This is a genomic window from Pseudoduganella sp. GW821-FHT05F09, assembly GCF_059419605.1.
In genome coordinates this window covers 194,492-250,187 of the sequence record NZ_JBWKSD010000008.1, presented here as the reverse complement: position 1 = coordinate 250,187, position 55,696 = coordinate 194,492, and the positions used below count along the sequence as shown (strand labels likewise).

The 55,696-nt window shown below is 64.2% G+C and carries 54 protein-coding genes, 3 tRNA genes, 1 other RNA gene and 1 riboswitch (2 of these 59 cut by a window edge); of the genes, 27 read left to right on the top strand and 31 right to left on the bottom strand.

The features are described 5' to 3' along the window. Positions 1–30 carry the beginning of an AraC family transcriptional regulator gene (locus AC07S4_RS24585; protein ID WP_494989104.1) on the bottom strand. The gene continues 915 nt to the left of window position 1, outside the view, so only the first 30 of its 945 coding nucleotides appear in the window; its start codon is at positions 28–30; its stop codon lies beyond the left edge, outside the window. A gap of 99 nt (positions 31–129) precedes the next feature. On the opposite strand from AC07S4_RS24585, the gene AC07S4_RS24580 reads away from it, so the two are divergent. Further along, positions 130–876 carry an SDR family oxidoreductase gene (locus AC07S4_RS24580; RefSeq protein ID WP_494989103.1) on the top strand — a complete coding sequence of 249 codons (747 nt, stop codon included), beginning with the start codon at positions 130–132 and terminating at the stop codon, positions 874–876. A gap of 17 nt (positions 877–893) precedes the next feature. Here the strand turns inward: AC07S4_RS24580 and AC07S4_RS24575 are convergent, their stop codons facing one another. From AC07S4_RS24575 to AC07S4_RS24490, 18 genes are all read right to left on the bottom strand, one after another. After that, a complete protein-coding gene (locus tag AC07S4_RS24575) occupies positions 894–1,646 on the bottom strand; it encodes an MCP four helix bundle domain-containing protein (protein ID WP_494989102.1) in 753 nt (250 codons plus the stop codon). Positions 1,647–1,840: 194 nt separating this feature from the next. Next, entirely contained in the window at positions 1,841–3,181 is a 1,341-nt protein-coding gene (locus tag AC07S4_RS24570; protein ID WP_494989101.1) for a pectate lyase family protein, read from the bottom strand. Between the two features lie 11 nt (positions 3,182–3,192). Then, on the bottom strand, positions 3,193–4,755 hold the full coding sequence (locus AC07S4_RS24565) for a family 43 glycosylhydrolase (protein ID WP_494989100.1): 1,563 nt from the start codon (positions 4,753–4,755) through the stop codon (positions 3,193–3,195). Positions 4,756–4,976: 221 nt separating this feature from the next. After that, positions 4,977–5,240 carry a hypothetical protein gene (locus tag AC07S4_RS24560; protein WP_494989099.1) on the bottom strand — a complete coding sequence of 88 codons (264 nt, stop codon included), beginning with the start codon at positions 5,238–5,240 and terminating at the stop codon, positions 4,977–4,979. A gap of 258 nt (positions 5,241–5,498) precedes the next feature. Beyond that, positions 5,499–7,121 carry an ATP-binding protein gene (locus AC07S4_RS24555; protein WP_494989098.1) on the bottom strand — a complete coding sequence of 541 codons (1,623 nt, stop codon included), beginning with the start codon at positions 7,119–7,121 and terminating at the stop codon, positions 5,499–5,501. 2 nt (positions 7,122–7,123) lie between these two features. Next, the gene (locus AC07S4_RS24550) at positions 7,124–7,927 is read right to left on the bottom strand and encodes an alpha/beta fold hydrolase (RefSeq protein ID WP_494989097.1); all 804 of its coding nucleotides are present in this window, start codon (positions 7,925–7,927) and stop codon (positions 7,124–7,126) included. Between the two features lie 105 nt (positions 7,928–8,032). After that, complete coding sequence (locus tag AC07S4_RS24545) at positions 8,033–8,818, bottom strand: substrate-binding periplasmic protein (RefSeq protein WP_494989096.1); 786 nt, start codon at positions 8,816–8,818, stop codon at positions 8,033–8,035. A 393-nt stretch (positions 8,819–9,211) separates the two neighbouring features. Beyond that, positions 9,212–9,835, bottom strand: coding sequence for a TonB family protein (locus AC07S4_RS24540; protein WP_494989181.1), 624 nt, complete (start codon positions 9,833–9,835; stop codon positions 9,212–9,214). Positions 9,836–9,995: 160 nt separating this feature from the next. Continuing rightward, a tRNA-Lys gene (locus tag AC07S4_RS24535) sits at positions 9,996–10,071 on the bottom strand. Between the two features lie 29 nt (positions 10,072–10,100). Further along, a tRNA-Lys gene (locus AC07S4_RS24530) sits at positions 10,101–10,176 on the bottom strand. Positions 10,177–10,253: 77 nt separating this feature from the next. Then, positions 10,254–11,024 carry a tol-pal system protein YbgF gene (ybgF, locus tag AC07S4_RS24525; RefSeq protein WP_494989095.1) on the bottom strand — a complete coding sequence of 257 codons (771 nt, stop codon included), beginning with the start codon at positions 11,022–11,024 and terminating at the stop codon, positions 10,254–10,256. Between the two features lie 87 nt (positions 11,025–11,111). Continuing rightward, positions 11,112–11,639, bottom strand: coding sequence for a peptidoglycan-associated lipoprotein Pal (pal, locus tag AC07S4_RS24520; RefSeq protein WP_494989094.1), 528 nt, complete (start codon positions 11,637–11,639; stop codon positions 11,112–11,114). A gap of 37 nt (positions 11,640–11,676) precedes the next feature. Next, positions 11,677–12,957 carry a Tol-Pal system beta propeller repeat protein TolB gene (gene tolB, locus AC07S4_RS24515; protein WP_494989093.1) on the bottom strand — a complete coding sequence of 427 codons (1,281 nt, stop codon included), beginning with the start codon at positions 12,955–12,957 and terminating at the stop codon, positions 11,677–11,679. Positions 12,958–12,965: 8 nt separating this feature from the next. Next, a complete protein-coding gene (gene tolA, locus AC07S4_RS24510) occupies positions 12,966–13,898 on the bottom strand; it encodes a cell envelope integrity protein TolA (RefSeq protein ID WP_494989092.1) in 933 nt (310 codons plus the stop codon). A gap of 3 nt (positions 13,899–13,901) precedes the next feature. Continuing rightward, on the bottom strand, positions 13,902–14,342 hold the full coding sequence (locus AC07S4_RS24505) for an ExbD/TolR family protein (RefSeq protein WP_494989091.1): 441 nt from the start codon (positions 14,340–14,342) through the stop codon (positions 13,902–13,904). Between the two features lie 15 nt (positions 14,343–14,357). Next, positions 14,358–15,047 carry a protein TolQ gene (gene tolQ, locus AC07S4_RS24500; RefSeq protein WP_494989090.1) on the bottom strand — a complete coding sequence of 230 codons (690 nt, stop codon included), beginning with the start codon at positions 15,045–15,047 and terminating at the stop codon, positions 14,358–14,360. A 4-nt stretch (positions 15,048–15,051) separates the two neighbouring features. Further along, positions 15,052–15,474 carry a tol-pal system-associated acyl-CoA thioesterase gene (gene ybgC / locus AC07S4_RS24495; RefSeq protein WP_161074782.1) on the bottom strand — a complete coding sequence of 141 codons (423 nt, stop codon included), beginning with the start codon at positions 15,472–15,474 and terminating at the stop codon, positions 15,052–15,054. 107 nt (positions 15,475–15,581) lie between these two features. After that, positions 15,582–16,328, bottom strand: a complete 747-nt coding sequence (locus AC07S4_RS24490) for an SDR family oxidoreductase (RefSeq protein ID WP_494989089.1) — start codon at positions 16,326–16,328, stop codon at positions 15,582–15,584. Between the two features lie 85 nt (positions 16,329–16,413). After that, positions 16,414–16,533: riboswitch (ZMP/ZTP riboswitch) on the top strand. A 90-nt stretch (positions 16,534–16,623) separates the two neighbouring features. Here AC07S4_RS24490 and glyA point away from each other — a divergent pair. After that, positions 16,624–17,868: a serine hydroxymethyltransferase gene (gene glyA, locus AC07S4_RS24485; protein ID WP_494989088.1), complete on the top strand. Its 1,245-nt coding sequence runs from the start codon at positions 16,624–16,626 to the stop codon at positions 17,866–17,868. A 77-nt stretch (positions 17,869–17,945) separates the two neighbouring features. Beyond that, a complete protein-coding gene (gene nrdR / locus AC07S4_RS24480) occupies positions 17,946–18,407 on the top strand; it encodes a transcriptional regulator NrdR (protein ID WP_161074759.1) in 462 nt (153 codons plus the stop codon). Positions 18,408–18,414: 7 nt separating this feature from the next. Here nrdR and AC07S4_RS24475 read toward each other — a convergent pair whose 3' ends face one another. Next, positions 18,415–19,479 carry an Rpn family recombination-promoting nuclease/putative transposase gene (locus AC07S4_RS24475; protein WP_494989087.1) on the bottom strand — a complete coding sequence of 355 codons (1,065 nt, stop codon included), beginning with the start codon at positions 19,477–19,479 and terminating at the stop codon, positions 18,415–18,417. A 249-nt stretch (positions 19,480–19,728) separates the two neighbouring features. Here AC07S4_RS24475 and pilV point away from each other — a divergent pair, with 249 nt between their 5' ends. The 8 genes from pilV (at position 19,729) to AC07S4_RS24435 (ending at position 26,900) form a co-directional block, all read left to right on the top strand. Continuing rightward, positions 19,729–20,283, top strand: coding sequence for a type IV pilus modification protein PilV (gene pilV, locus AC07S4_RS24470; RefSeq protein ID WP_494989086.1), 555 nt, complete (start codon positions 19,729–19,731; stop codon positions 20,281–20,283). Then, positions 20,280–21,260 carry a PilW family protein gene (locus tag AC07S4_RS24465; protein WP_494989085.1) on the top strand — a complete coding sequence of 327 codons (981 nt, stop codon included), beginning with the start codon at positions 20,280–20,282 and terminating at the stop codon, positions 21,258–21,260. The genes pilV and AC07S4_RS24465 overlap by 4 nt, the downstream gene beginning before the upstream one ends. Continuing rightward, positions 21,260–21,892: a pilus assembly PilX family protein gene (locus AC07S4_RS24460; protein ID WP_494989084.1), complete on the top strand. Its 633-nt coding sequence runs from the start codon at positions 21,260–21,262 to the stop codon at positions 21,890–21,892. The genes AC07S4_RS24465 and AC07S4_RS24460 overlap by 1 nt, the downstream gene beginning before the upstream one ends. 62 nt (positions 21,893–21,954) lie before the next feature. Further along, positions 21,955–24,084, top strand: coding sequence for a pilus assembly protein (locus AC07S4_RS24455; protein WP_494989083.1), 2,130 nt, complete (start codon positions 21,955–21,957; stop codon positions 24,082–24,084). Next, positions 24,081–24,599 (top strand): type IV pilin protein, encoded by a 519-nt coding sequence (locus AC07S4_RS24450; RefSeq protein ID WP_494989082.1) that lies wholly within the window; start codon positions 24,081–24,083, stop codon positions 24,597–24,599. Before AC07S4_RS24455 ends, AC07S4_RS24450 begins: the two co-directional genes overlap by 4 nt. Continuing rightward, positions 24,527–25,144, top strand: a complete 618-nt coding sequence (locus tag AC07S4_RS24445; protein WP_494989081.1) for a GspH/FimT family pseudopilin — start codon at positions 24,527–24,529, stop codon at positions 25,142–25,144. The genes AC07S4_RS24450 and AC07S4_RS24445 overlap by 73 nt, the downstream gene beginning before the upstream one ends. Positions 25,145–25,166: 22 nt before the next feature. Then, positions 25,167–26,264 carry a bifunctional diaminohydroxyphosphoribosylaminopyrimidine deaminase/5-amino-6-(5-phosphoribosylamino)uracil reductase RibD gene (ribD, locus tag AC07S4_RS24440; RefSeq protein ID WP_494989080.1) on the top strand — a complete coding sequence of 366 codons (1,098 nt, stop codon included), beginning with the start codon at positions 25,167–25,169 and terminating at the stop codon, positions 26,262–26,264. A gap of 9 nt (positions 26,265–26,273) precedes the next feature. Continuing rightward, positions 26,274–26,900 carry a riboflavin synthase gene (locus AC07S4_RS24435; protein ID WP_494989079.1) on the top strand — a complete coding sequence of 209 codons (627 nt, stop codon included), beginning with the start codon at positions 26,274–26,276 and terminating at the stop codon, positions 26,898–26,900. A gap of 1 nt (position 26,901) precedes the next feature. Here AC07S4_RS24435 and AC07S4_RS24430 read toward each other — a convergent pair whose 3' ends face one another. Next, the gene (locus AC07S4_RS24430) at positions 26,902–27,324 is read right to left on the bottom strand and encodes an OsmC family protein (protein ID WP_161074767.1); all 423 of its coding nucleotides are present in this window, start codon (positions 27,322–27,324) and stop codon (positions 26,902–26,904) included. Positions 27,325–27,434: 110 nt separating this feature from the next. Further along, a complete protein-coding gene (locus AC07S4_RS24425) occupies positions 27,435–28,325 on the bottom strand; it encodes an SMP-30/gluconolactonase/LRE family protein (protein WP_494989078.1) in 891 nt (296 codons plus the stop codon). A 176-nt stretch (positions 28,326–28,501) separates the two neighbouring features. Between AC07S4_RS24425 and ribBA the strand changes: the two genes are divergently transcribed. Genes ribBA through nusB form a run of 3 tightly spaced genes read left to right on the top strand, consistent with a single transcriptional unit; the run spans position 28,502 to position 30,655 of the window. Then, on the top strand, positions 28,502–29,611 hold the full coding sequence (ribBA, locus tag AC07S4_RS24420) for a bifunctional 3,4-dihydroxy-2-butanone-4-phosphate synthase/GTP cyclohydrolase II (protein WP_494989077.1): 1,110 nt from the start codon (positions 28,502–28,504) through the stop codon (positions 29,609–29,611). A gap of 49 nt (positions 29,612–29,660) precedes the next feature. Next, positions 29,661–30,155: a 6,7-dimethyl-8-ribityllumazine synthase gene (gene ribH / locus AC07S4_RS24415; RefSeq protein ID WP_161074770.1), complete on the top strand. Its 495-nt coding sequence runs from the start codon at positions 29,661–29,663 to the stop codon at positions 30,153–30,155. Between the two features lie 29 nt (positions 30,156–30,184). Further along, a complete protein-coding gene (nusB, locus tag AC07S4_RS24410) occupies positions 30,185–30,655 on the top strand; it encodes a transcription antitermination factor NusB (RefSeq protein ID WP_494989076.1) in 471 nt (156 codons plus the stop codon). Positions 30,656–30,712: 57 nt separating this feature from the next. On the opposite strand, the gene AC07S4_RS24405 is transcribed toward nusB, so the two are convergent. Beyond that, positions 30,713–31,609, bottom strand: coding sequence for a transglycosylase SLT domain-containing protein (locus AC07S4_RS24405; RefSeq protein ID WP_494989075.1), 897 nt, complete (start codon positions 31,607–31,609; stop codon positions 30,713–30,715). Between the two features lie 509 nt (positions 31,610–32,118). Here AC07S4_RS24405 and ubiD point away from each other — a divergent pair. Both ubiD and ffs read left to right on the top strand, forming a co-directional pair. Continuing rightward, a complete protein-coding gene (gene ubiD, locus AC07S4_RS24400) occupies positions 32,119–33,603 on the top strand; it encodes a 4-hydroxy-3-polyprenylbenzoate decarboxylase (RefSeq protein WP_494989074.1) in 1,485 nt (494 codons plus the stop codon). A gap of 125 nt (positions 33,604–33,728) precedes the next feature. Continuing rightward, an RNA gene (gene ffs / locus AC07S4_RS24395) (signal recognition particle sRNA small type) lies at positions 33,729–33,827 on the top strand. A gap of 46 nt (positions 33,828–33,873) precedes the next feature. On the opposite strand, the gene AC07S4_RS24390 is transcribed toward ffs, so the two are convergent. Next, entirely contained in the window at positions 33,874–34,536 is a 663-nt protein-coding gene (locus tag AC07S4_RS24390; protein ID WP_494989073.1) for a hypothetical protein, read from the bottom strand. Between the two features lie 98 nt (positions 34,537–34,634). Between AC07S4_RS24390 and dnaX the strand changes: the two genes are divergently transcribed. The 5 genes from dnaX to AC07S4_RS24365 are packed head-to-tail and all read left to right on the top strand — an operon-like array spanning position 34,635 to position 39,725. Next, positions 34,635–37,271: a DNA polymerase III subunit gamma/tau gene (gene dnaX / locus AC07S4_RS24385; RefSeq protein ID WP_494989072.1), complete on the top strand. Its 2,637-nt coding sequence runs from the start codon at positions 34,635–34,637 to the stop codon at positions 37,269–37,271. A gap of 31 nt (positions 37,272–37,302) precedes the next feature. Next, positions 37,303–37,629, top strand: coding sequence for a YbaB/EbfC family nucleoid-associated protein (locus AC07S4_RS24380; RefSeq protein WP_436267346.1), 327 nt, complete (start codon positions 37,303–37,305; stop codon positions 37,627–37,629). Between the two features lie 3 nt (positions 37,630–37,632). Further along, positions 37,633–37,923: a YciI family protein gene (locus AC07S4_RS24375; RefSeq protein ID WP_161073098.1), complete on the top strand. Its 291-nt coding sequence runs from the start codon at positions 37,633–37,635 to the stop codon at positions 37,921–37,923. Positions 37,924–37,932: 9 nt separating this feature from the next. Then, the gene (gene recR, locus AC07S4_RS24370; RefSeq protein WP_161073097.1) at positions 37,933–38,523 is read left to right on the top strand and encodes a recombination mediator RecR; all 591 of its coding nucleotides are present in this window, start codon (positions 37,933–37,935) and stop codon (positions 38,521–38,523) included. After that, positions 38,520–39,725 carry a CaiB/BaiF CoA transferase family protein gene (locus AC07S4_RS24365; RefSeq protein WP_494989071.1) on the top strand — a complete coding sequence of 402 codons (1,206 nt, stop codon included), beginning with the start codon at positions 38,520–38,522 and terminating at the stop codon, positions 39,723–39,725. The genes recR and AC07S4_RS24365 overlap by 4 nt, the downstream gene beginning before the upstream one ends. Before the next feature lie 12 nt (positions 39,726–39,737). Here the strand turns inward: AC07S4_RS24365 and AC07S4_RS24360 are convergent, their stop codons facing one another. From AC07S4_RS24360 to AC07S4_RS24340, 5 genes are all read right to left on the bottom strand, one after another. After that, positions 39,738–40,499, bottom strand: a complete 762-nt coding sequence (locus AC07S4_RS24360; RefSeq protein WP_494989070.1) for a hypothetical protein — start codon at positions 40,497–40,499, stop codon at positions 39,738–39,740. A gap of 126 nt (positions 40,500–40,625) precedes the next feature. Beyond that, a complete protein-coding gene (locus AC07S4_RS24355) occupies positions 40,626–42,734 on the bottom strand; it encodes a putative bifunctional diguanylate cyclase/phosphodiesterase (protein ID WP_494989069.1) in 2,109 nt (702 codons plus the stop codon). 1 nt (position 42,735) lies between these two features. Continuing rightward, positions 42,736–45,639, bottom strand: coding sequence for a hybrid sensor histidine kinase/response regulator (locus tag AC07S4_RS24350; RefSeq protein ID WP_494989068.1), 2,904 nt, complete (start codon positions 45,637–45,639; stop codon positions 42,736–42,738). A gap of 144 nt (positions 45,640–45,783) precedes the next feature. Continuing rightward, the gene (locus AC07S4_RS24345; protein WP_494989067.1) at positions 45,784–45,984 is read right to left on the bottom strand and encodes a YbdD/YjiX family protein; all 201 of its coding nucleotides are present in this window, start codon (positions 45,982–45,984) and stop codon (positions 45,784–45,786) included. Next, positions 45,984–48,044: a carbon starvation CstA family protein gene (locus tag AC07S4_RS24340; RefSeq protein WP_161073092.1), complete on the bottom strand. Its 2,061-nt coding sequence runs from the start codon at positions 48,042–48,044 to the stop codon at positions 45,984–45,986. The genes AC07S4_RS24345 and AC07S4_RS24340 overlap by 1 nt, the downstream gene beginning before the upstream one ends. A 238-nt stretch (positions 48,045–48,282) precedes the next feature. Between AC07S4_RS24340 and AC07S4_RS24335 the strand changes: the two genes are divergently transcribed. The 6 genes from AC07S4_RS24335 to AC07S4_RS24310 all read left to right on the top strand — a co-directional run bounded on the left by AC07S4_RS24335 (position 48,283) and on the right by AC07S4_RS24310 (position 54,668). Continuing rightward, positions 48,283–49,650 carry a cache domain-containing protein gene (locus AC07S4_RS24335; RefSeq protein ID WP_494989066.1) on the top strand — a complete coding sequence of 456 codons (1,368 nt, stop codon included), beginning with the start codon at positions 48,283–48,285 and terminating at the stop codon, positions 49,648–49,650. Positions 49,651–49,654: 4 nt separating this feature from the next. Next, positions 49,655–50,275, top strand: a complete 621-nt coding sequence (locus AC07S4_RS24330) for a response regulator (RefSeq protein WP_494989065.1) — start codon at positions 49,655–49,657, stop codon at positions 50,273–50,275. Between the two features lie 292 nt (positions 50,276–50,567). Next, positions 50,568–51,671, top strand: coding sequence for an EAL and HDOD domain-containing protein (locus AC07S4_RS24325; RefSeq protein ID WP_494989064.1), 1,104 nt, complete (start codon positions 50,568–50,570; stop codon positions 51,669–51,671). A gap of 2 nt (positions 51,672–51,673) precedes the next feature. Further along, the gene (locus tag AC07S4_RS24320) at positions 51,674–53,710 is read left to right on the top strand and encodes a putative bifunctional diguanylate cyclase/phosphodiesterase (protein WP_494989063.1); all 2,037 of its coding nucleotides are present in this window, start codon (positions 51,674–51,676) and stop codon (positions 53,708–53,710) included. A 28-nt stretch (positions 53,711–53,738) separates the two neighbouring features. Further along, positions 53,739–53,828: transfer RNA gene (locus tag AC07S4_RS24315), tRNA-Ser, on the top strand. Between the two features lie 258 nt (positions 53,829–54,086). After that, positions 54,087–54,668, top strand: coding sequence for an N-6 DNA methylase (locus AC07S4_RS24310; RefSeq protein WP_494989062.1), 582 nt, complete (start codon positions 54,087–54,089; stop codon positions 54,666–54,668). 11 nt (positions 54,669–54,679) lie between these two features. On the opposite strand, the gene AC07S4_RS24305 is transcribed toward AC07S4_RS24310, so the two are convergent. Together AC07S4_RS24305 and AC07S4_RS24300 are read right to left on the bottom strand one after the other, a co-directional pair. Continuing rightward, complete coding sequence (locus AC07S4_RS24305; RefSeq protein ID WP_494989061.1) at positions 54,680–55,237, bottom strand: hypothetical protein; 558 nt, start codon at positions 55,235–55,237, stop codon at positions 54,680–54,682. 84 nt (positions 55,238–55,321) lie between these two features. Continuing rightward, positions 55,322–55,696, bottom strand: the end of a protein-coding gene (locus tag AC07S4_RS24300) for a HeH/LEM domain-containing protein (protein WP_494989060.1). 393 nt of this gene lie beyond the right edge of the window; the window shows 375 of its 768 coding nt (coding positions 394–768); its start codon lies off the right edge, out of view — the gene reads right to left on this strand; the stop codon is at positions 55,322–55,324.

Sequence of the window (55,696 nt, the reverse complement as noted above, 5' to 3'; positions counted from 1 at the left end):
GGAGATCAGTTGGGACAGGGGATCGCTCATGGCTGGACGCTGGCAAATGAAATATGGACTCTTCATTGTAGTTCGTCCGGGGCCGCTCCGCTATCGTTACGGCTGTCCCAACCACACTGGAAAACACACATGAAAACCGTACTGATTACCGGATGCTCCTCGGGCTACGGCCTGGAAACCGCGCGCCACTTCCACACCCAGGGCTGGAACGTTATCGCCACCATGCGCACGCCGCGCGAGGACCTGCTGCCGCGCTGCGAACGCATGCGGGTGCTGGCGCTGGATGTCACCAATGCGGCCAGCATTGCGGCGGCGATTGCAGCGAGCGGGCCGATCGACGTGCTGGTCAACAACGCGGGCATCGGCCTGTTTGGCGCATTCGAAGCCACGCCGATGGCCACGGTGCGCGAAGTCTTCGACACCAACACCTTCGGCACGATGGCGATGACGCAGGCCGTGCTGCCGCAGTTCCGCGCCCGCTGTTCGGGCGTGGTGGTGAACGTGACCTCCAGCGCCGTGCTGGCGCCTATGCCGCTGGTGGCGGCCTATACCGCCAGCAAGACGGCGGTGGAGGGCTTTACCGCGTCGCTGGCGTTCGAGCTGGAAGGCTTTGGCGTGCAGGTCAAGCTGGTACAGCCTGGTTATGGCCCCGGCACCGCCTTCACCGCGAACACCGGCGCGCGCCTGGAAGGCCTGATACCGGAGGCTTACGCGCCGTATGCGCAGAGCGTGTTCGCCGCATTCACGCAGCCGGCCGCCGTGACCACCGAGGCCGACGTGGCGCAGCAGGTCTGGCGCGCCGCGAACGATACGGCAGGCCAGCTACGCTTCGCTGCGGGCGCCGACGCGGTGGCGCTGGCCTCAGCCCGTGCCTAGCCTGCCGGCGCCGGGGTTTATGGCTCCATGCCTTTCCCCGGCAATGTGGCTTCGTCCTGGCGCCAGCGTGCCGCGTCGCTCATGACGCTGCCCAGCAGGACGGAGATCGGATGGGCAATGCTGCGCGTGATGGCCCAGGCCAGCAGTATGCCGCCCAGCACCGACAGGCCGGCCAGCACGCCCATCATCAGCCGCGCGTGCGCGGCGGCCGCCTTGCTGCCTTCCACGACCACGTCGTTTTGCTGGGTCTGCATTTGTGCCAGCCGCGACAGCGCCGCGTTCCAGCGCGCCTGGACCGGCGCCAGCTGGGTGACGATGAGCGCGGTGGCCTTGCTGTCGGCGTGGCGCTGCGCGGCGCTGATGATGTCTTCGATGAGCGATTCGGCGCCGCTGGCGGCGTTGTCTGCGTCGCGCAGCGCCTGCAGTTCCTCCTCGCTGGCGGACGACTGCGCCAGCAGGTTCTGCAGCCGGGCCTGCTGCGCGGAATACGTCTTGTCGGCCAGGTCAAGCTGGCGGATTTCGGCGGCGATGTCGCTGTCCTTGCTGAGCAGGACGGCGTTGCGCAGCGCGACCATGCGCTCGGCCAGCGCCACCTGCATGGAGGACGCCAGCGCCGCCTCGCGCTGGTTGATGCGGGTGATTTCATCCAGGTTGGACTGCATCAGGTCCATACGGTTCAAGCCGTAAGCGGCGGTGGCCGCCAGCAGGGCGATCTGGGCGGCAAAAGCCAGGGCCAGCTTGGTGCCGATGCGTAAATGTGCGGTTTTCATGGCTTCCCTTGCTGCGCTGTGCGCAGTACTGAACTAGGTGTTAGCTCGGCGAGGGTGGGGCCGGAGATGGAAAGGTGGCGCGTGCTACGGTGTCGTGACGGAGGTCGGGAAACGACGGCTGCAAATGGTGCAATGCAGCTATCGTAGCACAATTTTCTAGGCGGAAACGACGGCCTGTGGCGGCCTGCCGACACTTATGGCCGTTTGACCACCAGCGACAGCCAGCCGGCTTTGGGCGACATATCCGCCAGGTTCCACTCGTCGGCAAGGAAGGCTTTGCGCGTGGGCGCGTAGGCCGGGTAGCCCGACGACTGCGCTTCGCTGTCGACAATATTGCCGCGCCCTTCGGCCACGTCGGACAGGATTTTGAAGTCGATGGCGTCGCGTTGCCACGGGCGCATGCCGGCGCTGGCGTAGATCACGCTTTCCAGGCCCTGGGCCGGCAGCGGAACCAGGCCGGGCGGCAGGTAGGGCTGGTCCGCCTGGATCACCCGGGCGGTGTCGGCGGTGTAGCGGCCCGTCATCGGCAGCGGCTCGCCGTTGGCGTCAACGGCAATATTGTCCTGCATGAACAGGCTGACGTCGCCCGAGCCGCCCAGGCTGAACAGCGGCGTCTTGGGGCTGGTGTCCGGCCCGCCGCGCAGCACGTTGCCCACCACCGTCACGGCGCCGGTGCGCGGCGCACGCTCGCCCCATTCGTGGGCGATCAGATTGTAGTGGACCGCGCGCTTGCCCGGGTTGTGGATCAGGTTGTTGACCACGGCGACCTTGGCGCCGCCCTTGACCAGCGGGTTGCGCTCGACGTTGGACGAGTACAGATTGCCGTACAGGAGGATCTGTTCGGCGTTGTCGTGGATCAGCGTGCCTTTGGAGTGCTCGCCCTTGCCGTGGGCGGAATTGCGCAGGCCTTCGGCGATGATGTTGTGGCTGTAGGTGACGCGGTGCGAGGTGCCGTTCGGCCAGTCTTCCGGCGTTTTGCCGTTGAAGCGAGCGCCGGAGGCGGACAGGTTCTCGTCGGTGGCCCAGCTGAAGCTGCAATGGTCGACGATGACGTTGCTGGCGCCGCCGGTGGACAGGCCGTCGACCTCCCAGCCGCTCTTTTTCGCTTTGCCGTTTTCGCCGGGACGCACGGCGATGTGCTGCACGATGACGTCGCTGGCCGATACCGACAGGCCACCGCGTATCAGCGTAATGCCGGGATGGGGCGCTGTCTGGCCGGCCACCGTGACATGGGGCTTGCTGATGCGCAGGCTGGCGCCTTGCAGGTCGATCACGCCGCCTACTTCGAACACGATGATGCGGGCGCCGTCGGTGGCCAGCGCGGCGGCCAGCGAGCCCTCGCCGCCGGCGTTCAGATTGGTCACGCGCACGATGGCGCCGCCGGCGCCGCCCTTGGTGTCGGCGGCCCAGCCGCGCACGTCTATCGCGGCGCGGTCCATGGTGGCCGCCGAGGCGGCGGGAAGGGCGGCCAGCGGGCAGGCGCCTATGGCAAGGGCAAGGGCGAGGGCGGACTTAGGGATGGCAGGCAGCTTCATGGTTCTCCAGTTTAAGGCAGGGCACGGTAGACGAGGTTGCTGAAACGGACTTTGCCTTTCCCGGAGGCGTAGATGGCGGGACGCAGGCTCATGAAGCCGTAAGCGGTGTTGTGGTTGTAGCCGGACACTTCCATCTGCACGCCGTATTTGTGCCAGGTCTTGCCCTGGTCGGTGCTGGTGTGGATGGTCAGGATGTGGCGGTCGTTGGTGACGCGCATGCGCAGCTTGTTGGCCATGCCGGCCGGCTTGGCGCCGCGCGGCTGGTCCATGCCGTAGCGGTGCAGGATGAAGCCGTCCTTGTTCACGCCGACGCCGGCGTACAGCTTGTCGTTGTAGAACAGCAGGGCGCCGGCCTGCGCGCCGGGGTCGAAGTCGATGTCCACCTCGAACTGGTAAGCCTGGTCGCCGGCCAGGAAGGTGAGCGGCGAGCTGTCGGCGGGCGAGCCGCCTTTCGCGTCCAGTTCCAGCAGGCCGCCCCGGTAGCGCACGCGCTTGTTTTCATCCACGCCGCCACGGAAGAAGCTCCATTGCAGGCCGAATTTATTGCTGCTGAAATCGTCCGACAGCGCCATGCCGTGCGGGACCGCGCTGCCGCCTGCCGGTTTGGGGATGGGCTTGCCGGCGTCGCAGGCGGCGGCCTTGAACCAGCCGTCGCCGGTCCACTCGATGGGCGCCAGCAAGGCCTGGCGGCCGAGGGCGTGGAAGCCGTTTTCGTAGCCGTGGTACATCATGTACCAGCCGGATTTGCCTGGCCCTTCGACCAGTGTCGCGTGGCCCTTGGACCACCATTTTTCCGCCGCCGATACGGTGCGGATGATGGGGTTGTAGGGCGAGTTTTCCCATGGGCCGTGGATGGACTTGGAGCGCGCCGACACCACCATGTGGCCGGTGGGTGGACCGGCCGTGCCGCCCAGGGCCAGCGTCATGTAGAAGTACTCGCCGTGGCGCGTCATCTTCGGGCCCTCCTGGGCGTAGCCTTCCACGTCCCACTCTTCCGGGTACTTCCAGCCGTCGTAGACGTGCTGCACCGGGCCGGCGATTTTCAGGCCGTCGTCGGACAGCTGGACGCGGTCGCCGTGCGACAGGAACAGGTAGCGCTTGCCGTCCTCGCCGACGATGTGGCCGGGGTCGATGCGCGCATTGTCCAGCGCCACGGGCTCCGACCACGGGCCGCGTATATTGTCGGCGTGGATCACGTAGATATTGTTGTTGCCGGGCAGTTTGGCCGGGATGTACAGGTAGTAGCGGCCCTGGTGCTTGGTCAGTTCGGGCGCCCAGACGCTGCCCACGTACTGCTTCAGCGCGCTGCCGATGGGCTCCCAGTTCACCAAGTCGCGCGAATGCCAGATCGTCAGGCCGGGGTAGGCCTCGAACGAGGAGAAGGTCATGTAATAGTCGTCGCCGTCCTTGAGCACGCTGGGATCGGGATGGTCGCCGGCCATGATGGGGTTCAGGTAGCTGCCATTGCCCAGGTCCGCCTTGCGCTGTTGCTCAACGCCCCTGGCCCAGTCCTGGCAGTGGCGCAGGAAGGGATTGCCCAGTTCGCTGGTGCAGGGCGCCGCGAGAGCTGGCAAGGACAATGAACAAGACAATAAGACGGCTGCTAGACGCATGACGTTGCTTCCATTGTGAACTGGTTGGACCAATATGCAAACATTACCAATTGGTCAGGCCAAAATGGATCATCGCACAAAAACGGTGCAGCGTGTGCTCACAGTCAGTGAATTTTTTGCTGCCCGAAAAAAAAGCCAACCCGAAGGCTGGCTTGCTGGCGCGGCTAGCCGAGATTGGCTGCTTAGCTCGCCATGCCCTTTTGCAGCAAGGCTGTGACGACGGTGCCGACATCGCTGCCTTGCTCAGCGGCCAGGGCGTTGAGCTGAGCCACCAGGTCGGCGTTCAGTTTGGTGGCGAACGGCACCAGGCCCAGCGCCTGGTCGCGGCGGCGCTGCTCGCGGCGGTCGACCACTTCAGCAACTTTGCCGAATTCGGCAGCGCCGGGCGCGGTCATTTTGCCCATCAGCTTTTTGGCGTCGCTTTTCGCCATTCCGGTCTTTTTCATGGTGTGTCTTTCGTAGAGTGTATGGCGGAGGAGGGCAGTGAAAAAAGGTTATGCGCCGAAGCGGATAACCATCGTTGACTGCTGAATTCTTGGTAAGCCGTGGGAAGGCGAAGCCGCGAGCAAGGGTAGGTGTAGCCCCGTCTGCGAGTGGCGCCGTCCTGCTTGACGCCGCCGTGCTTCTGTCAGGTATCTCTCCAGTATATGCGATGCGGCCCCTTGCGGTCGAGCGATCTGCGGAATATCTCGCAACTACCGGTCTCAGCCAGGGGGCCGGCCTTTGTTTATCACTTCCCCCAGTTCGGTAAAGTCGAGCGGCTTAACCATATGCACGTCGAATCCTGCAGCCGTTGTGGCTTCCATATCGCGCTGCTGCCCCCATCCGGTGGCAGCGATCAGCAAGGCTTGCTCGCCCCATGGCTGTGAACGAATGCGGCGTGCGATCGTGTAACCATCCATACCCGGCAGTCCGATGTCGAGGATCACCACGTCTGGTTGAAATGCCGGACCGGCCGACAGCGCTGAGGCGCCATCGTAGTACTGAGTAACGGAAAAGCCCTGCATGGTGAGCACCATGCCCAGCAAGTCGGCGGCGTCGCGGTTATCGTCGACCACCAATATGCGTCTTGCCTCGACGGCCGGAGGAACGGACTGCGGGGCGGTTGCGGAATGTTGCGCTGGGCCGGCAAGGTTGTTCAGGATTTTCTCAGCCAGCGGCAAGCGTAGAACGAACTCGCTGCCGCAGCCTGCGCCCGCGCTGAACACATCGATCGTGCCGCCATGCAGTGTGACTAATCCCTTGACCAGGGCCAGCCCGATACCAAGGCCGCCTTGCGATCGCGCAAGTGCAGGCTCAAGCTGCGAAAACATCGTGAACACATTTGCCAGATGATCGGCCGCGATACCGATGCCGGAGTCGCGGACGCGGACGGCCACCTGGCCATTTTCTTCAGCCGCATCGAACCAGATGGATCCGCCCTCCGGCGTGTATTTGGCGGCATTGTTGAGCAAGTTGGTCATGATCTGCGTCAGCCGCGTGGGATCGGCATCCACCAGCAAGTGATGGTCCGGCAAGGTCATATGCAGCCGGTGCGCGCTGGCATCGATCAGCGCCTGCGAAGCTTCAGCCGCCTGGCGCATCAGCTCCGCAATATTGATGCGCTCGCGCCGCAGTTCGACCCGTCCTTGCGTAATGCGCGAAATGTCCATCAGGTCGTCGACCAGGTGCGACATCTGCTGCATCTGGCGTTCGAACACTTCACGTGCCCTGACCAGCTGAGGATCGTTGAGCGGCTTGAGCTTGAAGATTTCCAGCACGTTGCGCAGCGGCGCCAGCGGATTGCGCAGTTCGTGCGCGAGCGTGGCAAGGAATTCATCCTTTTGGCGATCCGCGCGCGCCAGTTCGGCATTCGCACGACCGAGCTCATCCCGATTTTGCTGCAGCGCCTTCTGCGTTTCCTCCAGCGCGAGCAGCGACGCCTCGGCGGCGCGCCGCGCGTGCAGCAACTCCCGCTCATACGCCCGCCGGTCAGTGGCAATGAAGACGGCAATCTCATCGATAATGAGACCGCCTTCCTTGCGCCGGAAGATATTGATCAGGGTAGGCAGCACCGACCTATCAGCATGCCGGATGTCGATCTGTACTTCGGCGACCGAGCCTTGCATTTGCAGCAGCGGCAGCAAATGGGTTTGATGAAATACCTTGCCGCCCATCGTGAACATGTCCTGGATGCGGCGTGTGCCGACCAGCGCGCTTTCTGGCAAGCCGACCCAACCGCAAAACGTTTGGTTGCAGCGGCGTATCAGCCCGTTCTCGTCGGTCAGCAGCAGTCCGCACGCCGCTCTGTCGTAAAGTCGCTCGTCAGTGAGGTGAGGACGTTCCACCGCTAGCGTGCCAGGGATGCGAGGAAGCTTTCCATGGCCGCGCTGCTGGCGCTCGGCGAGCTCAGGTGCGGACAGTGGCCGACATTGTCGATCACCGATAAAGTGCTGCGTGGAAGGACCCGATGCATGTATTCACCTACCGCCAGAGGTGCGATCAGGTCGTCGCTGCACTGGACTATCAGCGCCGGCACCAGCGACTTTGGCAGGTCAGCGCGATGGTCGGACAGGAAGGTGACGCGGGCGAAGTGTTTGGCGATGGTTGGATCGGTGCGGCAGAAGCTGTTCGTCAATTCGGCGCCCAGTTCCGGCTGTTCCGGCGCGCCCATTATCGCCGGCGCCATGGCGCTCGACCAGCCTAAATAATTGCTTTCGACGGTGGCCAGCAGGTCGTCAATGTCTTCCTGTTCGAAGCCGCCGACGTAATCGCCGTCGTTCACATAGCACGGCGATGGACCAATCATGAGCTGGGCCAGAAAGCGTTGCGGCGCTTCGATGGTGGCCAGCAGGCCGATCATGGCACTGACGGAATGGCCGACCATGATGACTGGTCCCGAAGCATACTGGTCCAGTATCTCCAGCAGGTCAGCAGCGTAGCCGTTCAAAACGCCGTATTTGTTTTCGTCGTAGGCCGACAGATCAGATCCGCCGCTGCCAACGAGGTCAAATGTCACGACGCGAAAGCGCGCTTCAAAGTGGGGCACAAGAAGGCGCCACATATTCTGATCGCAGCCGAAGCCGTGGGCGAACACCATGGTGACGTCGCCGTTGCCACTGACGCGCACGTTATTTCTCTTTTGAATGTCCATCACGCCTTCGGGATCGTTGAATAAGAAGCAATCGAGAGATTGTACAACCAGATGAGACAACGCCGGTTCCGCTTGCTGCACGCCCGAAATATTTGACGCTGAGGACTAACGCTTTGCTGTGTGATGCTCGGTTTCGTCGAAGGGGACGCCATATTTCTTCATGATTTGCGCGTAGCTACCGTCTTTTTGCATGGAGCCAAACGCCGCCTTCCATTTCTCTCCTTGCCGGGTGTCGAAGTTGTGGGAGCTGGCCAGGTACAGCCCGATTTTCCCCACTGGCTTGCCTATGCGCAGCGTCGCCAGTGAGCGGCCAACTTCCGCTTCCGTGGCCTTGAGTACCAGCGGCGCGGCGATCCAGATGTCGATGCGTCCCAGTTCCAGTTTGCCCAGGTTGGCCACAGCGTTGTTGGCGGTCTGGATATTGCGGAAGCCGCTGCGGCGGGCCATATCCTCGGCGGGCGAGCCGAGGATAACGCCCACGCGCAAGTCCTTGGCCGCCTCAATCGATGAAATGTCGGCGCTGCTGCCCGGCGCCGCCACCATGACGAAGCTGAATTCGAACAGCTTGCACCACCACCGGTATTTGTCTTCATTCTCCGCCATGCGCCAAATGGTGCCGATCGCATCGTCATGGCTGCTGATCAGGAAGCGCTGGCGCAGCAAGGGCATGGGCGTAATCGCGCCAGCGTATTGCGCGCGGCGCGCCATTTCGGACATCAAGTCATGGAGCAGGCCTTGCTGCACCCCGTTCACGCTGTAGGCAAGGGGCGCAACGCGATCAATATAAACCCGTGGTTCGCTGCGAGCGGCGCTGGCGGCGAGCAGCAATAGGCCGCACAGAGCTGCGCGCTTGAAGATCGAAGCAACGGGGACGTCACGCACGCTGGTCATCACTCACCCCGGTAACAGGTTGTTTGCTGACGCTCATTGTGCGGAGATATTTCGCAATGCACTAGCTGCGTGGGTGCAAGAGACTATTTCGCCGAAAGTAATGAATGATGTAACCTTCGATGAAAGTGCTCTTATAGGTCACGTGGCCGTGTTGGCTCACGATTTCGTGCAATGCCATCCATATGCTGCGCGACCAGTTTGCGCGAGCACTCAGCGTGGAAGATTTGGCGGCGGCGCAACTGAGCAGTTCGCCCTTCCACCGCCAGTTCTTTTCGCTGGCGCCGTGCGGCGATGCCGCTTCGGGGCAGGCGGCAATATGGGCCCGTCTTTTTACCCCCGCCGGAGTGATGCCGTTGGTGTTGCCCCCGCTATTTCCTTACCCCGCTTGACCTATCATCGTGAGGTTGTGTAGGTTGAGCTCTTACCCCGGCTCCGCGATTGTTCGATCTGGCTTTGGTTGAGTAAGCGCAGGTGGTCGATGGCCATGATGTGTTTCTGTGCTGCGGCAGCCCTGAGCCAGCGCAACCCCTCCTGTTCATTGCGCTCTAACTTGGTGCCGACTAAATACATTGAGCCAAGCGCATATTGTGCCGTAGCATGCCCCAACTCTGCGGCCTGCTTCATTATTGCGATAGCGGAAGCGAGATTGTTCTCTCCTTCGACAATTTGAGCCAGACTGTAGAGCGCCCCAATGTCGCCTTCTTCTGCCGCGTGATAATGTCTCTGGAGCAGAGTGCTGTTGTCACTAGCGTTGGGCGTAGCCCAAATCATGGTCATCAACACCCACATGCTTTGCGGTTCGCCATCCAACTTCCCAGCGGCAAGGCGGCAATTTGCAGATTGTTTAATGCTGGCCCGGTCTAGCGAGTAGTTCCCTGTTGAGTGCATGATCACCGTGTTGGTCACGCTGCCTTCGGCAGTGACGTATATGCCGATTGTCGCAACACCGTCGGCACCTGCAGCCAATGCGTCTTTTGGCCACGCTGGCTTGGGACAAGTTCCCGCAGGTGGCTCAATTTGAGGAAGGGGTACGCCAAGCGGCGGCTCCCCAGCTTGGCAGCATAGTGCAGTGGAGATGGCGAGAAGAAAAAACAGCGCTTTGATGTTCGTTTGCGGTCTCCATCAAGTATTCCAGAAAACAAAAAAGCCACCCGAAGGTGGCTTTTTTGATGAATCTTGGTAGGCCGTGCGGGATTCGAACCTGCGACCAACGGATTAAAAGTCCGCTGCTCTACCAGCTGAGCTAACGACCCAAGGTAATAAAACCTTAGCTTCTTTCGAGTGGTAGGCCGTGCGGGATTCGAACCTGCGACCAACGGATTAAAAGTCCGCTGCTCTACCAGCTGAGCTAACGACCCCCGAAAGAAGCAAGATTATAGGGGTGTCCCGCCGTCCTGTCAAATGCTCTTGAGCATCAACTGTGGCCGCAGGCCGCTTATTTGGCTTTCAGGCGCTCGCGCGCCGTGCCGGCGGACTCGCTGTCCGGGTACTTGCTGAGCAGCTCGGTCAGCGTCTTCTTGGCGTTGGCGACGGCTTTCAGCTCGGTCTGGCAGCTGGCGATGTTGAGCATGGCTTCCGGAGCGCGCGGGCTGTCCGGATAGGCTTTCACCACCACTTGCTGCGCCAGGATGGCCGCCTTGCAGTCTTTCTGCGCGTAGTAGGTGGTGCCCAGGTAGTACTGCGCGTTGGCCGCGTAGCCCGATTCCGGGTACTGGCGCACGAATTCGGCCAGCGCCACGGCGGCGGTCTTGAAGTCGCCGGCCTTGAACAGCAGCATGGCCGCGTCGTAGGCTTTTTGCTCGGCCGGGTCCACGGCGGCGGTCTTGCCGTCGATGGTGACCTGGCGCGGCTCGAGCTTGCGCAGGCGGGCGTCGAGGTCGACGTAGAAATCTTTCTGGCGCTTTTGCGTGTTGGCCAGTTCGTTGGCCAGCACTTCCAGCGAGCCGCGCAGCTTGGCGATTTCGCTCATGGTCTGCTCGTGCGAGTTGTTGATGTCCAGCGCGATGGACTTGTCGGCTTTGCTGTCGATGCGGCCGTTCAGCTCGGCACGCATGGCTTCCACCTTGGCGCGCAGGTCGAGGATGGCTTTGCGCGCTTCGTCGTCGTCAAACAGGGCGGCGCTGGCGTGCAGCGGCAGCAAGGCGGTGGCGGCCAGCACGGCGGCGGCGGCGGCGGAACGCAGGCGGAATTTGGTCAGTGTCGTCATGTGCATTGCGCTTTCAAAATAGAAACGGGGCAGGGCGCAGTATAAACTGCGCGCCGCCCCGTGTGTTGCCATACTAAGACTACGGAATTACTTGTAGACGATATCGGCACGGCGGTTTTGCGCCCATGCTTCTTCCGAGTGGCCTTCTGCTTTTGGCTTTTCCTTGCCCAGCGATACGGCTTCGATCTGGCCTTCTGGTACGCCCAGGGCGGTCATGGCTTTACGGACGGCTTCAGCGCGCTTCTGGCCCAGGGCCAGGTTGTATTCTGCGCCGCCGCGTTCGTCGGTGTTGCCTTGGATCAGGATCGAACGCTTGGCGTTCTTGGTCAGGTAGCCGGAGTGGTTCTGCACCACTGGCTTGCCGTCTTCACGCACGACATAGCTGTCGAAGTCGAAGTATACGGAACGCTGAGCCAGCACGCCTTTTGGATCGTCCAGCGGGTCGATCGAAGCGGTTTGTACTGGGGCCACTGGGCGGGTGTCGGCAACTGGCTTGGCCGCTTCAACTGGCTTTTCCACCACTGGTGCTGGTTCTGCCACTTTTACTGGGGTCGAGCAAGCCGACAGCAGGGCTGCGGTGCTGAGGATGAAGGCTACGCTTTTAACGTTACGCATGGTTAGTTCTCCTGGTCGTTGATGAAAGGACTGCTTTTTACTTCATGAAAGGACCCCAGGTGGGCTCCTTGATATTGCCCGCTTGAATCGTCAAGCGTTGCTTTACGCGGCCGTCGACCGACACCACTGCCAGCGATTTGCGGCCGCCCGAAACGGTCGCGTACAGCAGGTACTTGCCGTTCGGGGCGAAGCTGGGCGATTCGTCGCTGGTGGTGTCGGACAGGCGTTGTTCCTGGCCGGAGGCGAGATCCAGTACAAAGAGCTGGAAGTTGCCGCCGTCGCGCCGGGAGATGTAAGCCAGCGTGTTTCCGTCCGAGGAAATACGCGGGCTGATGTTGTAGCTGCCGCTGAAGGTGACGCGCTTGGCTTCGCCGCCGTTGGCGCTCATGCGGTAGATCTGCGGGCCGCCGCTGCGGTCGCTGGTGAAGTAGATGTACTGGCCGTCGGCCGAGAACTGCGGCTCGGTGTCGATGCCGGAGCTGTTCGAGATGCGGCGGATGCCGCTGCCGTCGGCGTTGGCGATGAAGATCTGCGTGTTGCCGGTCTTGGACAGGGCTACGGCCACTTTGGTGCCGTCCGGCGACCACGACGGCGCCGAGTTGCTGCCTTTTTCGTTGGCCACCACGGTGCGCGCGCGCGTCACCAGGTTCTGCACGTAGACCACGGGCTTTTTCTGCTCGAAGGAGACGTAGGCCACCTTGTTGCCGTCCGGCGACCAGGACGGCGAAATGATGGGCTCGTTCGAGATCAGCGCCGGCAGTTCGTTTTCGCCGTCCGAGTCCGCCACCACCAGGCGGTACTGGCGGCCCTGCTGGGTGACGTAGGCCACGCGGGTGGCGAAGGCGCCGCGCACGCCGGTCAGTTTTTCGTAGACGTCGTCGGCGATCTTGTGGGCCGACAGGCGCACTTCGTTGACCGAGGTGGTCTGGTCCATCTGCGACAGCTTGGACGCCTTGATGGTGTCGTGCAGCTTGTAGCGCACGTCGAAGCCGCCGTTGGCCAGCTTGCTGACGGTGCCCACCACGATGGCGTTGGCGCCGCGCGATTTCCACTGGCTGTAGTCGACGTCGTTCGGGTTGTTGATCACGCCGGCGTCGATAATCTTGAACATGCCGCTGCGTTCCAGGTCGGCCTTGATGATGGCCGACACCTGGGCGTTGGGGGGGGCCGCGCCTTCGTCGGCGAAGGTGGCCACGGCGACCGGGATCTGGTTGCTGCCGACGCCGGAGATTTCCACCTTCAGCTGCGCGTAGGCGTTCAGGCTGGCCAGCAGGCTGGCGGCGGCAAGTGCATTGGTCAGGCTAGTCAGTTTTTTCATATTGGTTCTCAAGGCAAATCTTTCATGTTGAATCCTGCGGTAATCTCGCGTTCGACCGTGCCGTCTTTCTTCTTCGGCAAAGGCGAGGACTTGGCGATGGCTGCTTCCACCGCCAGGTCGTAGGCGGGAATGCCGCTACTCTTGATCTTCCGGACCGAAATAATTTCCCCAGTTGGCAGTTGCTCGATCTTGAACTCGGCGCGCGGGTTGCCGGCGACGTCGCTGCCGGCATACGCGATGTTGCTCTTGATCTTGGCGGTAATGGCTGCCACGTAGCCGCTGTCCAGGCGCGGCGCGGTCGCTTTCGCGGCCGTGCCGGTAGTGCCTGCGCCAACGGCGCCCGTGATGCGCGCCATTTCCGCCGCACGCTGTTTATCCAGCTTCTTCTGCTCTGCTTCCGCTTTGGCCTTGGCTGCCTTTTCGGCGGCTTTCTTGTCTTCCTTGGCCTGTTCCAGCTTGGCTTTTTCCTCGGCCAGTTTCTGCTCCTCGAGTTTTTTCTTCTCGTCGAGCTTCTTCTGTTCGAGTTCCTTGGCCTTTTGTTCTGCTAGCTTTTTGGCCTTTTCTTCTTCAACGCGTTCCTTCTCGGCCTTTTCCTTGGCCTTGCGCTTTTGCAGCGCGATCTCCGGATCGACGGCCGGCGGCGGCGCTTCCACTGGTGGCGCTACCACTTTGGGCGGCGGCGCGGGCGCGGGCTGAGGTTCCGGCTCGGGCTCGGGCTTCGGTTCCGGCGGCTGTGGCGCCGGCGGGGCGGCGGTCTGGGTCGTCATGTCCCACACTTCCGCTTCCACCGCCACCGGCTCGTTGTTCTGCCATGCCACGCCCACCCACAGGAAGAACAGCAGGCCGGCGTGCATGGCCGCGGCCAGGCCGATCGAGCTCCAGCGGTCGTCGCGTTTCGGCACCCGGTACGGGCCGCCTGCGGTGGCGTGTTTCATCGTCATGCTTTACTTCGTGGCCAAGCCGACGCGGCTGATGCCCATCTTCTTCGATTCCGAAATCAGCTGGATCACGTCGTCGTACTTGCTTTCCTTGTCGCCGGCGATCATCACCGGATACGTTGGATGCGCTTCATGCAGCTTGCGCAGCTTGCGCACCAGGGCGTCGCGGTTCGGCTCGGTTTCCGGCGCGTCCGCGTTCTTGCCCTGCACGCCGATCGACAGCGCGCCATTGGGCTTGATGACGATCTGGATGTAGTCGTCCGGCGGGCGGGTGGAGCGCTCGGCTTGCGGCAGGTCCACCTGAGACGGGTTGTTGGACGAGGGCATGACCATGAAAATAATGAGCAGCACCAGCATCACGTCGATGTAGGGCACGACGTTGATCTCGGACTTCAGCTTGCGGCCGCCTCGGCTGCCGCGCATGCCGCTGGAGAAGGAAGATGCCATGGTTATGCTCCCCGGTTAGCGCGACTGGCGCTGCAGGATGTTGGAGAACTCTTCCACGAAGCTCTCGAAGCGGATGGCCAGGCGGTCGATGTCGTGCGAGAAGCGGTTGTAGGCGACCACGGCGGGGATGGCGGCGAACAGGCCGATGGCGGTGGCGATCAGCGCTTCGGCAATGCCGGGCGCGACGGCGGCCAAGGTGGCTTGCTGCACATTGGCCAGGCCGCGGAAGGCGTTCATGATGCCCCACACGGTGCCCAGCAGGCCGATGTAGGGCGACACCGAGCCGACCGAGGCCAGGAAGGCCAGGTGCGATTCGAGCGCGTCCATTTCGCGCTGGAAGGCGGCGCGCATGGCGCGGCGGGCGCCGTCCAGCACCGCGCCGGCGTCCAGTTCGCGGCTGGCTGCGTGCGCGGCCTTGCCCTTGATGAATTCGCCCATGCCCGCTTCGAAGATGCGCGCCAGCGCGCCGCCTTGTTCACGGTTGTTGCCGGCGCTCTGGTGCAGCGCGTGCAGGTTGCCGCCGGCCCAGAAGGTTTTTTCGAAGTCTATGGTCTGGCGGCGCGCGGCGCGCACGGCGAACATCTTGCGGAAGATATAGGTCCAGCTGGTGAGGGAAATGCCGAGCAGCAGCGCCATGATCAGCTGAACGATCAGGTGCGCGTTGGAAATCAGGGCGATGAAGGAGAGGTCTTGGGTGACGTTCATTGTTTCAATCTGAGTTTGGGGATGAGACGGCGCCGCGCATGCGGGCCGCTACCACATCGGGCACCGCGCGCGGGCGCAGCGCGGAATCGACGCAACCAACTTTCACGCGCGCCGTGTTAAGCAACTGATCGCCGTTCCAGGCTTGCTGCACAAATTGCAGCGAGGCGCGGCCCAGTTTTTCGATACTTAAGGTTAATTTTAGTACATCGTCGAGTTTAGCTGGCGCATGATACTCGGCAGCGACGCTTTTCACGACGAACATGGCGTCGTGTTGCTGCAGCAGGGCGTGCTGGTCAACGCCGATAGCGCGCAGCCATTCGGTCCGCGCGCGTTCGAAGAATTTGAGATAGTTTGCGTAATAGACAATGCCACCGGCATCGGTGTCTTCGTAATAGACACGGACATTCCAGGTAAACTCTGAAGGCATGTTGTTCTGACTACTAATGAGATTGGGCAACATTCTACGCGATTTTGCAAGCGAGTTTGGCCCTCTTGTAACACTCGCTTACGTTTTTTTCGGCGAAAAGAGGAATTTTATCCCCGTTTGATGGTGAAAGGGGAGAAACCCTGACAAGTCGGCATCAGTTCGATCTGGTTCACATTCATGTGCGGCGGCAGGGTGGCGATCCAGTAGGCGGTGTTGGCGATGTCCTGCGGCGACAGCGGCACCGTGCCTTCATAGACCTTGGCGGCGGCCGCGTCGTCGCCCTTCAGGCGCACATTGGAGAACTCGGTGCCGCCGCACAGGCCGGGCGCCAGGTTGGTGGCGCGCACGCCGGTGCCCACCAGGTCGGCGCGCAGGTTGAGGGTGAATTGCTCGACGAAGGCTTTGGTGGCGCCGTACACATTGCCGCCCGGGTAAGGGTAGGCGCCGGCGGTGGAGCCGATGTTGATGATGGTGCCGGCGCCGCGCGCCACCATGGCGGGCAGCACGGCGTGGGTCATGGTGACCAGGCCTTTGCAGTTGGTGTCTATCATGGTTTCCCAGTCGTCCAGCGAGGATTCGTGGGCCGGCTTGACGCCCAGGGCCAGGCCGGCATTGTTGACCAGCACGTCGATCTGGCGCCACTCGGCCGGCAGGGCCTCCAGCGCGGCGCGGATGGCGGCCTTGTCGGTCACATCCAGTTCGATGGGCAGCACCTGGTCGCCCAGTTCGGCCGCCAGCGCCTGCAGGCGGTCCACGCGGCGCGCGGCGATGATGGCCCGGTGGCCGTTGGCGGTGAAAACGCGGGCCATGGCGGCGCCGAAGCCGGCGCTGGCGCCGGTGATGAATACGATCATATTGCTTCCTTACAAATGAATGGCATGGTGGAGTAGGGCAAGTGTAGCGTAATTGCCTTAGTTGATAGTACAATCTGGCTTCCATTACGTCTCACGTGACTGGCGAAAAGCCGGGTCTGCGCTTGCGCGATCTGTCGGCGAAAGGTGGGCATCCACCGGGGAACGTGAGATTTCAAATCAACAGCCGTTCGCCTGGGCAGCCACCGATGGAAAGCACGAAGAGGCTGCTCCTCGCTTATTGGCGTTCCTCATTCGATCCACCTGCCAGATTTACTCTCTCACTTGGAGTTTTTTCATGTTTGCAAAAGATCACACCCTGTCCTCCGTCGATCCAGACCTGTTCGCCGCGATCCAGAAGGAAAACACCCGCCAGCACGACCATATCGAGCTGATCGCTTCGGAGAACTACACTTCGCCAGCGGTGATGGAAGCCCAGGGCTCCCAGCTGACCAATAAATACGCCGAAGGCTATCCAGGCAAGCGCTACTACGGCGGCTGCGAATACGTGGACGTGGTCGAGCAGCTGGCGATCGACCGCGTGAAGCAGCTGTTCGGCGCGGAAGCGGCCAACGTGCAGCCGAACTCGGGCTCGCAAGCCAACCAGGGCGTGTTCTTCGCCGTGCTGAAGCCGGGCGACACCATCATGGGCATGTCGCTGGCCGAAGGCGGCCACCTGACCCACGGCATGGCGCTGAATATGTCCGGCAAATGGTTCAACGTGGTGTCCTACGGCCTGACCCCGGAAGAAGACATCGACTACGCCGCCATGGAAGCGCTGGCCAAGGAACACAAGCCCAAGCTGATCATCGCCGGCGCGTCCGCCTTTTCGAAGAAGATCGACTTCGAGCGTTTCGCCGCCGTGGCGAAAGCCGTGGGCGCCTACTTCATGGTGGACATGGCCCACTACGCCGGCCTGATCGCCGCCGGCCTGTACCCTAACCCGGTGCCGCACGCCGACTTCGTCACCTCGACCACGCACAAATCGCTGCGCGGCCCGCGCGGCGGCATCATCCTGATGAAGGCCGAGCACGAGAAGATCATCAACTCGGCCATCTTCCCAGGCATCCAGGGCGGCCCGCTGATGCACGTGATCGCCGGCAAGGCCGTGGCCTTCCAGGAAGCGCTGCAGCCTGCGTTCAAGGAATACCAGCAGCAAGTGGTGAAGAACGCCGACGTGCTGGCCAAGACGCTGATCAAGCGCGGCCTGCGCATCGTGTCGGGCGGCACCGAGTCGCACGTGTTCCTGGTCGACCTGCGCGCCAAGAACCTGACCGGCAAGGAAGCGGAAGCCATCCTGGGCCAGGCGCACATCACCTGCAACAAGAACGGCATTCCGAACGATCCGCAGAAACCGTTCGTGACCTCGGGCATCCGCCTGGGCTCGCCGGCCATGACCACCCGCGGTTTCAAGGAAGCCGAAGCGGAACAAGTGGGCAACCTGATCGCCGACGTGCTGGACAATCCGCATGACGCCGCCACCATCGAGCGCGTGAAAGCGGCCGTGAAGGTGCTGGCTGACGCGCATCCGGTTTACGCTTAAACATTGTCTTGGTAACATCAGGGCGCCGTGACCTTGCCGGTCCGGCGCTCTTTTAACATTCGAAAGCGCAGCGCCAGATGAAATGTCCGTTCTGTCAGCATGAAGAAATCCACGTCCTCGACACCCGCGTGTCGGAGGAGGGGGACGCGATCCGCCGCCGCCGCCGCTGCGGCAAGTGCGACAAGCGCTTCACGACATATGAGCGCATTGAACTTGTGATGCCCTTCGTGGTCAAAAAGAACGGCAGCCGCACGGAGTACGCTGCGGCCAAGTTGCGCGGCTCCTTGACGCTGGCCTTGCGCAAGCGGCCCGTTGCGGCTGCCTCGCTGGACATGGCGGTGCAGGCGATCGAGGAGAAACTGCTCACCAGCGGCAAGCGCGAAGTCGATACGCACTATATCGGCGAACTGGTGATGCAGGAGCTGAAGCGGCTGGACAAGGTTGCCTACATCCGCTTCGCTTCCGTCTACAAGAATTTCGAGGACCTGGCCGAGTTCCAGGACGCCATCGAAGAAGTCGGCCAGGCGCCGAAAACCTAGCCGCGCCTCAATGGCGGGCGAAGACCTGGTTCAGCGTGGGCGCATCGATGACCGCTTTGGCCCAGTCTTGCAACTGGTTCTGGCTGGCTGTGGACAGCAAGGCGGTGATGTCGTCTGGCAAAGCGCCGAAACGCTGGCTTAGCTGCAGGGCGAGCAAGGCTGCTTGACCTTGCTTTATTCCTTCCTGCCGCCCTTGCTGCATCCCCTGTTGTATCCCCTGCTGTATCCCTTCCTGCCGCCCTTGCTGCATTCCTTCCTGCCGCCCCTGCTGCATCCCTTCTTGTCTTCCTTCCAGCGCTGCTTTGACCTTGGCCTCCGCCAACTCGCGCCGCATCACGATTCTGGCGCCGCGCGGAATGTAATTTTCCATGGTGGGTCTCCCTTGAATTTGGGCCATGTCGTGCCAGAGCTGGGCTTCCAGCTCCGTGGGTAAGTGCATGATCCAATCGACGACGTGGAACAAGTTTACGATACGCTGCCGGTCCCAGTCACGCGCCAGCAGCAATTGTGTCAGCTGCCGCTTTGCGGCAAGCCGGCGCGAGGGGAGCCCGTGCGTCTCCTGGGTCAGCAGATGGGCTGCGGTAAGCAGGGCGAAGGGATTGTGGTCCTCCAGCAATGTGCTGATGTGATCGGCAAGATCCTGCAGTTTGGTGGTGCGGAACCTCAATTCCAGCCTGCAGCCGAACAGCTTGAACGAAAACACGCTTGGCCGCCAATACGGATTGCGGTCTGCCAGCACCACCAGGCTGGCGACGGGATGCTGGTAACGGTCATAGATGCGGTAGCTGTACGTGAAGATCCGTTGCGGCAAGTGATGATCGTGCCTCGCTTGCACCTCTACGTGTATCAACACCCATTGCTCGACGCCGTCCAGGGTGTGCACCCGGACCAGTTTGTCGGCCATGCGCTTGCCCAGGGCGCCATCCAGTGCCAGCTGCTGCAATTCCGTATCGAGGAACTCGGGCGCATGCCGCCAGTCGATGGCGGCGTGCACATCCGGAAAGTAGAACGCAATAAAGTCCTCAAAATAAAGGACCAGTGCAGTTTTCCAGGGCGCATCGTAGTTGTCCATGGGGGGCGAGAGTGGCTGGCAAGAACACAGTCTAGCCCTCGGTGTGCTGGTGCGTTTCGATCTGGCGCAAGGCCGCTGCTGAAGGCTGGCGCTGGCACACTTCATTCCTGCTTGCAATGACGATAGGCAATCGCCAGTGGGATTTTAAGGCTGAGTTATATGAGCTTTGATCTGCGTCAAACTGGCTTGCGCATGGGCTGCTAACTTGCAGTCAGGGTGTCTCTCAAGCGGCTTGTGCGGAGGTGGCATATGGCGTCGCAACGGCGGATTCACGGCTTCGCGCTGATCGAAGTGCTGGTGGCGGTGGTGGTGCTGGCCGTCGGCGTGCTGGGCGCCGCAGGCATGCAGCTGGTGGCGCTGCGTGTGCGCTACGAGTCGCAATTGCTGAGCAATGCAGCCCAAATGGCCTTCGCCATGGCCGAACGCTTGCGCGCCAATCCGGGCCAGATCGCCACGGCCTACCTATCGCTGGACTATGACGCGCATGCCGAGCCGGTTCCCGCCGCGCCCGGCCGCCAGTGCTGGACCGGGCCGTGCGACAGCGCCGCCATGGCGGAGGCGGATATGTATGATTTGAAGCGGCAAATCGCTTCGCAACTGCCCGGCGGCCGGGTGCGCATCTGCCGCGACACGGGCATGTGGAGCAGTGGCAGGCTGCGCTGGCCCTGCGCGGGCGGCCCGGCGGCGCCGGTGGTCGTCAAGGTCGGCTGGCGCGGAAAAAATCCGGACGGTACGGCGGCCAGCGATGTGGACGGCGACTATGCGCCCGGTGTGGCGCTGGTGCTGGCGGGAGTGGCGCCATGAACAAGGCCGTCAGCGAGGTTGATGCGGGCCCCAGGCGCGAGCGCGGCCTGGGCCTGGTTGAGATGGTGATCGCGATCGCGGTGGGCTCGCTGGTGACGTTGGTGGCCAGCGCGCTGCTGGTGAATGCCAGCGCCAATTATGCGTTCCACACTGAAAGCGCCCGGCTCAATGACAGCGGCCGCTACGCGCTGTCCATCATCAGCCAGTCCGTGCGGCAAGCCGCGTTTGTGAACTGGGATGATGCCAGCGTGCCGCCGGCAACCACGCCGGAAACCAGCGCCAACATCAGCGGACTGGATGACGCCAGTATTTCCCGCAACAGCAACGGCATTGAGGATCCGCTGCCCGCATCCGTGAATGGCAGCGATGTGCTGGCCTTGCGCTATGCCGGCTCCGGCTCGCCCGAGGCGGACGGCTCCGTGCTGAATTGCGCGGGCTTCGGCATTGCCGCTGCTGGCAGCGAAGCGCAGCGCGGCTGGAGCATTTTCTACGTTGCGAAGGGCAGCGACGGTGTCGCCGAACTGCGCTGCAAATATAAAAGCGCGCACAGCTGGGGCGCCGACGCCATCGTGCGCGGCGTGGACAGTTTCCAGGTGCTATACGGAATCGACACCGACACGCCGGCGGACGGCATTCCCAACCGCTACCTGAGCGCGAGCGCCATCAACTTAATGGATGGGGATCTGGTGCTGGAAGGCGCCACGGCCCCAGCGCGCGCGCAGGATTTCAACCGCAAAACCTGGTGGAAACGCGTGGCCAGCATCAAGGTGGGCCTGCTGCTGCGCGGGGAAGACTACTCCCGCAACGGCGCTGTCCCGGCGCAGTACGACTTGCTTGGCGGTGCTTACACCGGCAGCACGGCAGACGGCGACCGTGGCACGCACATAGACGAGCACCTGCTGCCCGAGAGCGAACGCCAGCGCGTGCGGCGCGTATTCGAAACGTCGATCGCGCTGCGCAACGCCGGGGGCACGTGATGGCCGCCATCCGTCACATCAGCGCTGCTCCCATGCTTGCCGAGCAAGGCATTGCCTTGCTCCTCACATTGCTGATGCTGATTGCCGTGCTGCTGCTGGGCGCATCCGCAGCGCGCATGGCCATGCTGGGCGAGAAGGCTGCGCGGGCAGAGCGCGACCGCTACGTGGCATTGCAGGCGGCGGAGGATGCGCTGGCCGACGCGGAGAAGGAGATTAACGGCAGCGCCGCCAGCACACCGGCGCGTGCGGCGCTGCTGGCGCCGGGCAGCGGCCTGGGCTTTGTGCCGGGCTGCGGCATGGGCGCCGACAATCCCGGGCTCGGCCTGTGCGCGCCTGCGGAGGGCGATGTGCCGGTGTGGGAAAGCGTCGACATCGGCGACGACAGTGCTGCCTCGCGTTCGGTGCCGTTTGGACGGTTCACGGGCGCGGTGATGGAGACCGGCCAGGGGCTGCTGCCATTCCGGCGCCCGCGCTACATCATCGAGCGCGCACCTTACCACCCGCCCGGCGCGGACGCTGGAAGCACGCAGTACCTGTATCGCGTCACCGCCATCGGCTTTGGCTCGCGCGAGTCTACCGAGACTGTGCTGCAAGGAAGCTACCGCAAAGCAGACGAGGGAGGGACGCCATGAATCTGCCATGGGCTGACCGCTGCGCGCGTTGGCTCGGCGCCAGCCGGCGAATGGCGAGTGCTGTGTGCACCGTATTGGCTGCAGTGCTGGCCGCCGCGCAGGCTGCCGCTGTGCCGCCGCTGGTGGAGCTGAGCACCGAGCCGCTGGGCGCCAGCTGCGTGCCGCATCCGGACTTGCTGCGCGGCGCCGCAGCGGTGGCGTCCACGCCCTCCGGCATGGCGGTGTTCCAGGCGGGTGCGCGGCCCGGCAGTTGGAGCGGGGTGTTCACGCGCTCCGCTTTGACCGTGGACGCGTCCGGCGCGCCGCAAATTTCGGCTCCGCTGTGGGACGCCGCCGCTTGGCTGGACGCCTTGCCGGAGCCAGCCCGAAGCCGCCGCATCTACACGTCCAGGCTGGAGCAGGGCAGGCGGGTGACGATACCGTTCGAGTGGGACGCGCTGTCGGCCGCGCAGCGCACCATCCTGAACCGCGCGCCACCGCCCGCGCGTCCGGTTTCCGACCGCAAGGGCGAACTGCGCCTGGACTGGCTGCGCGGCGACCGCAGCGAGGAGGGACGCTTGTTCCGCCGCCGCGCCAGCATCCTTGGCGACGCCGTCAATAGCATCCCGGTGTACGCCGGGCCGCCGTCCGCCGCAGGCAATGGCGACGGCTACCGCGCCTTTTACGACAGCATGCAGGCGCGCACCGCCGTGGTCTACCTGGGCGCCAACGACGGCATGCTGCATGCCTTCGATGCGGGGAGCGGGGCAGAGCTGTTTGCCTATGTGCCGGAGGCCGTGTTCCCCCAGCTTAACCGGCTGCCCGACCGCAACTATGCGCATGGCGCCTATGTGGATGGCCCGGCCAGCGTGGCCGAAGCGCAGCTGGACGGGAACTGGCGGACGGTGCTGGTGTCCGCCATGGGGGCCGGCGCGCAGGGCGTATTCGCACTCGACGTCACCAATCCCTCCGTGTTTCCGCAGGCCGGCGGCGCGCTGTGGGAGTTCACCGACCGGGATGATGCCGCGATGGGCAATGTGACGTCCCTGCCGCAGATGGTGCGCTTGCGCCTGCGCAGCGCAGCGAACGCCTACCGCTACTTTGCGCTCGTGAGCAGCGGCGTCAACAGCCAGGCCAGCGACGGCAATGCCGATCCGGCCAATGCCAGCGCCTTGTTCCTGCTGGCGCTGGACAAACCGGCTGGCGAGGCATGGCGGCTGAACCGGAACTACTATCGCTTGCAAGCGCCGGGAGGCGAGCCCGGCCGCGCCAATGCGCTGGGTGCGCCGGCGCTGGTGCTGGACGGCGATGGGGCTCTGCTCTACGCCTACGCCGGAGATTTGCAGGGCAATCTGTGGCGCTTCAATTTCACGGGCAGCGCGCCGTGGCGGGACGCGGCGGAAGGGCCTGTGTTCATCGCCCGCGATGCGCGGCGCGTGCGGCAGCCGATCACCATGCAGCCCCGGGTTGCCAACGCGCCCGGCGGCAGCTATCTGATCCTGTTCGGGACCGGAAAGTTGCTGGAGGCGGCGGACCGCGACCCGGCCCGCTATGCCCAGCAGTCGTTCTACGCGGTGCTGGACGACAGCGCGGGCGGCCGTGGCGGGACGCGCGCGGACTGGCCCCTGGGACGTGACGATCTGGCCCTGCGCGAGCTGGAGGGCGCGCCCGATGCCGCAGTGCTGGCATTGCGCGGGCGTAGTTTTACTTATGGCGGCGCCGGCGGTGCGCATGGCTGGTATATCGACTTCAATGGCGCCGCCACGGGAGAGCGCAGCGTGGGTGGCGCCGCGCTTGCCGGCGGACAGATCTTCTTCAACACCGTCCTGACCGGCGCCAGCGCTTGCGCGCCCGTCGCCAGCCGCAGCTACGCGCTCGACGTGCTGAGCGGGCTGGCGCCGGACAGCGCAGGCGTGCCGCTCTCGGGGGCGGCGGCCGGCACATTGGTCGCAGACTATCTTCCCGGGCCGGCGGCGGTGATCGTGACCGAGCCGGCGCAAGCGGTGCGCCAGGCCGGTGGCCGGATGCTGGTCAGCAAGCGTATCGCCGCCGTCAATGCCGGCGCCAGGGAAGCCGGTGCGCTGCCGTCGGCGCGGACCAGGGCGGTCGCGCCGGCCGGCAGGCTGGGCTGGCGCGAGCTGGCCAATTGGCGCGAGCTGCATCAGGCGGCGCAGGCACGGACGCCGCAGCCACGCGAAGGGGAGCAGCCATGAAGGCCATCACCGGCATGACCGCCATGAGTATCAGGCGCACGAGGCGCACCAGGCGTACCGAGCACACGAGGCGCTGCCGTGGCTGGACCGTGCTGGAGGCCCTGATCGTGGTGGTGATTGCCGTGGTGCTGGCCGCGTTCTCCTATCCTTCCTACAGCCAGTTCGTGATCCGCAGCAAGCGCGTGGAAGGGCAGGCCGCCTTGCTGCTATTGATGCAGCAGCAGGAGCGCTACTTCAGCGCCCACAACAGCTACATCGCCTTCTCGTCCGGCTCCACCGATGCGGCCGAGCGCGAATTCAAATGGTGGTCCGGCGCCAGCCCCGCCGGCAGCGCGTATGAGATCGAAGCGAAGGCCTGCGACGATGAAGCGATCTCGAGCTGCGTGCAGCTGGTCGCCACGCCGGGCACGGCCAAGGTGGACGCGCATTACGAGGACAGGGAATGCGGAAAACTGATATTGACCAGCGCCGGCCTGCGGCTGGCGAGCGGGCAGGGCGTGCGCTGCTGGCGCTGAGGCGCGCCGCCGCCGGCCTTACGCTGATCGAATTGCTGGTCGCGCTGGCGCTGGCGGCCGTTCTGGCCGGCGCCGCCGCGCCCAGCCTGCAGGCCATGCTGCAAAAGCAGCAACTGCGCGCGGCGCTGAACGAGCTGCAGGGCGCCATCGCCCTGACCCGCTCCCTGGCTATCGCGCGCGGCGGCGTGGTGCTGCTCGCGCCGCACGACGCCAGCGGCGAGGCGTGGGAGCGAGGCTGGACCGTGTTCTCTGACCGCAACGGCAACCGCCGCCCGGACCCCGGCGAGGAGCGCTACGCCGTCCAGCAGCCCATGGCGGACGGCATACGCCTGGGTGCGCGCTTCACTTCCGGCACGGGAGCGGCCTATCTTGCCTATAATGCTGCTGGGCGCGGCTGTCAGGCGGGCAACAGCCAGGCGGCGCGCTGGGGCACGCTGACGCTGGAAGCTGGCGAGCACAAGCGCCTCGTCAAGATCAACATGCTGGGCCGGGTGAGGGTGTGCGATCCTGTTGCGCAGCCGGCGCTCTGCACCAGCGCAGACTAAACCAAAGCGAGTAAGCGATCCTGTGGACATCAACAACGACACCGAAGGCATGAAGCTGGCCCTGGAATGGGCCGCCAAGGGGCTGTACACCACCTCGCCCAATCCGCGCATCGGCTGCGTGATCGTGCGCGGCGGCCGCGTGATCGGCGCGGGCGTGACCCAGCCCGCCGGGCAGGACCACGCCGAAATCCAGGCCATGAAGGACGCGCAGGCGCGCGGCCATGATGTGCGCGGCGCCACCGCCTACGTCACGCTGGAGCCGTGCAACCACCACGGCCGCACGCCGCCCTGTTCGGACGCGCTGGTGCGCGCCGGCATGGGCCGCGTGGTGGCGGCGATGGAAGACCCGAATCCGCTGGTGGCCGGCCAGGGCCTGGCCAAGCTGGCGGCGGCTGGCATCGAGGTCTCGAGCGGCTTGCTGGCCGAGCAGGCCTACGAGCTGAACATCGGATTCTTCTCGCGCATGACGCGCGGCCTGCCGTGGGTGCGCATGAAAACCGCCGCCAGCCTGGACGGCATGACGGCGCTGCACAACGGGGCCAGCCAGTGGATCACCGGCCCGGAAGCGCGCGCCGACGGCCACGCCTGGCGCGCCCGCGCCTGCGCCATCCTGACCGGCATCGGCACCGTGAAAGCGGACGATCCGCAGTTGACGGTGCGCTCGGTGGACACGCCGCGCCAGCCGCGCCGCATCGTGGTGGACAGCCGCCTGGACATCAGTCCTTCTGCGCGCGTGCTCGAAGGCGGCGGGACCTGGGTGGTGGCCGCCGTCAGCGATCCGGAAAAGGAAGCCGCGCTGCGCGCCGTGGGCGCGGACATCATCACGCTGCCCAACCCGCACGGCAAGGTCGACCTGCCGGAGCTGATGCGCGAACTGGGCCGCCGCCAGATCAACGAGCTGCACGTCGAGGCGGGCGGCAAGCTGAACGGCTCCCTGATACGCGAAGGCTGCGTGGACGAACTGCTGGTCTACCTGGCGCCCATGCTGCTGGGCGACGCCCAGGGCATGTTCGCCTTGCCCGCGCTGACGGAATTGAGCGGGCGCAAGAGCCTGAAATTCCACCAGGTTCAGCAGACCGGCGCGGATTTGCGTATCCTTGCCAGATTCACTTCACAATGAGATAGCACCATGTTTACTGGAATTGTTGCCGCAGTCGGAAAAATCACTTCGGTCCAGCCGCTGGAAGGCGGCCATGACGCAGGCGTGCGCCTGGAAATCGACGCCGGCGGCCTGCCGCTGGCCGACGTCGCCCTGGGCGACTCCATTGCCCTGAATGGCGCCTGCATGACCGTGATCGAAAAGACCGCCACCACCTTCAAGGTGGACGTCTCGCGCGAAAGCCTGAACTGCACGGTGGGCCTGGACGGCACTTCGGAAGTCAATCTGGAAAAAGCGCTGACCCTGTCCGAGCGCCTGGGAGGCCACCTGGTGTCCGGCCACGTCGACGGCCTGGGCGTGGTGCGCAAGTTCGAGCCGGTGGGCGAGTCCTGGGAGCTGGTGATCGAGGCGCCGCGCGAGCTGGCCAAATTCCTGGCCTTCAAGGGCTCGGTGGTGGTCAACGGCGTGTCGCTGACCGTCAACCGCGTGCACGATATTGGCAGCGCCGGCGCGCTGGTGTGCCAGTTCTCCATCAACCTGATCCCGCACACCATTTCCGTGACCACGCTCAAGCATCTGACGGTGGGCGGCAAGGTCAATCTGGAGATCGACCTGATCGCCCGCTACGTCGAACGCATGCTGTCGGTCGGTAAATAAGTCAGAGCAGCGTCGCGTCCAGCGTAATGCTGGCGTTCAGCAGTTTCGACACCGGGCAGCCGGCCTTGGCCTTGGCGGTCAGTTCGTCAAAGGTGGCCTTGTCGGCGCCCGGGATCTTGGCCTGCAAGGTCAGGTGCACGGCGGTGATGGAGAAGCCGTCGGCCACCTTGTCCAGGGTGACCTCGGCCTTGGTTTCCATTTTTTCCGCAGTCAGTCCCGCTTCACCCAGGATCAGCGACAGTGCCATGGTGAAGCAGCCCGCGTGCGCGGCGCCGATCAATTCTTCCGGGTTGGTGCCCGGCTTGCCCTCGAAGCGGCTGGCAAAGCCGTAGGGGTAGTCCTTCATGGCGCCGCTTTGGGTGCTGATGGCGCCTTTGCCGTCCTTGATGCCGCCCGACCAGACGGCCGATCCGTTCGTTTTCATCGCTGCTCCTTTGTTTGTGTTGCAAGAGGAGCAGCTATCGTATGCCGATTGCGTGAAGCGCGCCGCTCACTTAAGGGAGAGGGGCGGTGAGAGGGCGCTCAAGCCAGCGTTCAGCCGTAACGCGCAGGCGGCACGCCGCCCACCTCCAGCTCTACGCTGAACAGGGCGCCGGCCAGCGGTTCGGCCGCGCGCTGCGCCTCGCCCATGCCTTCCCAGGCGGTGGTGATGTACAAGGTCTTCAGGTCCGGGCCGCCAAACACCACGGACGCCGGCTGCGACACCGGCATGGCGATGGTGGCCAGCAGTTCTCCGTCCGCGCTGTAGCGGCACACCCGGCTGCCGCCCCATTGCGCGATCCACACGCAGTTCTCGGTGTCTACCGTCATGCCGTCCGGCGAGCCTTCACCTTCGCCGAACTGGCGCCACAGGCGGGCCGGTCCCAGGCTGCCGTCGGCCCCCACGCTGTAGGCGTAGGTGCGGCCCAGCAGGCTGTCGCTGTGGTACATCACGCTGCCGTCCAGGCTGAAGGCCGGTCCGTTGCAGATGTGGACGCCGTCCTGCGCCACGCTCAGCGCGCCGTCCGAGGCCAGGCGGAACAGCTGCCCGTCCGGGCTGTGCACGTCGGCCGCGTTCATGCTGCCGAACCACAGCCGGCCTTGCGGGTCGGCCTTGGCGTCGTTCAGGCGCACGCCGGGCTTGCCCTCGGTGGGGCGCGCCAGGTATTCGACGCGCAGTTCCGGCTCCAGCCACAGGCGCACCACGCCGTCGCGCAAGCCGGCCATGAAGCCGTCGCCGTCGCGGCGCGGCACGATCCAGCAGATATATTCAGGCAGCGGCCAGGCGTGCTGGCTGCCGTCCGCGTCCAGCGCGTGCAGCGTGCTGCCCTTCAGGTTGACGAAATACAGGCGCTGCTGTTCAGGCAGCCACAGCGGGCCTTCGCCCAGTTCGGCGCCCAGTTGCCAGAGCAGGCGGGGCGCGAGGTCGGTCTTGTGTGCGGTCACGATGGCAATTCGATAAGTGGTGGACGCATTACCTTACCCGAAAAGCGCAGGCCTGTGTAGCGCTATCATTTGCTTAACTTCGGCGCTTTCTGGGGCGATCGAGGCGGAGTTCCAGATTAGTTTCTCCAAATCCTTTAAAATAGAGGGTTAAAGAAACCTGAACCGAAGGAATTGAAATGTCTATCTCCAGCACCGAAGAAATCGTCGCCGAGTTGCGCGCTGGCCGCATGGTGATCCTGGTTGACGAAGAAGACCGGGAAAACGAAGGCGACCTGGTGCTCGCGGCCGACTTCGTCACGCCGGAAGCGATCAATTTCATGATCAAGCACGCGCGCGGCCTGGTCTGCCTGACCCTGACCGAGGAACGCTGCAAGCAGCTCGACCTGTCCATGATGACGGCCCGCAACGGCACCTCCTTCGGCACCAACTTCACGGTGTCGATCGAAGCGGCTGAAGGCGTGACCACCGGCATTTCGGCGGCCGACCGCGCCAAGACCATCCAGGTGGCCGTGGCCAAGAACGCGGTGCCGATGGACATCGTGCAGCCGGGCCACATCTTCCCGCTGAAAGCCCAGAAGGGCGGCGTGCTGATGCGCGCCGGCCATACCGAGGCGGGCTGCGACCTGACCGCCATGGCGGGCCTGACCCCGGCTTCCGTGATCTGCGAGATCGTCAAGGACGACGGCACCATGGCGCGCCTGCCGGACCTGCTGGAGTTCGCCCAGGAGCACGGCCTGAAGATCGGCACGATTGCCGACCTGATCCACTACCGCAGCCAGAACGAATGCATCGTCCAGCGCGTGGCCGAGCGTCCGCTGAAGACCGCCTACGGCGACTTCCGCATGATCGCCTTCCGCGACACGCCGACCGGCTCGGCCCACCTGGCGCTGGTGCACGGCGCCATGGCCGCCGGCAAGGAATCGCTGGTGCGCGTGCACCAGCCGGTGTCCATCCTGGACCTGCTGGAATCGGAAGCGACCACGCACTCGTGGAACATCTCCGCGTCCATGCAGGCGGTGCAGGCGGCCGAGCAGGGCGTGATCGTGCTGCTCAACTGCGAAGAAACGGCCGAACAGCTGTTCAGCCAGTTCGATGCGCTGGACAAGGACGCCAAGCCGCAGGGCCGCGCCGCCAGCATGGGCCTGCGCGACTACGGCATCGGCGCGCAGATCCTGCGCGCGGTTGGCGTGCGCCAGATGAAGTTGCTGGCCAGCCCGCGTAAAATGCCTTCCATGGCAGGTTTCGACCTCGAAGTCACGGGCTACGTTGCCAAGCCGGCCGCGTAAGCACGTCCACAACACTAATTAATATACACATACAGAAAAGAGGCATGCCATGACCGTAGGAAGCTACGAAACCAATCTGTCCGGCGACGGCTTGCGCGTCGGTATCGTTCAAGCGCGTTTCAACGAAGACGTCTGCCACGGCCTGCTGTCGGCCTGCCTGGCCGAGCTCAAGCACCTGGGCGTTGCCGATGAAGACGTGCTGCACGTGACCGTGCCCGGCGCGCTGGAAATCCCCTTCGTGCTGCAGAAGCTGGCCGAATCGCAGCAGTTCGACGCGCTGATCGCGCTGGGCGCCGTCATCCGTGGCGAAACCTACCACTTCGAACTGGTGTCGAATGAATCGGGCGCGGGCATCACCCGCATCGGCCTGGACTTCGGCATCCCTATCGCCAACGCCGTGCTGACCACCGAAAACGACGAGCAAGCCGAAGTGCGCATGGCCGTCAAAGGCGCGGACGCCGCCCGCGTGGCCGTGGAAATGGCCAATCTGTCGATCGCGCTGGAAGAACTCCAGCAAGACGGCGGCTACGACGAAGAAGAATAATCAGTACTTATAAGAACAGGCAGGAAATCATGACCGACAAATCTACGCACGCCAACCCGAGCAAGAACCGCACGCCGCGCCACCGCGCGCGCGAGTTCGCGCTGCAGGGCTTGTACCAGTGGCTGCTCAACAATGAAGACGCGAAAACCGTCGTCAACCACATCCGTGCCGCGCACGGCTTCGAGAAGGCCGACGCCGAGCACTTCACCAACCTGCTGTACGGCACCATCAAGGAATCCGAAGCGCTGCGCGAGACCTTCGCCACGCTGGTGGACCGCGGCGTGGCCGAGCTGTCGCCCATCGAGCACGCCGTGCTGCTGATCGGCGCCTTCGAGCTGAAGAACAACTTGGAAATCCCTTACCGCGTCGTCATCAACGAAGCGGTGGAGCTGACCAAATCCTTCGGCGGCATCGACGGCCACAAGTACGTGAACGGCGTGCTGGACAAGCTGGCCGGCAAAATGCGCCCGGAAGAAGTAGAGAACGACAAAAAGCGTTGAGATGTAGCGACGTAAAAAAAGCCGCAATCTGCGGCTTTTTTTACGTCTGGAGCAAGCTTACAGGCCGGCCAGCTGGGCGTCCGGCAGTTTGGCCACGGCATTGGCCGCCACGGCGTTTTCCACCTGCTTGGTGGTGGCAGGGGCTGCCGCGATCACCGGGTTGGTCGTAGGCACCTTCTTGCCTGCGGAAACACGCTTCAGCAGCTGGTACTCGTTGAGCACCTTGTTGCCGTAGCCATAATCGGTCTCGAAGGCGGCCGCGCCCACATAGGTTTTCAGGCCGGCTTCCACCGAGCCGCCGCGGGTCACATAATCCTTCAGGATCAGCGAGCCGACGCGGATATTGGCCACCGGGTTCAGCGCAGCCTGCACGCCGCCCATTTCCTGGAACTTCTCATGGTGCACCTTGGACATCACCTGCATCAGGCCCTGGGCGCCCATGGGGCTCTCGGCGAACGGGTTCAAGCCCGACTCGATGGCCATCACGGCCAGGATCAGCAGCGGGTCCAGCTTGATCTCGCGCGCCGTCAGGTAGGCGGTGGAAACCAGCATATTGGTGGCGTCGCCCGCCACGCGGTAGCGCTTGGACAGCCAGGAGGTCACCCATTCCTGCTGCTTGCGGGTGCCCATGATGGCCTTTTCCTCGGGCGTCAGCGGGGTATCGGCGGCGGCATAGCCGCCGGCGGGCGCCTCCATCAGTTCGTGCAGCGGCGGCGCCGTGACGGCGGCCACGGCGGCAGGTTCTTGCAGCAGGCTCTTGCTCAGGGCATGGGCCAGGTCGGGACGGGCGTACAGGACGGCGATCATGACCAGGGCGCTAACGCCAAAAACGGTCAAAGTGTGTTGCGCGGTAGTGAGCACGCTGCGCACGCTGACGCGCGAGCTTGCCAGGCCAGTAGCGCCACGCGCCAACTGACGGGTAGCATTGGCTACCGGGATAAAACGATTAGTCATTCAGAACTCCCCTGAAATGTCCGTAACGAGCGCATCCCCGCCGCGTCAAAAAACGCAGTCGTATCGATGTGCCAATGCCGTGCATCAGAAATATCATTCGTCCGTGGCCGCACCGTGGGTGCGCGCCGAACGCCATCATTGCTTGCCTGAGCTGTTACTACCTGGAGCGTATGCTGGAGGCGTATGTGTAAACAGTCGCAATACAACTTTTTTCGGGGGCAAGGCAGACGCCTTTTGAAAACACTCCTTAAAATGTCATGTGGAGCCCCGACTCCGTGAATGAATGAGCGACCGGTCGTTAGCGATAAAAGTTGGCTAACAGGCCATGTCCTCTTCAAGTAGGGCAAATTGTAGAAGCCGTTTTATATCACGTCAATACTAACACGGACGTTCTTTATAACTTTTGAATCTAGATATTTGCCTTGCAAACTGGCAAAAACCAATAAAATCAACCACTTGACTCAAAAACCTCGTCCGGCGCGTCTGGAGCGAAAAAAAAGTAAAAAAGTATGAAATATTCTGATCTGCGTGATTTTATTGCCCAACTGCAAAAAATGGGCGAGCTTAAGCCTGTTTTGACGGCAGTTTCCCCCCATTTAGAGATGACCGAGGTGTGCGACCGCGTTTTGCGGGCCGGCGGACCGGCTTTGCTGTTCCAGAATCCCACCGGCCACAGCATGCCGGTGCTGGGCAATCTGTTCGGCACCCAGCGCCGCGTGGCGCTCGGCATGGGCGCCCAGGACACCAGCGAGCTGCGCAAGATCGGCCACGTGCTGGCGCGCCTGAAAGAGCCCGAGCCGCCCAAGGGCTTCAAGGACCTGATGGAGCTGGGCTCGCTGGTGAAAGCCGTGTGGGACATGTCGCCCAAGGAAATGAAGGGCGCGCCCTGCCAGGACATCGTCTGGGAAGGCAACGACGTCGACCTGGCGCGCCTGCCCATCCAGCACTGCTGGCCGGGCGACGTGGCGCCGCTGATCACCTGGGGCCTGGTGATTACCAAGGGGCCGAACAAGAAGCGCCAGAACCTGGGCATCTACCGCCAGCAGGTACTGGGGCGCAACAAGGTCATCATGCGCTGGCTGGCGCACCGGGGCGGCGCGCTGGACTTCCGCGAGCACTCCATCCAGACCAAGGGCAAGCCCTACCCGATCGCGGTGGCGCTGGGCGCGGACCCGGCCACCATCCTGGGCGCGGTGACGCCGGTGCCGGACACCTTGTCCGAATACCAGTTCGCCGGCCTGCTGCGCGGCAGCCGCACCGAGCTGGTCAAAGCCATCGGCAGCGAGCTGCGCGTGCCGGCCTCGGCCGAGATCGTGCTGGAAGGGCATATCTACCCGGACGAGAACCACCCGAGCGGCTACGAGCACGCGCTGGAAGGGCCGTATGGCGACCACACCGGCTACTATAATGAGCAGGACAGCTTCCCGGTGTTCACCATCGACCGCATCACCATGCGGCGCGACCCGATCTACCACTCCACCTACACGGGCAAGCCGCCGGACGAGCCGGCCATGCTGGGCCTGGCGCTGAACGAAGTCTTCGTGCCGCTGCTGCAAAAGCAGTTCAGCGAGATCACCGACTTCCATCTGCCTGCCGAAGGCTGCAGCTACCGCATGGCGGTGGTGCAGATCCGCAAGCAGTACGCCGGCCACGCCAAGCGGGTGATGCTGGGCGTATGGAGTTTCCTGCGCCAGTTCATGTATACCAAGTTCATCGTAGTGGTGGACGAGGACGTCAACATCCGCGACTGGAACGAAGTCATCTGGGCCATCACCACCCGCGTCGACCCCACGCGCGACACCACGCTGGTGGACCACACGCCGATCGACTACCTGGACTTCGCCTCCCCGGTGAGCGGCCTGGGCAGCAAGATGGGCATCGACGCCACCAATAAATGGCCGGGCGAAACCACGCGCGAATGGGGCACCACCATCGTCATGGCGCCCGAAGTGAAAGCCCGCGTGGACCAGATCTGGCAGGAGCTGGGCCTGTAATTGCGCATTTCAGCAGCAGCCGAGCTGAGCCGCATTCGGGGTCAGACCCCGAATGCGGCTCAGCTTGCTTATTGGTTTGCGCGCGCGATTAGGCAGAATTGCGTGGAGCGGGTATAATTGCAGCCGGCGGGCCCCTGCGCATTGCGGCATGGCCAACCTGGTCAGGTCGGGAACGAAGCAGCCACAGCTATTCACCGCAAGTGCCGCAGATCAGGCTCGCCTCTTTAGATCAAAAAGCTGCTGATGCAGCTTTTTTTTCGTCCCTATGCTTTACTCGCCGTCCACTTCCGCTTCGAACGGCTGTTCGCTCACCGTCACCAGCGGGTTTTCCGCCAGCAGCGCCTTGTCCAGCTTGAGCCGGATTTGCTGCTTGCCGTCCGTGACGTAGCGCTTGTCGCCGCCCTTGGCCTGCACCACCAGGTAGGCCGGCTTGTGGAACTTGAAGATCACCACCTTCATCGTCGGCGCCAGCAGGCTCAGCGCGCCGGCCACCTTGTCGATGGCGGCGTTCGATTGCGGCACGCTGCCCATCACCGTGGCGTAGTTCCATTGCGCCGCCTCCGGCAGCACCGCCACGATGTCGAAGCCGACGCTGGCTTTTTCGCCCTTGGGCTGGTTGGTCCAGATCTTGGCGTCCTCGGCCATCCATTTCTCGTTCGGCACCAGCACCGTGCGGCCCAGCTCGTCGAGCACCAGCGGGAATTTGCCGCCGGCATGCACCACCGTCAGCTTCAGGCTGCCGGGGGCGATGGCTTTGTTGGCCGGCGTGAAGCGGGTGTACACCTTCAGCTTGTCGCGCTCGGCGGCCGGCAGGCTGTAGAATTTATCCAGCTTCACCGTTTCCACGATTTTCTTGTACGGCGCCCATTCGCGGTCTTCGGCGTGGGCCAGCAGGGGCAGGGCGCACAGCAGCGTTAAAGCAAGTTTTTTCATTTTTTCAATTGTTAAATGGAAAGCAAGAGTGTAAGCGATGTCATGTACAACGTCTAATGTTGACCGCAGCACCGGCTATCTACGGTAAAATCGCTGCCATGTCCTATCAAGTCCTCGCCCGCAAATACCGTCCCCGGAACTTTGAAACGCTCGTCGGCCAAGAGCACGTCGTGCGCGCCCTGACGCACGCGCTGCACAGTGGCCGCCTGCACCATGCTTATCTCTTTACCGGCACGCGGGGCGTCGGCAAGACCACGCTGTCGCGCATCCTGGCCAAATCGCTTAATTGCATCGGCCCGGACGGCAGCGGCGGCATCACCGCCACGCCGTGCGGCGTCTGCGAAGCCTGCACCGCCATCGACAGCGGCCGCTTCGTCGACTATATAGAGATGGACGCGGCGTCCAACCGCGGCGTCGACGAGATGGCGCAGTTGCTCGAGCAGGCGGTGTACGCGCCGTCGAATGCGCGCTTCAAGGTCTATATGATCGACGAGGTGCACATGCTCACCAACCACGCCTTCAATTCCATGCTGAAGACGCTGGAGGAGCCGCCGGAGCACGTGAAGTTCATCCTGGCGACCACCGATCCGCAGAAAATCCCGGTCACCGTGCTGTCGCGCTGCCTGCAGTTCAATCTGAAGCAGATGCCGCCGGGCCATATCATCAGCCACCTGGACAATATCCTGGGCCAGGAGGGCATCAGCTTTGAGCAGCCGGCGCTGCGTTTGCTGGCGCAGGGCGCGCACGGTTCCATGCGCGACGCGCTCTCGCTGACCGACCAGGCCATCGCCTACGCGGCCGGCGAAGTGACGCTGGACGCGGTGCAGGGCATGCTGGGCGCGCTGGACCAGTCTTACCTGATCCGCCTGCTCGACGCGCTGGCGAACCAGGACGGCGCCGACCTGCTGGCCGTGGCCGACGAGATGGCCTCGCGCAGCCTGTCCTATAACGGCGCCTTGCAGGACCTGGGCACCTTGCTGCACCGGATCGCGCTGGCGCAGACGGTGCCGGCTGCGGTGCCGTCCGACCTGCCCGAGTACGCCGACATCGTGCGCCTGGCTTCGGCCTTCGACGCCGAGGAAGTGCAGCTGTATTACCAGATTGCCGTGCATGGCCGCAATGAACTGGGCCTGGCGCCGGATGAGTACGCCGGGTTCTCGATGACCCTGCTGCGCATGCTGGCCTTTCGCCCCGGCGCCGGCGGCGCTGAAGGTGTCCCGGCTGCCGCGCCTACGGTAGCGCGCGGTCCGGGCGCTGCCCGTGCCGCTGCGGCTGCGGCCGGTTTGAGTGTGGGCGGTGGCGCCGCAGGCGGGCAGCAGGGCGGCATGCCTGCGCGCGCCGCGTCGGTGTCCGCCGCCAGCCATTTGTCCGTGCCGCCGCCGCCGTCCGTGGTGGCCGGCGCCGCCGCCATGGCCCGCGCCGATGCGGCCCAGGCTGCCGCGCCGGCGCCGGTGCATATGGCCGCGCCTGCACAGGCGGCGTATGCATCGCCCGCGCCAGCCCAGCAGGCACCGGCGCCCGTCGCGATGGCGCCAGCCCCGCAGGCTCCGGCGCCCGTGCCGATGGCGTCCGCACCCGTCCAGCAAGCTGCGGCGCCGGCGCAAGCCGCGCCCAGCCAGCCAGCACCCGCGCGCGCGCCCGCGTCCGCTGCGCCGCTCAGTCCGGCACGTGCGGCGATCCAGGCCGCGCTTGAGGCGGCCCGCGCTGCGTCCGGTCAAAAGCCTGTCAGCAGCCGTCCGGCTTTGACGCCGCCAGCCCCCGCCGCGCCCGATGCGCCCGCCCCGGTACAGCACCAGGCACAGGTTCAAGCGCCGGCCCAGCCTCCGGCGCCGGCCCAGGCGTTCGCTCCGGCCCATGCCGTTGCCGCACCGTCGCCCGCTCGCGAAGCCGCGCCGGCGCCTGCCCGTCCGCCCGCTCCATGGGAAGACGCGCCAGCGCCGCCAGCGCCGCCAGAGTCCGCACGCCCGGCGCCGCCGCCGTCCGCTCCTTGGGACGACGCGCCCGCCGCCTCCGCGCGCCCCGCGCCCGCCGCTGCCCCCTGGGATGACGGCCGTCCCGCCATGGGCGCAGCCGTGATCGAGGCCCCGGCCCAGCAGCCAGCGCCGCGTCCGGCTCCGCAAGCCGCACCGCGCCAGGCCGCCCCGGATGACGACCTGCCGCCCTGGGTCACCGAGTTCTCCGACGACAGCGCCATGCCGGCCAACGGCCAGGCCGACGCCGCCCCGCAGGACTACAACCAGCCCGGCCAGCAGCCCACTTTCGCGCCGCGTCCTGCACCCGCGCCGGCCAAGGCGCCGCACGCCTACGTCGTCACCCCGGTTCCCGAGCTGGACTGGGACGGCAACTGGCCCGCGCTGTCGGCCCGCCTGCCGCTGCGCGGCGTGGCCCAGCAGCTGGCCACGCAGGCCGAGCTGATCGCCTGCGCCCCGGACGGCAGCCACAGCGCCGTCTTCCATCTGCGGGTGCCGATTGAAACCTGGCGCACCGCACCCAATGTAGAGAAGCTGGCAGCGGCGCTGACCGAGCGTTTCGCCCGCCCGGTGCGCGTGGAAACCGAACTCGGCCCGACCTGGTACACCGCCAGCGCCGAAGCGCAGGCGCACCGCGCGGCCGTGCAGCGCGCCGCCGAGGAGACCGTGGCGAACGACCCGTTCATCCAAAGCATGATCCGCGAGTTCGGCGCCTTCGTGGTGCCGGGTTCCATCGTGCCGCCGCCGGCGCCGCCCGCGCACTAATTTATACTCACCCGATACGGAGAACACCATCATGATGAAAAACCAACTGGCTGGCCTGATGAAGCAGGCGCAAGCAATGCAGGACAATATGAAAAAAGCCCAGGACGCGCTGGGTTCGATCGAGGTGGAAGGCCAGTCCGGCGCCGGCCTGGTCAAGATCGTGATGACATGCAAGAACGACGTCAAGCGCGTCTCCATCGACCCGTCGCTGCTGGCCGACGACAAGGACATGCTGGAAGACCTGGTGGCCGCCGCCTTCAACGACGCCGTGCGCAAGGCCGAAGCCACCTCCGCCGAGAAAATGGCAGGCCTGACCTCCGGCATGAACCTGCCGGCCGGCTTCAAGATGCCTTTCTAAGCCATGTTCATCATCTCGCTCACGTATTTGAAGCCGGCCGAGGAGATCGACGCGCTGCTGGCCGCGCACCGCGAGTACCTGCGCGAGCAGTATGACAACGGCATGTTCCTCATGTCGGGCCGCATGGTGCCGCGCACCGGCGGCATCATCATCGCCACGGCGGACAGCCGCGCCGACATTGAAGCGGTGATCGAACTCGATCCCTTCAACGAGGCCGGTGCCGCCAGCTACGCCATCACCGAATTCGTGCCGACCATGACGGCCGACATCCTGAGCGCCTTCCAGCAAGGCTGAGAACACGCCATGTCCAAATCGCTGGAATTGTTGACGGAGGCCTTGCGCCGCCTGCCCGGCGTGGGGCCGAAATCGGCGCAGCGCATGGCCTACCATTTGCTGCAGCACGACCGCGACGGCGCGGCCATGCTGTCGCGCGCCTTGTACCAGGCGGTGGAGGCCGTGCACCACTGCGCGCTGTGCAACACCTTTACCGAGGACGAAGTCTGCGGCACCTGCCGCGACGAGCAGCGCGACCGCAAGATGCTGTGCGTGGTCGAAACCCCGGCCGACCAGATGATGATAGAGCAGACCCTGACCTACAAGGGCCTGTACTTCGTGCTGATGGGCCGGCTGTCGCCGCTGGACGGCATCGGCCCCAAGGATATTCATCTGGAAAAACTGGTCGAGCGCGCGCAGGACGGCGTGGTCGGCGAGGTGGTGCTGGCCACCAATTTCACCAACGAAGGCGAAGCCACCGCGCACTACATCAGCGAGATGCTGAAGGCGCGCGGCCTGAAGGTGAGCCGATTGGCGCGCGGCGTGCCGGTCGGCGGCGAGCTTGAATACGTGGACGCGGGCACCATCGCGCGCGCCATGCTGGACAGGCGGGCGACATGAGCAAGGGTGCCTTAAACGGAATCAAGGTCCTCGAGCTCGGCACGCTGATTGCCGGGCCGTTCTGCGCCCGCATGCTGGGCGAGTTCGGCGCCGAAGTGATCAAGGTCGAAGCGCCGGGCGAGGGCGATCCCATCCGCAAATGGCGGGTGCTGAAAGACGGCACCTCGCTGTGGTGGTCGGTCCAGTCGCGCAACAAGAAAAGCATCACCCTGAACATGAAGGACGCGCGCGGGCGCGCCATTGCCAGGCAGCTGGCGCTGGAAGCGGACATCATCATCGAGAACTACCGCCCCGGCGTGCTGGAGAAGTGGGACCTGGGCTACGAGCAGCTGAAAGCTGTCAAGCCTTCCGTCATCATGGTGCGCCTGTCCGGCTTCGGGCAGACCGGGCCGATGAAGGACTTGCCCGGCTTCGGCGCCATCGGCGAATCGATGGGCGGGCTGCGCTATGTGTCCGGCCACGCGGACCGGCCGCCGGTGCGGGTGGGCGTGTCCATCGGCGACTCGGTGGCCGCGCTGCACGGCGTGATCGGCGCCATGATGGCGCTGCGCCACCGCGACGCCACCGGCGGCCGCGACGCGGGCCAGGGCCAGATGGTGGACGTGGCGCTGTATGAATCCGTGTTCAACTTGATGGAATCGCTGGTGCCCGAGTTCGACCACGCGGGCGTGGTGCGCGAACGCACCGGCGGCGCCTTGCCGGGCATCGTGCCGTCCAACACCTACACGACGAAGGATGGCGAGAATATCGTCATCGCCGGCAACGGCGACGCCATCTTCAAGCGCCTGATGCTGGCCATGGGCCGCATCGACATGGCGGGCGATCCGCAGCTGGAGCGCAACGACGGCCGCGTGCAGCGCACCGAGGAAATCGACGGCGCCATCCAGGCCTGGTGCGCCACCCGCACCATAGACGAGGCGCTGGCTGTGCTGAAGGCGGCCGACGTGCCGGCCGGGAAAATCTATTCGGTGCGCGACATGATGAGCGACCCGCAGTTCCTCGCGCGCGGCATGTTCGAGCAGCACCAGTTCGCCGACGGCACGCCGGTCAAGCTGCCGGCCATTTCGCCCAAGCTGTCCGAAACGCCGGGCCACACCAACTGGCTCGGCCCGGCGCTGGGCCAGCACAACGAGGAAGTGCTGCGCACGCTGGGCTACAGCGACGCCGACATTGCCGCGCTGCGCAGCGACGGCGTGCTGTAGCGCCCGCAGCGGCTACATGCCGTAGCGGTAGGGCACCACCGCGTAATCCTCCACCACCGGCCCGGGGCTGTGGGCGGCCTGGTCCCAGGCCGCCAGCGTGCTGAGCGTGGCCTCCGAGCGGGTGTGCGGACTCATCAGCTGGAAGCCGCTGGCCGAGCGCCCCGGCGCGATGCGGCCTGCCGCGCCCTGGTCCTGCGCCAGCACCGACCAGCGCACAAAGCTGAGCGAGTCGGTCTCCATGGTCCAGCCCAGCGGAATGCCGGTCACGGTAATGGGCGCGGCCATGCCGAGCGTAAAGCTGACGATGTCCAGTCCGCTGCCCGCGTCTTCCTCATTGATCAGTTCGTAGTTCCAGAAGTCGGTGCAGACCGCGCTGGCCACCCGCGCGCGCAAGCGGCGCGGCGCCTGGTCCGGCGGCGTGGGCGCCGGCAGCTGCACATAGCGCGTGAGCGCCAGCGGGAAGCTGATGCCGTCGACCGTGTAGCTGCCGCGCAGCGTGAGCAGATATTGCGCGCCGGCCAGCATGCCCACCCCGGCAAACGTGGCCCGGATGCGCGCCACGCCGCTGCGTTCGAGGTCGCCCAGCACCACCGGGTAGCCGTGCGGCGGCCCCAGGCGGCGGGCAAAGCCCAGCGTAATGTCGTGGCACATCAAATGGTGGATCGCGGCGCCGCCCGCGTTGATGATTTCAGGAATGACGACCAGTTCGCCGCCCAGGTTTTCGACGGCAGGCAGCCCCAGCACCACCTGCATTGCGCTTGGCCAGATTGCCATGATGATCTCCCGAGTATGCTTCAATCACAGCATAGGCGGTGCCGGTGCGGCGCAGTCTGATCCAGATCAATCGCGCATGCGGCGGCGCCGCGGAATTTTGCCGGCGCTGTCAAGCAAGCCGACGGCTCACGGCGGCGCAGGCGAGGCCGGGGCGCGCTGCGCGGCCAGCATCTGGGTGATGGCGTCCTGCGGCGCGGGGCGGCCGAGGAAATAGCCCTGGGCCATGTCGCAGCCATACTGTTCCAGCAGCACGAGCTGCTCGCCGGTTTCCACGCCCTCGGCCACCACGATCATCTTCAGGCCGTGCGCCATGGCGATAATGGCGCGCGTGATGGCGGCGTTTTCGCTGTCCTGCGGCAAGCCGACGATAAAGCTCTTGTCGATTTTCAGCGCACGCACGTCGAAGCGCTTCAGATAGCTCATGGACGAATAGCCGGTGCCGAAGTCGTCGATCGACAGCAGCACGCCGATGCCGCGCAGCTGCTCCAGCATCACCATGGTGGCGCGCGCATCGTCCATCAGCGTGCCTTCGGTCAGCTCCAGCTCCAGCAGGCGCGGCTCCAGGCCGGTGTCGCCCAGCGCGGACAGCACGATCTGCGTCAGGTTCTCGTCCTTGAACTGGCGCGCCGACAAATTCACCGCCATGCGGATGGCGCGCCGGCAAGTCTGCTGCCAGGCCTTGGCCTGGGTGCACGCGGTGCGCAGCACCCATTCGCCGATCGGCACGATCAGCCCGGTTTCCTCGGCCAGCGGAATGAAGTCGTTGGGCGGAATAATGCCGTGCTCGGGATGGCGCCAGCGCACCAGCGCCTCCACGCCCACGATCTGCGCGCTCGATACGTCGATCTGCGGCTGGTACAGCAAGTACAGCTCGTTGTTCTGCAGCGCCTTGCGCAGGCCCACTTCCAGTTTCACATGGCTCATGATCTGCATGGTCAGCGAGGAACTGTAGAGCTTGGCGTTGTTCTTGCCGCAGTTCTTGGCGTGGTACATGGCCGTGTCCGCATACTTGAGCAGCGACTCGCTGTCCTCGCCGTCGGTCGGGTACAGCGAAATGCCGATGCTGGCGGTGACGAAGATTTCGTTGCCGTCCAGCTGGAAGGGACGGCGCATGGCGTCCTTCACGCGCTGCGCCACGGCCAGCGCGTTTTCCACCCGCTCCAGGTCGGGGATCAGGATGGTGAACTCGTCGCCGCCCAGGCGGGCCAGATGGCTGTGGCTCACCACGTCGCTCGGGCGTATGGTTTCGCGCAGGCGCTCGGACACGGTCTGCAGCAGCAGGTCGCCGACGTTGTGGCCCAGCGTGTCGTTGATGCGCTTGAAGGCGTCCAGGTCCATGAACAGCACGGCGAATTTCTTGCCGGCCTGGCGCGAATGGGCCAGCTCGCGCTCCAGCAATTCCAGGAAAGCCTGCCGGTTGGGAATGCCGGTCAGGCTGTCGCAATAGGCCAGGCGGCGGATCTGCTCCTCGGCGCGCTTGCGCTCGCTGATGTCGCGCACCAGGCCCAGCACGTCGCCGGCGCCGGTGCTGACCAGGCGCGCCTCGAAATGGCGCTGCTGCTGGCCTTGCTGCAATTCATAGTCGAAGGAGCGGATGTGCTGGGTGGCCAGCACTGCCTGGGTCTGCTCCAGCAGCTGGCCCGCGATATGCTCCGGCAGCACCTCGCTCACGTGGCGGCCCACGCAGTGCTCCTGCGGGAAGGCGCTGTTGGCCTCGTGGCCCTGTTCGTAGTCGAGGTAGACGCCGTCGCGGTTCAGGCGGAAAAAAGTGTCGGGGATGGCGGCCAGCACGGCGCGGTTGTGCGCGTCCGCCACCCGCAGCCGGGCGATGGCGTCGCTGGCGCGCAGCACATACAGCACGCGGTGGCCGAGGATGGGCCAGTTGATCGGCTTGGACACGAAATCGGTGGCGCCCGCCTCATAGGCGTGGGTGACCGCCTCCAGGTCGTCGCCGCCGGTGACCATGATGATGGGCACGGTGGCCGCCGCCGCATGCGTTTCCAGCGCGCGGATGGCGCTGCAGACTTCGAAGCCGTCCATATTCGGCATGTCCACGTCCAGCAGCACCAGGTCGGGCGGCTGGCGCTGGAAGCTGGCGATGGCGGCCGGGCCGTCCTCGGCCTCCACCGCGTCCAGGCCCACCTGGGCCAGCATTTCCAGCATCAGCAGGCGCATGACGGGATCGTCGTCGGCTACCAGCACGGTGCCGCGTTTGGGGGATGGGTGCACTGCCATGTCATGCTTCCTTCTCTAGGATGGCGCGGAGCGAGAGCCGCACTGCGTCGAATCCCCGCTCCATGCAGGCCAGCAGGGGGAGGGCGCCATCGGGAAGGCCGGCGCTGGCCAGTTGTTCCAGTTCCTTGCACAGCGCGGCCAGGGCGTCCGCCCCCACATTGGCGCTGCTCGATTTCAGGCTGTGCGCGGTGCGGCGCACGGTGTCGGGCGCGCTGCGGGCGGCCGGGCTGTGCAAGGCCGCCCGCAGCGCCGCCAGGTGGCGCGGCGTGTCGGCCAGGAAGGCCTGCAGCACGCGCTGGAGCAGGGCGCCGCCCTGGCCGGGGCGCAGCGCGCGGATATTGTCCAGCGCTTGCTGGTTGATGACGGCCGGCAGGTCCGGCAGCAGGGGCGCGTCGCTTGCGCCGACCGCATCGGGGTAGGCGTCGACGTCGGCATCGGTGTTGCGTGCCAGGCTGGCCGCCAGCGGCAGCGTGATCCAGTGCGCCAGCGTGTCGCCCAGGCCTTGCTGGGTGAAGGGCTTGCTCAGATAGTCGTCCATGCCGGCCGCCAGGCAGTTTTCGCGGTCGCCCGGCATGGCGTTGGCCGTGATGGCCACCACCGGCAAATGCTGCGCGGCGCCGCGCTGCTGCTCGTGGCGGCGGATTTCGGCGGTGGCCGCCATGCCGTCCATCACCGGCATCTGGCAGTCCATCAGCACCAGGTCGAAGTGGTTGTCGCGCACCGCGTCCAGCGCCTCGGCGCCGTTGGCCGCCAGGCTGACCTCCAGCCCCAGGCCTTGCAGCATGGCCGAGGCCACCTCCACGTTGACCGGATTGTCCTCGGCCAGCAGCACCTTGTTGCGCGGGCGGGAGCGCGGCTTGGCGCCGCCGGGCGGCGCAGCCGGCGTGGCCAGGCCGGCCGGCGCCGTGTGCGGTGCCGGCGGCGGTGCGGCCGGCGGCTGGCGCGCCCCGTCGCCGGCGCGCACCGGCGTCACGATGCAGTCGTACAAATCGCAGGCGCGCGGCGGCTTGATCAGCTGGAAGGCCACGCCCGCCTCGCGCCGCTGGCGGGTGTCGGCCGCGTTGCGCTCGTCGCTCAGCAGCAGCACGCGCACGGACGCAATGGCCGGATCGGCCTTGATATCGGCCGCCAGCATCAGGCCGCTGCCCATGCGCTGGTCCATATTGAGCAGCGCCACCTCGTAGGGCTGGCCGCGCGCGGCGGCCTCGTGCAGCATGCGCAGCGCCGCGTCCGCGCTGGCGGCGCTGTCGCTGTGCATGTGCCAGTGCGCCAGCTGGCGTTCCAGCAGCAGGCGGCTGTCGCTATGTTGGTCGACAATCAAGGCACGCATCCCCAAAGTGGCGTTCGGATTGAACGCCGCGTCCTCCGGCTCGACGCGGCGCTTGTCGAACTGTACGGTGAACCAGAAGATTGAACCTTGCGCTAAAGCATGGTCTATGCCGATCGTGCCGCCCATCAGCTCCACCAGTTGCTTGGAGATCGCCAGCCCCAGGCCGGTGCCGCCGTGCTTGCGCGTGGTGGAGCCGTCGGCTTGCGAGAAGGAATCGAAGATGCGCGCGCGCGCCTCGCGCGACACGCCGATGCCGGTGTCCTGCACCTCGAAGCGCAGGCCCACGGTTTGCGCGTCTTCCGCCGTGACGTCGACCTTGACCGTGATCGTGCCGGTCTCGGTGAACTTGATGGCGTTGCCCAGCAGATTGAACAGCACCTGGCGCAGCCGGTTCGGATCGCCGCAGATGGCCACCGGGATATCGTTGGCAATGGCGAACTCCAGCACGATGCGCTTGGCCTGCGCCTGCGGCGAAAAGACGTTGTCGATATCGTCCAGCAGTTCGCGGAAATTGAAGTGGATATATTCCACCGTCAGCTTGCCCGCCTCGATCTTGGAGAAATCCAGGATGTCGTTGATGATGAACAGCAAATGCTCGCCCGAGCGCTTGACCATGCTGGTGTAGTGGCGCTGCTGCGGACTGAGCGGCGAGGCCAGCAGCAGTTCGGTCATCCCCAGCACGCCGTTCATGGGTGTGCGGATCTCGTGGCTCATGGTCGCCAGGAAATTGCTTTTCGCCCGGCTGGCCGCCTCGGCCGCGTTCTTGGCCTTCTCCAGCTGCTCGGTGCGCACGCCCACCTGGCGCTCGAGCTGGTCGCGGTACTGCGCCAGCTTGGCGTCCCGGCTGGCGATCTGCACCAGCATGTCGTTGAAACTGTCGATCAGCGCGCCCAGTTCGTCGCTGCGCGCGTGCAGCACCGGCGCGCCCGGCTGGCCGTCCGCGGTCTGCCGCGCCGCCGCGATCAGGCTGGCGATAGGCTCGGCGATATTGTCGCGGAAGCGGCGCGCAAGGAACAGCGCGGTAAAGAAGGACAGCAGCGCCGCCGCCGCGCCCGCCAGCAAGTTCTGCAGCACCCCGCGCCACATGCGCGGCAGGCCGGCCTCCACCATCACCGCGCCGACTTGATCCTGCTGGAAATGCACGGCGCGGAACTGGCGCAGCCCCGGCGCCCACGGCGGCCCGCACAGCTCGGACGCGCCCGCCTTGCCAAGCTCCGCCAGCGCGCGCGGCGTCAAATCCGGCGGCGGCGGGCTGTCCCGGCCCGGCGCGCTGCGCGACAGCAGCTTGCCGTCGCGGTCAAACAGCGCCACTTGACGAATATCATCGCGGCCGTCGAACGCGGCCAGCGCCAGCACCTGGTCGCCCTGCGCCGGGTCCACATACAGCAGCGCGATCTCGCTGCCGGCCGCCAGCGTGCCGGCCAGCGCGAACAGCTGGCGGCGCTCCTGCTCCAGCTGGCTCATCACATGGGTGCCGGCAAACACCGCAAACGCCAGCAGCAAAGCGCAGCCGGTCGACATGGCGCTGATCAAAGTGAGTTTCCGGCCCAGGCCGGAGCGTTCGAAGCTGAACATATGCCGATCCTGGCAATTTCCGTTAGGAAAAATATAACTGCCAGGAAATCCAGCATCTTGATATGCGTCTAACTTCCTTAAAGCAAAAAGGGGTCAGGGTTAATTAAATAATTAACCCTGACCCCTTTTTGGTGTGGAGAAAGCTTAGCAGCAGCCGCCGCGCTTGCCGGCGCCGCCGTAGCGCGCTTCCTGGCGCTCGCGGAAGAACTCTTCGTAGCTCATCATGGGCTGATCCGGATGGGTCTTTTCATGATGGGCCACGTAGGTGTCGTATTCGGGCAGGCCGACCATCAGGCGCATGCTTTGCCCGAGGTAGCGGCCGGCCAGGACCAGTTCCTGTAGCATTATTGCACCGCAGGCATGATTTGCATCGGGCTTTCCTGCACGGTCGGCTTGGCGTTGGCGCGGGCGATCAGCGCGGTGCGCACACCGAAGATCAGCACGCTCAGCACCACCACCATGAAGAAGCCGGCCAGCGAGGCGTCCAGATAGTCGTTGAAGACGATCTGCTGCATCTGCGCCATGGACTTGGCCGGGGCCAGCACCTTGTCTTCGGCGATCGCGGCCGAGTACTTGGCGGCGTGGGCCAGGAAGCCGATCTTGGGATTGGCGTCGAAAATCTTCTGCCAGCCGGCGGTCAGCGTGCACAGCAGCAGCCACACGGTCGGCACCATGGTCACCCAGGCGAAGCGCGCGCGCTTCATCTTGAACAGCACGCAGGTGGCCAGGATCAGCGCAATGCCGGCCAGCATCTGGTTGGCGATGCCGAACAGCGGCCACAGCGTGTTGATGCCGCCCAGCGGATCGACCACGCCCTGGTACAGGAAGTAGCCCCAGGCCGCCACGCACAGCGCGGTGGCCAGCAGGCCGGCGACCATGTTCTTGGAGTCCTTCATCGACGGCACCATGGCGCCCAGCAGGTCCTGCAGCATGTAGCGGCCGGCGCGGGTGCCCGCGTCCACGGCGGTCAGGATGAACAGCGCTTCGAACAGGATGGCGAAGTGGTACCAGAAGGCCATCATGGCCTTGCCGCCGATCACGTTCGACAGGATGTGGGCCATGCCCACCGCCAGCGTCGGCGCGCCGCCGGCGCGCGAGATGATGGAGTGCTCGCCCACGTCTTTGGCGGTCTGCACCAGCACGTCCGGCGTGATATGGAAGCCCCAGCCGGAGATGACGGCGGCGGCCGCTTCCGGCGTGGTGCCCAGCAGCGCGGCCGGCGCGTTCATGGCGAAGTAGATGCCCGGATCAATGGTGGACGCGGCCACCAGCGCCATGATGGCGACGAAGGATTCCATCAGCATGGCGCCGTAGCCGATAAAGCGGGCGTGCGCTTCGTTTTCGATCATCTTCGGCGTGGTGCCGGAGGAAATCAGCGCGTGGAAGCCGGACACGGCGCCGCAGGCGATGGTGATGAACAGGAAGGGGAACAGATTGCCCGACCACACAGGGCCGGTGCCGTCGATGAACTTGGTCACCGAAGGCATTTGCAGCATGGGCGCCACGATCACGATGCCCAGCGCCAGGCCGACGATGGTGCCGATCTTGAGGAAGGTGGACAGGTAGTCGCGCGGCGCCAGCAGCAGCCAGACCGGCAGCACGGAGGCGATGAAGCCGTAGCCGATCAGCATCCAGGTCAGCTCGGTGCCGGTGTAGTTGAACATCGGCGACAGGGCCGGGTTTTCCTGCACGTACTGGCCGCCGACGATGGCCAGCATCAGCAGCACGAAGCCGATAATCGACACTTCGCCGATGCGGCCCACGCGGATATAGCGCGAGTACACGCCCATGAACAGCGCGATGGGAATGGTGGCCATGACCGTGAAGCTGCCCCACGGCGAGCCGGTCAGCGCCTTGACCACGATCAGCGCCAGCACAGCCAGGATGATGACCATGATCATGAAGGTGCCCAGCAGCGCGATATTGCCCGGGATCGGACCCAGTTCGGACTTGATCAGGTCGCCCAGCGAGCGGCCGTCGCGGCGCATGGAGATGAACAGCACCATGAAGTCCTGCACGGCGCCGGCGAACACCACGCCGGCCAGTATCCACAGCATGCCGGGCAGGTAGCCCATCTGCGCGGCCAGCACGGGGCCGACCAGGGGGCCGGCGCCGGCGATGGCGGCGAAGTGGTGGCCGAACAGCACATATTTATTGGTGGGGACGTGGTCCAGGCCGTCGTTGAACTTGTAGGCCGGGGTCATGCGGTTTTTGTCCAGGCCCATCACCTCTTTGGCGATGAACAGGCTGTAGAAGCGGTAGGCGATCAGGTAGACGCAGACCGCCGCGATGACGATCCAGATGGCGCTGATGGCTTCGCCGCGCTTGAGCGCGATCACGCCCAGGGCGCCCGCGCCGGCCAGCGACAACGCCGCCCAGCCCGCCTTGCGTAGCATTGCTTGCATGGTATTCCTCCAAGAGATTGCTATATATTTTCGTAGGGCGGGTTAGGGTTCCCCGTAACCCGCCATGAGCCGCCATGTACCGTCGTAACAAATGGCGGCTTCCGGCTTATGGCAAGTATTCACGAAGCAAATATCTCGCACAAGCGCAGCACTACGCAGATAGACTACGTACTACTACTGAACGCAGGCGCGCGCCAGCGACGTACAATGCGCGCCATCCCCACCCGGAAGCTCCCACATGAAGCTGCGCCAAAAAGTCATCTTCCTGGCCATCACCCCGCTGATCCTGGCGCTGTGCGCCATGGCGCTGGCCGTGCGCCACCAGGCCAACGTGCTGGCCCAGCAGCAGCGCGACACCATCCAGCAAGCCTACCTGGCCAGCAAGGAGGCCGAGCTGGAGCACTACGTCACCCTGGCCACGCATTCCATCCTGCGGCTGTACCAGTCCGGCCGCAAGGACCAGGCCGCCATGGACGAGGCCAAGCGCATCCTGCAGTCGCTCAGCTTTGGCGACGACGGCTATTTCTTCATCTACGACCTGCAGGGCAACGCCCTGATGCACCCGCGCCAGCCGGAGCTGGTGGGGCAGAACCTGTGGGAACTCAAGGACCAGAACGGCACGCCCACCATCCAGCGCCTGCTGCGGCGCGCCCAGTCCGGCGGCGGCTACGAGCGCTATTACTGGGTCAAGCCTTCCAGCCACCAGCCCGCGCCCAAGCTGGGCTATGTGGTGCTGCTGAAGGACTGGGGCTGGATGATGGGCACCGGCATCTACCTGGACGACGTGGACCGCGCGCTGGCCAAGGTGGACACCCAGCAGCGCGCCAATATCCAGAGCACCATGCTGTGGATTACCGGCATCGCCATCGCCGCCGCGCTGGTGGTGGCGGGCGCCGGGGTGGCGCTCAACATCAGCGAGCTGCGCGTGGCCGACGCCAAGCTCAAGGCGCTGGCGCAGCGCGTGGTGGAATCGCAGGAGGAGGAGAGGGCGCGCCTGTCGCGCGACCTGCATGACGGCATTTCGCAGTGGCTGGTGTCGATCAAGCTGCAGATCGAGGCCGGCATCATCCGCCTGGGCAACGTCCACGCCCGTCCGGACCAGTGCGGCGCGGCGCAGGGCGTGTTCGAGCACGCCGCCGAACAGCTCAACAACGTGCTGGGCGAGGTGCGCCGCATTTCCCACAACCTGCGCCCGGCGCTGCTGGACGACCTGGGCCTGGCCGCCGCGCTCAGCCACCTGGCCGAGGAATTCCGTCTCAGCAGCGCCGTGCCCATCGTCTTCAGCGCCGAAGGCAGCACCGACGACCTGCCCGAAGTGGCCAACACGGTGCTGTTCCGCATCGCCCAGGAAGCGCTGACCAATATCGAGCGCCACGCCGGCGCCGGCCATATCGAGATCAGCCTGACCGGGGCCAACCGGGCCGTCACCCTGCGCATCAGCGACGACGGCCACGGCTTCGACGCCGACGGCATCGCCGTCCACCCCAAGCGCGGCATCGGCCTGCGCAATATGATGGAGCGCATGGAAGCCATAGGCGGCGAGTTCTCCATTTCATCTTCCCCGGCGGGTACCGTGCTGCTGGCCCATGTTTCAAACGAAAGCTGACGCCATGACGATCAAAATCCTGCTGGTGGACGACCACCCCCTGGTGCGCGACGGCCTGCGCGCCCGCCTGGAAGCCGTGCCGCAATTCGACGTGGTGGCCGAGGCGGGCGGCGCGCAGGAAGCGCTGGAGCAGGCGCGCCTGTGCAGCGTGGACTTGGTGTTGATGGATATAAACATGCGCGGCGGCAACGGCATCGAGGCGACGGCGCAGTTCCGCGCACAGTTTCCGGACATTGCCGTGCTCATCCTGTCCATGCACGACAAGCTGGAATACGTGTCGCAAGCCATCCAGGCCGGCGCGCGCGGCTACGTGCTCAAGGACGCGCCCGGCAAGGATATCGTGGTGGCCATCGAGACCGTGATGTCCGGCGGCATCTACTACAGCGCCGCGCTGGCCCGCCAGCTGGCCAAGCCGCAGAGCCAGGACGCCCAGCTCACCTCGCGCGAGCACGAGGTGCTGCTGCACATCGCCAACGGCCAGTCCAACAAGCAGATCGCGCGCGACCTGGACCTGTCGGTGCGCACCGTGGAAACCCACCGCCTCAACATCAAGCGCAAGCTCAATATCGAAGGCCAGGCCGAGCTGATACGTTACGCCGTCCAGTTCGCCAACGGCACGCCCTAGCGCGCTTTGCAAGAGCCGGTCGCACGCCGTAGGCGCGCTGCAACAATGTCACACTTTGAGCGCGCACTCTAGCGTCCGAACCCTGTCCAATCAGCAATTTCTGCTATATTCCTGCTCCCAGACCACGGGACACGCGACCTGTTGTTATTTGCGTTACAAAGAGTTGCCTTGAATCAATATTTGCTCTACCATAGCAAGCACTACCCACACCGAGATACTGATGTCTTTGTCTGAAACAAGCCCATTTCCTCTGGTGGGTCTTACAGCGGTGTCCAACGCTCAAAACGAGTGGGTGGCCCTGTCATTCCAAATTTCCGCCGTTCCCGACGAAAGCGAGCTGACCACGCTGCAAACCGTGTTCGGCTATCCCGACATGGACGCCGCGCTGGCGCCGCTGGACTACATCGTCACCATCGCCGGCCTGCAGCAATACGACGTGAGCCAGCTGGCCTTCCTGCCGCCGGCCCGCACCATCCTGCGCATTGCCGCGCAGGACTGCGGCGAACCCGCCATGCAGGCCAAATGCAAGCAGCTGGCCGAGGCCGGCTACCGCCTGATGGTGGACGGCGAAGTGGGCATCAACGCCGGCAAATGCGCCATCCGCAGCCTGGCCTTCAACTGCCGCGACGCCCTGCCCAGCGAACTGACCATGCTCACCATGGCCGGCCCGCACCTGGCGCTGCAAGTCGACACCCCGGCCCGCCTGGCCGAATGCGCCGCCGCCGGCTTCACCCTGTTCAGCGGCGACTACGTGCGCCATCCGCAGCGTGAAAGCAGTACGGCGGACGGCACCTCGCGCAAGCGCCTGCTGGCGCTGCTCGGCCTGCTGGCGCGCGACGCCGACTCGCGCGAACTGGAAATCCTGCTCAAGCAAGACCCGGCCCTGGCCTACCACCTGCTGAAAGTGGTGAATTCGGCCGCCTTCGCGCCCAAGGCGCCCATCCACAGCTTCGGCCAGGCCATCAACGTGCTGGGCCGGCGCCAGCTGCAGCGCTGGCTGCAATTGCTGCTGTACGCGCGCCAGCAGGACGACGGCGGCGCCAACGCGCTGCTGCCGCTGGCGGCGGTGCGCGCGGCGCGCATGGAGGCGCTGGCCAAATTGCGCGGCGGCGACCGTGACCAGCAGGACATGGCCTTCGTGGCCGGCGTGTTCTCGCTGCTCGACGTGCTGCTGGACATGCCGATGACGGAGATCGTCAGCGCCCTCAGCCTGGACCTGGACGTGGTCATGGCCCTGCTGGACCGCGCCGGCCCCATGGGCGACATGCTCACCCTGGTGGAGCAGGACATGCCCGACAGCAGCGCCCTGCGCGACGCCGGCATCGACAACGAGACCAACTGGCGCAGCCTGCTGCAAGCCTGCCACTGGGCCATCCAGGTGAGCAGGAACCTCTAGCCATGCTGGCCCACCCGGTATCCGACTTCCTGGGCAGCAGCGCGGCACTGTGCGACGCCGTACTGCGCTTGCGCGGCGCAGCCCTGGCGGAAGAGCTGGGCCGCATCGCCTGCGGCGTGGTGCACGCCCCGCGCGGCCGCTACCTGCCCGCCGGTACGGAAGGGCAGGACGCCGACCCGGCCTACGTGGACAGCCTGGTACAGGAAGTGCGCTTCGACAAGCAATACTTCGGCCGCTTCGAGCTGGCCGGCCGCGGCAGCTACAGCGACACCGAGCGCCAGCACCTGGCCAGCCTGGCCGCGCTGGCCGCCAGCGTGCTGCAAGTGCACTCCATTGCCCAGCGCAGCACGCACGCCTACGTGCAGGTGGAAGCGCAGCTGCAGCACCAGTCGCAGATCCTCGACCAGATCCACGAATCCGTGCTGACGATGGACATGAACGGCTTCATCACCAGCTGGAACAAGGGCGCCGAGCGCCTGTTCGGCTACACCCCGGTGGAAGCGGTGGGGCGCAACATCCTGTTCCTGTACGACGACGAAGACATGGGCTTCAGCGACCCCTTCCTCGAGCACGGCGGGCGCCTGATGGAAGTGCGGCGCAAGAAAAAATCCGGCGAAGTGTTCTGGGCCAGCCTGTCGCTGTCCACGCTGCACGACATGGACGGCAAGCCCACCGGCATGATCGCCTACCTGACCGACATCACCGAGCGCAAGCTGGCCGAAGAACGCATCCACCACCTGGCCTACTACGACGCGCTGACTGGCCTGCCCAACCGCACCCTGCTCACCAAGCTGGTGGACCAGGCGCTGACGGTGGCCCAGCGCAGCAAGCTGCACGGCTGCGTGCTGTTCATCGACCTGAACCGCTTCAAGCTGATCAACGACACCCTGGGCCGGCGCATCGGCGACGCCCTGCTGAAAGAAGCCGCCGCGCGCTTCCGCGTGGTGCTGCGCGACCAGGACCTGGTGGCGCGCCTGGGCGGCGACGAATTCGCGGTCGGCCTGTTCGACATCGGCCAGCACTACGAAGCGAGCCGCGTGGCGCACAAGCTGCTGGCCGCGCTGAACGAACCCTTCCTGGTGGAAGGGCACGATTTGCGCGTGGGCGCCAGCATCGGCATCAGCGTCTACCCGCAGGACGGCAGCGACGCCGAAACCCTGCTGCGGCTGGCCGACATCGCCATGTACCGCGCCAAGCAGGGCGGCGACTCGGACGCCGAGCACGTGGCCTTCTACAGCCGCGACATGAACCAGGGCATGCAGGAGCGCATGCGCATCGAAACTGGGCTGCGGCAAGCGCTGGGCAACGGCCAGCTCGAACTGCACTACCAGCCCAAGTTCTCCATCGCCGACAGCAAGATCATTGGCGCCGAAGCGCTGGTGCGCTGGCGCCATCCCGAGCGCGGCCTGGTGCCGCCGGCCGAATTCATCCCGCTGGCCGAAGCGACCGGCCTGGTGGTGCAAGTGGGCGAATGGGTGCTCGAAGCGGCGTGCGCGCAAGCGCAAAGCTGGAAAGACGCCGGCCTGCCGCCGATCCGGTTGGCGGTCAACGTCTCCGCGCGCGAATTCACCTCGGCGCTGCCGGGCCGGGTGAAAGAAACGCTGGAACGCTACGGGCTCGAGCCGTGCTGGCTGGAGCTGGAAATCACCGAAAGCACGCTGATGCACAACATCGACCGCGTGATCGGCATCATGGACCGCATCACGGCCCTGGGCGTGACGCTGTCGCTGGACGACTTCGGCACCGGCTACTCCAGCCTGTCGTATTTAAAGCGCTTCCCGATCGACACCTTGAAGATCGACCGCTCCTTCACCACCGGCATCCCGAGCGACGCCAGCGACTGCGCGATTGCCAGCACCATCATCAGCATCGCCCAGCAGCTCAACCACAAAGTGATCGCCGAAGGGGTGGAAACGGTGGAGCAGCTTGCCTTCCTGAAAGACAGCGGCTGCGACGAAGTGCAAGGCTATCTGTTCTCCAAACCGCTGCCCGCCGCCGAGTTTGAGAAAGCGTTAAGGGAAGACTGGCTGGCGGAGTGACGGTAAGCCTGTATAATGCTGCTCGCTAGGAAGCGTGGCCGAGTGGTTGAAGGCAGCAGTCTTGAAAACTGCCGACGGGTTAAACTGTTCGTGAGTTCGAATCTCACCGCTTCCGCCAAGATACTCTAAACCCTTGATTTTCAAGGGTTTTTTTCGTCCGAAAATCCTTGGTGAGACACTGTAGTGAGACACTTCACTCCCTCAACCATGCGTATCCCCGCCCATTTGTGTCTCTCACGGCACGGCGTCTATTACTTCCGCGAAACCTCAATGATCGCAGGCAAGCAGCGCGCCAAGAAGATAAGTCTTCACACGAAAGACCCCGAACAAGCAAAGCGGAAAACTATACAATTGCTTTACTCGCCCTAAATGCAATATGGGCTTTAAGAATATGGCGTTCTTGCTTAGCGAATTCAATAGCAATGAAAAGGAATACGGTTTGTTGCAATCTTCTGTTCAGGCGCTGCTTAAGCTCTATGCTGAGAATGAGCCTTTTACCGACGTGCTGACCGAAATCTACGGGCAATTTTTAGGGTATGACAAAGGGCAGCACATGACGCCGCCCGACTTAGCAAGTATGCTTGCAATGATTACCCTAGACGGGGTTGAAGAGAATTTTAAAGGAAATCATTCCTTTACCATCGGAGACCCAACGGGCTGCGGCACAGGCGCGATGATAATCGGTTCAATGAAGCATATCTACGAGAAACACGGAAAAGACGGAGTAGAATATTGCAATTTCGTTGGAGTAGAACTTGATAGAACTTTAGCTATGGCTTCAGTTGTTCAAGTTGAGCTTGGCAGCATTTTTCATAATATTCAATTCAATAGATTTGAGATTTACAATGAAAATGCGATAACTGGAAATATGAGTAAAGAAAATTTACTCTACGGAGTCGTCCCCAACATGACTCGCTATAGGAAAGAAAAATTTGAAGACATGCCTGTAGCAGCATGAAAAACGCCCCGTTATGGGGCTTTTTTGTATTCATGCTTGATGGCTTCTTTTAGCATTCGCTTAAAGAGAACACTACTTTCATGCTCTAGCGCTCTCTCAGCGGGTTCAAAGATAAGTTTATCAAATGACACCAGCATAGCGTAACGGCTTTGAAAGCCACGATGTATCTTTTGCGTTAAAATTTTTATCTTCGTCAATGCGCCATATTGATAATGCTCTTTTGCTCTGCCATTGTCGTCAGGAATTTGATACATACTTGTATCGCCTAAGTCACTAACCATCTTATAGATTTCGTGAGAAATATCGTTGCGAAAATCTATCAATGAGACAAGCTCATTTTTCTCTTCTTGAGTGATAATTCCGTCTTTCACTATCATACTAAGATAGTCGTCAAGCTTCCAACCCTTGTCAGTAACATTATGAATTTTATTTGTGACTTTCAAGCTACCAAGTATGAAGCGCTTCAAGTCTTCAACATAGAACAAGTAGAGCATTATTTGAAAAGAGCGATGTTTAAGTATGTCGCGCTCATGCGGCGGAAGAAGTTTAACAGTGTGCTTTTTCTTCATCGGCTCTTCCCGAAAACTTCACGAACATTGAGAGCTACACTCTCAAACTCTTGTGCATTCTCAACAATGGGGCCGTTGAGAACGTTAGTCAAACCCCTCTATCTTTGCGGACAAAATAGTCATGTCCCCTGGAAAGAATGGCGGCAACGCATTAGGATTTTTCTTCAATGCGAGGTCAATAAATTTTCTATCCTGATCAAACACAACCATCAGCTTAGAGCCTACGTCTGACTCGCTGCGCCGTCTCTTGTCGTCCAAACCTTTAGCCCTGAATGATATTGTTCTCATCAACAGTTCATATAGGGCGTAACCCTTGCGGTCTTCCAACGCGTCATGCGCTTGTTGCCATTCGTTCGTAGCTTGATAGTTCGGCACCGTTTGAGCTAAAGCGATAAGGTCATCTTTCTTTGCTTTGGCGGGAACAGCGACTTGATAACGCTCTAAGAATTCTTTGAGTTC

Excerpts from the sequence above, each read along its gene's own strand:
- AC07S4_RS24580 (WP_494989103.1), top strand. The coding sequence starts at position 130 with ATGAAAACCGTACTGATTACCGGATGCTCCTCGGGCTACGGCCTGGAA.
- AC07S4_RS24575 (WP_494989102.1), bottom strand. The coding sequence starts at position 1,646 with ATGAAAACCGCACATTTACGCATCGGCACCAAGCTGGCCCTGGCTTTT.
- AC07S4_RS24570 (WP_494989101.1), bottom strand. The coding sequence starts at position 3,181 with ATGAAGCTGCCTGCCATCCCTAAGTCCGCCCTCGCCCTTGCCCTTGCC.
- AC07S4_RS24560 (WP_494989099.1), bottom strand. The coding sequence starts at position 5,240 with ATGAAAAAGACCGGAATGGCGAAAAGCGACGCCAAAAAGCTGATGGGC.
- AC07S4_RS24550 (WP_494989097.1), bottom strand. The coding sequence starts at position 7,927 with ATGGACATTCAAAAGAGAAATAACGTGCGCGTCAGTGGCAACGGCGAC.
- AC07S4_RS24545 (WP_494989096.1), bottom strand. The coding sequence starts at position 8,818 with ATGACCAGCGTGCGTGACGTCCCCGTTGCTTCGATCTTCAAGCGCGCA.
- ybgF (WP_494989095.1), bottom strand. The coding sequence starts at position 11,024 with ATGACGACACTGACCAAATTCCGCCTGCGTTCCGCCGCCGCCGCCGCC.
- pal (WP_494989094.1), bottom strand. The coding sequence starts at position 11,639 with ATGCGTAACGTTAAAAGCGTAGCCTTCATCCTCAGCACCGCAGCCCTG.
- tolB (WP_494989093.1), bottom strand. The coding sequence starts at position 12,957 with ATGAAAAAACTGACTAGCCTGACCAATGCACTTGCCGCCGCCAGCCTG.
- tolA (WP_494989092.1), bottom strand. The coding sequence starts at position 13,898 with ATGACGATGAAACACGCCACCGCAGGCGGCCCGTACCGGGTGCCGAAA.
- AC07S4_RS24505 (WP_494989091.1), bottom strand. The coding sequence starts at position 14,342 with ATGGCATCTTCCTTCTCCAGCGGCATGCGCGGCAGCCGAGGCGGCCGC.
- tolQ (WP_494989090.1), bottom strand. The coding sequence starts at position 15,047 with ATGAACGTCACCCAAGACCTCTCCTTCATCGCCCTGATTTCCAACGCG.
- ybgC (WP_161074782.1), bottom strand. The coding sequence starts at position 15,474 with ATGCCTTCAGAGTTTACCTGGAATGTCCGTGTCTATTACGAAGACACC.
- AC07S4_RS24490 (WP_494989089.1), bottom strand. The coding sequence starts at position 16,328 with ATGATCGTATTCATCACCGGCGCCAGCGCCGGCTTCGGCGCCGCCATG.
- glyA (WP_494989088.1), top strand. The coding sequence starts at position 16,624 with ATGTTTGCAAAAGATCACACCCTGTCCTCCGTCGATCCAGACCTGTTC.
- nrdR (WP_161074759.1), top strand. The coding sequence starts at position 17,946 with ATGAAATGTCCGTTCTGTCAGCATGAAGAAATCCACGTCCTCGACACC.
- AC07S4_RS24475 (WP_494989087.1), bottom strand. The coding sequence starts at position 19,479 with ATGGACAACTACGATGCGCCCTGGAAAACTGCACTGGTCCTTTATTTT.
- pilV (WP_494989086.1), top strand. The coding sequence starts at position 19,729 with ATGGCGTCGCAACGGCGGATTCACGGCTTCGCGCTGATCGAAGTGCTG.
- AC07S4_RS24465 (WP_494989085.1), top strand. The coding sequence starts at position 20,280 with ATGAACAAGGCCGTCAGCGAGGTTGATGCGGGCCCCAGGCGCGAGCGC.
- AC07S4_RS24460 (WP_494989084.1), top strand. The coding sequence starts at position 21,260 with ATGGCCGCCATCCGTCACATCAGCGCTGCTCCCATGCTTGCCGAGCAA.
- AC07S4_RS24450 (WP_494989082.1), top strand. The coding sequence starts at position 24,081 with ATGAAGGCCATCACCGGCATGACCGCCATGAGTATCAGGCGCACGAGG.
- AC07S4_RS24445 (WP_494989081.1), top strand. The coding sequence starts at position 24,527 with ATGCGGAAAACTGATATTGACCAGCGCCGGCCTGCGGCTGGCGAGCGG.
- AC07S4_RS24435 (WP_494989079.1), top strand. The coding sequence starts at position 26,274 with ATGTTTACTGGAATTGTTGCCGCAGTCGGAAAAATCACTTCGGTCCAG.
- AC07S4_RS24430 (WP_161074767.1), bottom strand. The coding sequence starts at position 27,324 with ATGAAAACGAACGGATCGGCCGTCTGGTCGGGCGGCATCAAGGACGGC.
- ribBA (WP_494989077.1), top strand. The coding sequence starts at position 28,502 with ATGTCTATCTCCAGCACCGAAGAAATCGTCGCCGAGTTGCGCGCTGGC.
- ribH (WP_161074770.1), top strand. The coding sequence starts at position 29,661 with ATGACCGTAGGAAGCTACGAAACCAATCTGTCCGGCGACGGCTTGCGC.
- nusB (WP_494989076.1), top strand. The coding sequence starts at position 30,185 with ATGACCGACAAATCTACGCACGCCAACCCGAGCAAGAACCGCACGCCG.
- AC07S4_RS24405 (WP_494989075.1), bottom strand. The coding sequence starts at position 31,609 with ATGACTAATCGTTTTATCCCGGTAGCCAATGCTACCCGTCAGTTGGCG.
- ubiD (WP_494989074.1), top strand. The coding sequence starts at position 32,119 with ATGAAATATTCTGATCTGCGTGATTTTATTGCCCAACTGCAAAAAATG.
- AC07S4_RS24390 (WP_494989073.1), bottom strand. The coding sequence starts at position 34,536 with ATGAAAAAACTTGCTTTAACGCTGCTGTGCGCCCTGCCCCTGCTGGCC.
- dnaX (WP_494989072.1), top strand. The coding sequence starts at position 34,635 with ATGTCCTATCAAGTCCTCGCCCGCAAATACCGTCCCCGGAACTTTGAA.
- AC07S4_RS24380 (WP_436267346.1), top strand. The coding sequence starts at position 37,303 with ATGATGAAAAACCAACTGGCTGGCCTGATGAAGCAGGCGCAAGCAATG.
- AC07S4_RS24375 (WP_161073098.1), top strand. The coding sequence starts at position 37,633 with ATGTTCATCATCTCGCTCACGTATTTGAAGCCGGCCGAGGAGATCGAC.
- recR (WP_161073097.1), top strand. The coding sequence starts at position 37,933 with ATGTCCAAATCGCTGGAATTGTTGACGGAGGCCTTGCGCCGCCTGCCC.
- AC07S4_RS24365 (WP_494989071.1), top strand. The coding sequence starts at position 38,520 with ATGAGCAAGGGTGCCTTAAACGGAATCAAGGTCCTCGAGCTCGGCACG.
- AC07S4_RS24360 (WP_494989070.1), bottom strand. The coding sequence starts at position 40,499 with ATGGCAATCTGGCCAAGCGCAATGCAGGTGGTGCTGGGGCTGCCTGCC.
- AC07S4_RS24355 (WP_494989069.1), bottom strand. The coding sequence starts at position 42,734 with ATGGCAGTGCACCCATCCCCCAAACGCGGCACCGTGCTGGTAGCCGAC.
- AC07S4_RS24350 (WP_494989068.1), bottom strand. The coding sequence starts at position 45,639 with ATGTTCAGCTTCGAACGCTCCGGCCTGGGCCGGAAACTCACTTTGATC.
- AC07S4_RS24345 (WP_494989067.1), bottom strand. The coding sequence starts at position 45,984 with ATGCTACAGGAACTGGTCCTGGCCGGCCGCTACCTCGGGCAAAGCATG.
- AC07S4_RS24340 (WP_161073092.1), bottom strand. The coding sequence starts at position 48,044 with ATGCAAGCAATGCTACGCAAGGCGGGCTGGGCGGCGTTGTCGCTGGCC.
- AC07S4_RS24335 (WP_494989066.1), top strand. The coding sequence starts at position 48,283 with ATGAAGCTGCGCCAAAAAGTCATCTTCCTGGCCATCACCCCGCTGATC.
- AC07S4_RS24330 (WP_494989065.1), top strand. The coding sequence starts at position 49,655 with ATGACGATCAAAATCCTGCTGGTGGACGACCACCCCCTGGTGCGCGAC.
- AC07S4_RS24320 (WP_494989063.1), top strand. The coding sequence starts at position 51,674 with ATGCTGGCCCACCCGGTATCCGACTTCCTGGGCAGCAGCGCGGCACTG.
- AC07S4_RS24310 (WP_494989062.1), top strand. The coding sequence starts at position 54,087 with ATGGGCTTTAAGAATATGGCGTTCTTGCTTAGCGAATTCAATAGCAAT.
- AC07S4_RS24305 (WP_494989061.1), bottom strand. The coding sequence starts at position 55,237 with ATGAAGAAAAAGCACACTGTTAAACTTCTTCCGCCGCATGAGCGCGAC.